51 protein-coding genes, 1 tRNA gene and 3 pseudogenes are annotated in these 55,249 nt (G+C 43.2%); 27 read left to right on the forward strand and 28 right to left on the reverse strand.

Going from position 1 to position 55,249, the window contains the following annotated elements; translation table 11 throughout:
• Positions 1-197: 197 nt before the first annotated feature.
• The 7 genes from ACE1AQ_RS11050 to ACE1AQ_RS11080 all read right to left on the reverse strand — a co-directional run bounded on the left by ACE1AQ_RS11050 (position 198) and on the right by ACE1AQ_RS11080 (position 5,602).
• A complete protein-coding gene (locus tag ACE1AQ_RS11050) occupies positions 198-1,856 on the reverse strand; it encodes an NAD+ synthase (protein ID WP_110544347.1) in 1,659 nt (552 codons plus the stop codon).
• 12 nt (positions 1,857-1,868) lie between these two features.
• Positions 1,869-2,597: an NUDIX domain-containing protein gene (locus ACE1AQ_RS11055; RefSeq protein WP_110544349.1), complete on the reverse strand. Its 729-nt coding sequence runs from the start codon at positions 2,595-2,597 to the stop codon at positions 1,869-1,871.
• Positions 2,594-3,160: a nicotinate-nucleotide adenylyltransferase gene (locus ACE1AQ_RS11060; RefSeq protein WP_002743664.1), complete on the reverse strand. Its 567-nt coding sequence runs from the start codon at positions 3,158-3,160 to the stop codon at positions 2,594-2,596. Before ACE1AQ_RS11060 ends, ACE1AQ_RS11055 begins: the two co-directional genes overlap by 4 nt.
• Before the next feature lie 531 nt (positions 3,161-3,691).
• Complete coding sequence (locus tag ACE1AQ_RS11065; protein WP_110544351.1) at positions 3,692-4,282, reverse strand: RES family NAD+ phosphorylase; 591 nt, start codon at positions 4,280-4,282, stop codon at positions 3,692-3,694.
• Positions 4,282-4,722, reverse strand: coding sequence for a hypothetical protein (locus ACE1AQ_RS11070; RefSeq protein ID WP_002783027.1), 441 nt, complete (start codon positions 4,720-4,722; stop codon positions 4,282-4,284). Before ACE1AQ_RS11070 ends, ACE1AQ_RS11065 begins: the two co-directional genes overlap by 1 nt.
• Positions 4,723-4,724: 2 nt before the next feature.
• Positions 4,725-4,961: a hypothetical protein gene (locus ACE1AQ_RS11075; RefSeq protein WP_110544353.1), complete on the reverse strand. Its 237-nt coding sequence runs from the start codon at positions 4,959-4,961 to the stop codon at positions 4,725-4,727.
• A 401-nt stretch (positions 4,962-5,362) separates the two neighbouring features.
• Complete coding sequence (locus ACE1AQ_RS11080) at positions 5,363-5,602, reverse strand: hypothetical protein (RefSeq protein ID WP_271931167.1); 240 nt, start codon at positions 5,600-5,602, stop codon at positions 5,363-5,365.
• A 52-nt stretch (positions 5,603-5,654) separates the two neighbouring features.
• Between ACE1AQ_RS11080 and ACE1AQ_RS11085 the strand changes: the two genes are divergently transcribed.
• Both ACE1AQ_RS11085 and ACE1AQ_RS11090 read left to right on the forward strand, forming a co-directional pair.
• Positions 5,655-6,086: a hypothetical protein gene (locus ACE1AQ_RS11085; protein ID WP_110544356.1), complete on the forward strand. Its 432-nt coding sequence runs from the start codon at positions 5,655-5,657 to the stop codon at positions 6,084-6,086.
• Between the two features lie 7 nt (positions 6,087-6,093).
• On the forward strand, positions 6,094-8,208 hold the full coding sequence (locus ACE1AQ_RS11090; RefSeq protein ID WP_110544358.1) for a pentapeptide repeat-containing protein: 2,115 nt from the start codon (positions 6,094-6,096) through the stop codon (positions 8,206-8,208).
• 78 nt (positions 8,209-8,286) lie between these two features.
• On the opposite strand, the gene ACE1AQ_RS11095 is transcribed toward ACE1AQ_RS11090, so the two are convergent.
• On the reverse strand, positions 8,287-8,493 hold the full coding sequence (locus tag ACE1AQ_RS11095) for a hypothetical protein (RefSeq protein WP_002740011.1): 207 nt from the start codon (positions 8,491-8,493) through the stop codon (positions 8,287-8,289).
• 230 nt (positions 8,494-8,723) lie between these two features.
• Between ACE1AQ_RS11095 and ACE1AQ_RS11100 the strand changes: the two genes are divergently transcribed.
• Positions 8,724-9,335 carry a Uma2 family endonuclease gene (locus ACE1AQ_RS11100; RefSeq protein ID WP_008200307.1) on the forward strand — a complete coding sequence of 204 codons (612 nt, stop codon included), beginning with the start codon at positions 8,724-8,726 and terminating at the stop codon, positions 9,333-9,335.
• Between the two features lie 117 nt (positions 9,336-9,452).
• Here ACE1AQ_RS11100 and ACE1AQ_RS11105 read toward each other — a convergent pair whose 3' ends face one another.
• Positions 9,453-9,707 (reverse strand): hypothetical protein, encoded by a 255-nt coding sequence (locus ACE1AQ_RS11105; protein ID WP_002776534.1) that lies wholly within the window; start codon positions 9,705-9,707, stop codon positions 9,453-9,455.
• Positions 9,704-11,410: a TrkA family potassium uptake protein gene (locus tag ACE1AQ_RS11110; RefSeq protein WP_012266375.1), complete on the reverse strand. Its 1,707-nt coding sequence runs from the start codon at positions 11,408-11,410 to the stop codon at positions 9,704-9,706. The genes ACE1AQ_RS11105 and ACE1AQ_RS11110 overlap by 4 nt, the downstream gene beginning before the upstream one ends.
• A 150-nt stretch (positions 11,411-11,560) precedes the next feature.
• On the opposite strand from ACE1AQ_RS11110, the pseudogene ACE1AQ_RS11115 reads away from it, so the two are divergent.
• The 7 genes and pseudogenes from ACE1AQ_RS11115 to ACE1AQ_RS11145 form a co-directional block, all read left to right on the forward strand.
• Positions 11,561-11,996, forward strand: a pseudogene (locus ACE1AQ_RS11115) (hypothetical protein); the annotation flags it as partial.
• Positions 11,997-12,116: 120 nt separating this feature from the next.
• Positions 12,117-12,587 (forward strand): annotated as a pseudogene (locus tag ACE1AQ_RS11120) (DUF4351 domain-containing protein); the annotation flags it as partial.
• Positions 12,588-12,626: 39 nt separating this feature from the next.
• Positions 12,627-13,524, forward strand: a pseudogene (locus ACE1AQ_RS11125) (DUF4351 domain-containing protein).
• A 276-nt stretch (positions 13,525-13,800) separates the two neighbouring features.
• A complete protein-coding gene (gene glgX, locus ACE1AQ_RS11130; RefSeq protein WP_110544363.1) occupies positions 13,801-15,879 on the forward strand; it encodes a glycogen debranching protein GlgX in 2,079 nt (692 codons plus the stop codon).
• 115 nt (positions 15,880-15,994) lie between these two features.
• Complete coding sequence (locus ACE1AQ_RS11135; protein WP_008200288.1) at positions 15,995-16,756, forward strand: DUF3887 domain-containing protein; 762 nt, start codon at positions 15,995-15,997, stop codon at positions 16,754-16,756.
• Positions 16,757-16,802: 46 nt separating this feature from the next.
• The gene (gene eno, locus ACE1AQ_RS11140; RefSeq protein ID WP_008200287.1) at positions 16,803-18,101 is read left to right on the forward strand and encodes a phosphopyruvate hydratase; all 1,299 of its coding nucleotides are present in this window, start codon (positions 16,803-16,805) and stop codon (positions 18,099-18,101) included.
• A 507-nt stretch (positions 18,102-18,608) separates the two neighbouring features.
• Complete coding sequence (locus ACE1AQ_RS11145) at positions 18,609-18,776, forward strand: YqaE/Pmp3 family membrane protein (RefSeq protein WP_008200286.1); 168 nt, start codon at positions 18,609-18,611, stop codon at positions 18,774-18,776.
• Positions 18,777-19,068: 292 nt separating this feature from the next.
• Here the strand turns inward: ACE1AQ_RS11145 and ACE1AQ_RS11150 are convergent, their stop codons facing one another.
• The gene (locus ACE1AQ_RS11150) at positions 19,069-19,458 is read right to left on the reverse strand and encodes an AbrB family transcriptional regulator (protein WP_008200283.1); all 390 of its coding nucleotides are present in this window, start codon (positions 19,456-19,458) and stop codon (positions 19,069-19,071) included.
• A 300-nt stretch (positions 19,459-19,758) separates the two neighbouring features.
• Between ACE1AQ_RS11150 and ACE1AQ_RS11155 the strand changes: the two genes are divergently transcribed.
• The 3 genes from ACE1AQ_RS11155 to cbiB are packed head-to-tail and all read left to right on the forward strand — an operon-like array spanning position 19,759 to position 21,606.
• Positions 19,759-20,202 (forward strand): RrF2 family transcriptional regulator, encoded by a 444-nt coding sequence (locus ACE1AQ_RS11155; RefSeq protein ID WP_002783777.1) that lies wholly within the window; start codon positions 19,759-19,761, stop codon positions 20,200-20,202.
• Entirely contained in the window at positions 20,150-20,623 is a 474-nt protein-coding gene (locus tag ACE1AQ_RS11160; RefSeq protein WP_081504661.1) for a GFA family protein, read from the forward strand. Before ACE1AQ_RS11155 ends, ACE1AQ_RS11160 begins: the two co-directional genes overlap by 53 nt.
• Positions 20,624-20,625: 2 nt before the next feature.
• Positions 20,626-21,606 (forward strand): adenosylcobinamide-phosphate synthase CbiB, encoded by a 981-nt coding sequence (gene cbiB, locus ACE1AQ_RS11165; RefSeq protein ID WP_008200278.1) that lies wholly within the window; start codon positions 20,626-20,628, stop codon positions 21,604-21,606.
• On the opposite strand, the gene ACE1AQ_RS11170 is transcribed toward cbiB, so the two are convergent.
• Complete coding sequence (locus ACE1AQ_RS11170) at positions 21,577-21,825, reverse strand: hypothetical protein (protein ID WP_232306163.1); 249 nt, start codon at positions 21,823-21,825, stop codon at positions 21,577-21,579. The genes cbiB and ACE1AQ_RS11170 overlap by 30 nt on opposite strands.
• A 457-nt stretch (positions 21,826-22,282) precedes the next feature.
• Positions 22,283-22,951, reverse strand: a complete 669-nt coding sequence (locus tag ACE1AQ_RS11175; protein ID WP_008200267.1) for a 1-acyl-sn-glycerol-3-phosphate acyltransferase — start codon at positions 22,949-22,951, stop codon at positions 22,283-22,285.
• A gap of 212 nt (positions 22,952-23,163) precedes the next feature.
• On the opposite strand from ACE1AQ_RS11175, the gene ACE1AQ_RS11180 reads away from it, so the two are divergent.
• The gene (locus ACE1AQ_RS11180) at positions 23,164-23,364 is read left to right on the forward strand and encodes a hypothetical protein (protein WP_008200265.1); all 201 of its coding nucleotides are present in this window, start codon (positions 23,164-23,166) and stop codon (positions 23,362-23,364) included.
• Between the two features lie 64 nt (positions 23,365-23,428).
• On the opposite strand, the gene ACE1AQ_RS11185 is transcribed toward ACE1AQ_RS11180, so the two are convergent.
• The 3 genes from ACE1AQ_RS11185 to ACE1AQ_RS11195 all read right to left on the reverse strand — a co-directional run bounded on the left by ACE1AQ_RS11185 (position 23,429) and on the right by ACE1AQ_RS11195 (position 25,941).
• Positions 23,429-24,619: an FtsW/RodA/SpoVE family cell cycle protein gene (locus tag ACE1AQ_RS11185; protein ID WP_008200263.1), complete on the reverse strand. Its 1,191-nt coding sequence runs from the start codon at positions 24,617-24,619 to the stop codon at positions 23,429-23,431.
• A gap of 70 nt (positions 24,620-24,689) precedes the next feature.
• Positions 24,690-25,634, reverse strand: a complete 945-nt coding sequence (locus ACE1AQ_RS11190; RefSeq protein WP_008200261.1) for an isoaspartyl peptidase/L-asparaginase — start codon at positions 25,632-25,634, stop codon at positions 24,690-24,692.
• Between the two features lie 234 nt (positions 25,635-25,868).
• A tRNA-His gene (locus ACE1AQ_RS11195) sits at positions 25,869-25,941 on the reverse strand.
• A gap of 101 nt (positions 25,942-26,042) precedes the next feature.
• Here ACE1AQ_RS11195 and ACE1AQ_RS11200 point away from each other — a divergent pair.
• On the forward strand, positions 26,043-26,429 hold the full coding sequence (locus ACE1AQ_RS11200; protein ID WP_008200259.1) for a DUF4359 domain-containing protein: 387 nt from the start codon (positions 26,043-26,045) through the stop codon (positions 26,427-26,429).
• 82 nt (positions 26,430-26,511) lie between these two features.
• Here ACE1AQ_RS11200 and ACE1AQ_RS11205 read toward each other — a convergent pair whose 3' ends face one another.
• The gene (locus tag ACE1AQ_RS11205) at positions 26,512-27,030 is read right to left on the reverse strand and encodes a DUF3122 domain-containing protein (RefSeq protein WP_008200258.1); all 519 of its coding nucleotides are present in this window, start codon (positions 27,028-27,030) and stop codon (positions 26,512-26,514) included.
• Positions 27,031-27,215: 185 nt separating this feature from the next.
• On the opposite strand from ACE1AQ_RS11205, the gene ACE1AQ_RS11210 reads away from it, so the two are divergent.
• Positions 27,216-27,461 carry a hypothetical protein gene (locus ACE1AQ_RS11210; protein WP_232306162.1) on the forward strand — a complete coding sequence of 82 codons (246 nt, stop codon included), beginning with the start codon at positions 27,216-27,218 and terminating at the stop codon, positions 27,459-27,461.
• Here ACE1AQ_RS11210 and ACE1AQ_RS11215 read toward each other — a convergent pair.
• Positions 27,369-27,593: a DNA cytosine methyltransferase gene (locus ACE1AQ_RS11215; protein WP_232306161.1), complete on the reverse strand. Its 225-nt coding sequence runs from the start codon at positions 27,591-27,593 to the stop codon at positions 27,369-27,371. The two genes, ACE1AQ_RS11210 and ACE1AQ_RS11215, sit on opposite strands and share 93 nt — an antisense overlap.
• Positions 27,594-27,812: 219 nt before the next feature.
• Here ACE1AQ_RS11215 and ACE1AQ_RS11220 point away from each other — a divergent pair, with 219 nt between their 5' ends.
• Complete coding sequence (locus ACE1AQ_RS11220; protein ID WP_110544365.1) at positions 27,813-30,440, forward strand: chloride channel protein; 2,628 nt, start codon at positions 27,813-27,815, stop codon at positions 30,438-30,440.
• 8 nt (positions 30,441-30,448) lie between these two features.
• Here the strand turns inward: ACE1AQ_RS11220 and ACE1AQ_RS11225 are convergent, their stop codons facing one another.
• Together ACE1AQ_RS11225 and hemL are read right to left on the reverse strand one after the other, a co-directional pair.
• Positions 30,449-30,829, reverse strand: a complete 381-nt coding sequence (locus ACE1AQ_RS11225; protein ID WP_110544368.1) for a DUF1830 domain-containing protein — start codon at positions 30,827-30,829, stop codon at positions 30,449-30,451.
• Between the two features lie 525 nt (positions 30,830-31,354).
• Positions 31,355-32,656, reverse strand: a complete 1,302-nt coding sequence (hemL, locus tag ACE1AQ_RS11230) for a glutamate-1-semialdehyde 2,1-aminomutase (RefSeq protein ID WP_039899836.1) — start codon at positions 32,654-32,656, stop codon at positions 31,355-31,357.
• Positions 32,657-33,060: 404 nt separating this feature from the next.
• Between hemL and dnaN the strand changes: the two genes are divergently transcribed.
• The 4 genes from dnaN to ACE1AQ_RS11250 all read left to right on the forward strand — a co-directional run bounded on the left by dnaN (position 33,061) and on the right by ACE1AQ_RS11250 (position 38,298).
• Positions 33,061-34,209, forward strand: a complete 1,149-nt coding sequence (gene dnaN / locus ACE1AQ_RS11235; RefSeq protein ID WP_008200247.1) for a DNA polymerase III subunit beta — start codon at positions 33,061-33,063, stop codon at positions 34,207-34,209.
• A gap of 720 nt (positions 34,210-34,929) precedes the next feature.
• The gene (locus ACE1AQ_RS11240) at positions 34,930-36,489 is read left to right on the forward strand and encodes a DUF262 domain-containing protein (protein WP_374808427.1); all 1,560 of its coding nucleotides are present in this window, start codon (positions 34,930-34,932) and stop codon (positions 36,487-36,489) included.
• A gap of 31 nt (positions 36,490-36,520) precedes the next feature.
• Positions 36,521-37,729, forward strand: a complete 1,209-nt coding sequence (locus ACE1AQ_RS11245; RefSeq protein WP_008200242.1) for an XRE family transcriptional regulator — start codon at positions 36,521-36,523, stop codon at positions 37,727-37,729.
• A gap of 23 nt (positions 37,730-37,752) precedes the next feature.
• Positions 37,753-38,298, forward strand: coding sequence for a hypothetical protein (locus ACE1AQ_RS11250; RefSeq protein ID WP_008200241.1), 546 nt, complete (start codon positions 37,753-37,755; stop codon positions 38,296-38,298).
• 315 nt (positions 38,299-38,613) lie between these two features.
• Here the strand turns inward: ACE1AQ_RS11250 and ACE1AQ_RS11255 are convergent, their stop codons facing one another.
• The 4 genes from ACE1AQ_RS11255 to ACE1AQ_RS11270 all read right to left on the reverse strand — a co-directional run bounded on the left by ACE1AQ_RS11255 (position 38,614) and on the right by ACE1AQ_RS11270 (position 43,783).
• On the reverse strand, positions 38,614-40,665 hold the full coding sequence (locus ACE1AQ_RS11255) for an FAD-dependent oxidoreductase (RefSeq protein WP_374808429.1): 2,052 nt from the start codon (positions 40,663-40,665) through the stop codon (positions 38,614-38,616).
• A gap of 244 nt (positions 40,666-40,909) precedes the next feature.
• Positions 40,910-41,473, reverse strand: a complete 564-nt coding sequence (locus ACE1AQ_RS11260; protein ID WP_110544377.1) for a Uma2 family endonuclease — start codon at positions 41,471-41,473, stop codon at positions 40,910-40,912.
• A 163-nt stretch (positions 41,474-41,636) separates the two neighbouring features.
• Positions 41,637-42,200, reverse strand: coding sequence for a Uma2 family endonuclease (locus ACE1AQ_RS11265; RefSeq protein ID WP_008200234.1), 564 nt, complete (start codon positions 42,198-42,200; stop codon positions 41,637-41,639).
• A gap of 56 nt (positions 42,201-42,256) precedes the next feature.
• Positions 42,257-43,783 carry a bifunctional aminoglycoside phosphotransferase/ATP-binding protein gene (locus ACE1AQ_RS11270; RefSeq protein ID WP_106909897.1) on the reverse strand — a complete coding sequence of 509 codons (1,527 nt, stop codon included), beginning with the start codon at positions 43,781-43,783 and terminating at the stop codon, positions 42,257-42,259.
• A 485-nt stretch (positions 43,784-44,268) separates the two neighbouring features.
• On the opposite strand from ACE1AQ_RS11270, the gene ACE1AQ_RS11275 reads away from it, so the two are divergent.
• From ACE1AQ_RS11275 to ACE1AQ_RS11285, 3 genes are all read left to right on the forward strand, one after another.
• On the forward strand, positions 44,269-44,376 hold the full coding sequence (locus ACE1AQ_RS11275; RefSeq protein ID WP_071989022.1) for an EAL domain-containing protein: 108 nt from the start codon (positions 44,269-44,271) through the stop codon (positions 44,374-44,376).
• Between the two features lie 248 nt (positions 44,377-44,624).
• Positions 44,625-46,445, forward strand: a complete 1,821-nt coding sequence (locus tag ACE1AQ_RS11280) for an EAL domain-containing protein (protein WP_008200231.1) — start codon at positions 44,625-44,627, stop codon at positions 46,443-46,445.
• Positions 46,446-47,340: 895 nt separating this feature from the next.
• Positions 47,341-48,342: a phosphoribulokinase gene (locus tag ACE1AQ_RS11285; protein ID WP_002750016.1), complete on the forward strand. Its 1,002-nt coding sequence runs from the start codon at positions 47,341-47,343 to the stop codon at positions 48,340-48,342.
• Between the two features lie 51 nt (positions 48,343-48,393).
• Here ACE1AQ_RS11285 and ACE1AQ_RS11290 read toward each other — a convergent pair whose 3' ends face one another.
• Positions 48,394-49,107, reverse strand: coding sequence for a response regulator (locus tag ACE1AQ_RS11290; protein ID WP_374808432.1), 714 nt, complete (start codon positions 49,105-49,107; stop codon positions 48,394-48,396).
• 925 nt (positions 49,108-50,032) lie between these two features.
• Positions 50,033-51,094, reverse strand: coding sequence for an S-methyl-5-thioribose-1-phosphate isomerase (gene mtnA, locus ACE1AQ_RS11295; protein WP_110544404.1), 1,062 nt, complete (start codon positions 51,092-51,094; stop codon positions 50,033-50,035).
• A 220-nt stretch (positions 51,095-51,314) separates the two neighbouring features.
• Between mtnA and ACE1AQ_RS11300 the strand changes: the two genes are divergently transcribed.
• The 3 genes from ACE1AQ_RS11300 (at position 51,315) to prmC (ending at position 53,830) form a co-directional block, all read left to right on the forward strand.
• Positions 51,315-51,749, forward strand: a complete 435-nt coding sequence (locus ACE1AQ_RS11300; protein WP_110544386.1) for a hypothetical protein — start codon at positions 51,315-51,317, stop codon at positions 51,747-51,749.
• 390 nt (positions 51,750-52,139) lie between these two features.
• On the forward strand, positions 52,140-52,940 hold the full coding sequence (locus ACE1AQ_RS11305) for a Tic22 family protein (protein WP_008200214.1): 801 nt from the start codon (positions 52,140-52,142) through the stop codon (positions 52,938-52,940).
• A 5-nt stretch (positions 52,941-52,945) separates the two neighbouring features.
• Complete coding sequence (prmC, locus tag ACE1AQ_RS11310) at positions 52,946-53,830, forward strand: peptide chain release factor N(5)-glutamine methyltransferase (RefSeq protein ID WP_149979353.1); 885 nt, start codon at positions 52,946-52,948, stop codon at positions 53,828-53,830.
• Here prmC and ACE1AQ_RS11315 read toward each other — a convergent pair.
• Both ACE1AQ_RS11315 and pyrF read right to left on the reverse strand, forming a co-directional pair.
• The gene (locus ACE1AQ_RS11315) at positions 53,827-54,363 is read right to left on the reverse strand and encodes a hypothetical protein (RefSeq protein ID WP_149977349.1); all 537 of its coding nucleotides are present in this window, start codon (positions 54,361-54,363) and stop codon (positions 53,827-53,829) included. The two genes, prmC and ACE1AQ_RS11315, sit on opposite strands and share 4 nt — an antisense overlap.
• The gene (gene pyrF / locus ACE1AQ_RS11320; protein ID WP_374808435.1) at positions 54,327-55,028 is read right to left on the reverse strand and encodes an orotidine-5'-phosphate decarboxylase; all 702 of its coding nucleotides are present in this window, start codon (positions 55,026-55,028) and stop codon (positions 54,327-54,329) included. Before pyrF ends, ACE1AQ_RS11315 begins: the two co-directional genes overlap by 37 nt.
• Between the last annotated feature and the right edge of the window lie 221 nt (positions 55,029-55,249).

The raw sequence follows: 55,249 nt of genomic DNA on the forward strand, positions 1-55,249 counted from the left end.
ATTACTGGTGCAAGTTGGCAATCTTGTAATGTACCGCAAGTCCTTCGTCATCGCTGTGCTTATCTAAATGGTTGCCTTTTTTAACTTTTTTATTGATCTCATTAAGCATTTCTACTTATTGCAAAGGTGAGATGCTCCCTAACTGATAACTGATAACTGATAACTGATAACTGATAACTGATAACTGAAAAACCCCCCTAACCCCAGCGACTAGCGATAGGCATTCGCCAACCAGTGCCAAAAGCGCGATCGCTAATTTTTAAGACCGGGGGAGCTTGTTTGCGCTTAAATTCGGCATTTTTAACTAATTTAATCACTTTCTGCACAATTTCAGGCTCAAAACCGGCGGCGATAATTTGTTCGGCGGATTGATGGCGATCGATTAATAGTGCTAAAATAGCATCTAAAATCTCGTAGGGAGGTAAAGAATCTTGATCCTTCTGATTGGGTTTTAATTCAGCACTAGGAGCTTTATTAATCACATTGAGGGGAATAATTTCCCCGTGCCGATTTAACCAGCGACAGAGGGAATAAACGCGGGTTTTCGGCACATCGGCAATCACTGCTAAACCACCATTCATATCACCGTAAAGGGTGCAATATCCCACCGCCATTTCTGATTTATTGCCAGTGGATAATAGTAAATGACCGAATTTATTAGAGAGAGCCATCAATAAATTACCGCGAATGCGTGACTGAAGATTTTCTTCAGCAATACCGAAATCAGTCCCAGCGAAAAGACCATCTAAAAGTTGATCATAAGCAGTCATAATTTCTTTAATTGCTAACTTCTCACTTTTGATACCTAAATTATTAACTAAAGCCACTGCATCGCTAATGGAATGGTCGGAACTATAGGGAGAAGGCATCATCACAGCGAGAACATTTTCTTTACCTAATGCGTCGCTGGCAATAGCGGCAACTAAACTGGAATCAATGCCACCACTCAAGCCGAAAATTACCCGTTTAAAACCGCATTTCTGCACATAATCTCGCACTCCTAAGACTAAAGCTCGATAAATTTCCTCATCTTCATCGACGGGTAAAGGATGAATAACTGCGGGTAACAAATCCTGATTAAACTCGATCAACTCTAGGCTAGAAGTAAATGCTTGGGCGCGATAAATCACTTCTCCTTGTCGGTTAAAAGCAACGCTATCACCATCAAAAATTAAATCATCATTACCTCCCACTTGATTGACATAAACTATAGGTAAATTATATCTAGTGGCACTATGGGATAATAAAGATTCTCGCAATTTTTGCTTACCGACACTGTAGGGAGAAGCGGAAAGATTAACGATTAAATCCACTCCTAAATTAGCTAAATCGGCGATGGGATTAACCGCGTATTGACGCTGCCCCCAAAATTGTTCATCATTCCAAACATCTTCACAGATAGTTACACCGATTTTTACATTATTTTCTGTTAGTTGAAAATATTGACTTTCTTTCCCAGAAGCAAAGTAACGATCCTCATCAAAAACATCATAGGTAGGCAATAAACGTTTAGTAAAAATTTGTTTAATCTCTTGACTTTTTAACAAGGCTATGCTATTAAATAACGGCTTTTCTCCCCTGACCGTTGCCGAGGGATTTTTTTCGACAAAACCGACTAAGACAGCTAACTTTTCTGGTAATTGTTGGGACAATAATTGCAATTGTTGAGACATTTTCTCCACAAAACCCAGATTTAATAATAAGTCTCTGGGAGGATAACCACAGAGGGATAATTCCGGAGTTAAAAGTAATTCTGCTCCCTGATTAAATGCCGTTTGAGCGGCCTCTAAAATTCTTTGGGCATTTCCTTCGATATCTCCAACAATGGGATTTAATTGAGCGATAGCAATTCTCATATTTTTTCCTATTTAAACAAAAACTAACGGTTGCTCTTTAAAGGGACCAAAAGCTTTTTCATCAAAGCGATATAAACTAGCAGGACGACCGGCACCACGAGAGACTTTTAAACCCATATCCTTGAGAAATCCTAATTTCAATAGCCGATTTCTGAAGTTAGAATAATCACTAAAATTTTTACCTAAAATTGTCTCATAAAATTGATAAAGATCATTTAAAGTAAATAATTCTGGTAAAACCTCAAAAGCGACGGGACTATACTCTACTTTATTGCGTAATCTTTGCCAGCCATATTCCAAAATTTGACCGTGATTAAAGGCTAAATCTGGCACTTTATCAATCATATACCAAGTGATATTATAATCCCGTTCAGTGATTAACTTTGCTTCTTCAAACCGCACTAAAGCGAAGTAACTCACCGATAGATAACGTTTCCCAAAACTCTCGGCCGCTGCCGGGGAATCTCCCTCTGGACTGCCAAAAGTATATAACTGTTCCAGATAGAGATTATTGACGCTAATTTTCTCGGCTAAAATTCGATAGGCTGCCGTTTCCAGTGATTCCCCATTTCTAACTAAAGTTCCGGGTAAACTCCAGTAATTACTAAAGGGTTCTTCCCGTCGTTTAATCAGAAGCACCAGCAGCCGATTTAATTGGGTATCAACGGAAAAGATCACGTTATCAACTCCCACTTTAAAATCAGCTAGAGATTTATTAGCTAGGGTCTTTGGCGGTTTCATGCGTAAAGTTTTTGACCTTCGATATAATCTTTAATCGGTGCGGGAACAGCCTGTTTATCGCCTTTTTCTCGATAATCTGTTGAGGATACAGCCGGAGCAAAGACATCGGCAATCAGACAATCACCCCCTAATGTTTGCAGTTGTTCAATATCATCTTGATTAATAGGATATCCGGGACGGGGAATCACAAGAATTTTGACTTTTTCTAGTAATTCTTGGCTACGATACCAGTGCCTAATTTGTCCAGCTAAATCAGAACCAATGACTAGGGTATATTCCTCCTGTTCTCCCCAAATTGCTTGCGCTTTTTCCACACTAATTAAGCTACGTCGATCGCTTAATTCTCGTCGCAGTTGTATATTATCTCTTGGGGGTTGAATATCCCGGATGAGCAAATTTAACATCCTCAGACGATGTTCGAGACTGGTTTGATGATTTTTAAAGGGATTATCGGCGGCCCAAACTGCAACAATATCGTACTGTTCCGATAACCATTTTAGTATGGCTTGATGACCGGCAGTAGGAGGATCGGCACTGGTTCCAAAAAGGGCAATTTTAAGCATAGGATTCAATTGCTTGCTCACTGAGGGATTAGTTTAACTCTGCTCAAGCTTGGCAAAGATTAACTTCTCCCCATTATAGTTGATTTTACCAAAATAGGGCAAGAGGATCAGTGATCAGTAATCAGTGATCAGTAATCAGTGATCAGTGAAGTTTTGCGACGAGTGGGCTGCTATTAACTTAACAGAAAATTCCCTAACACTTGGCCGTTCTGAATAGGGGAGATTGGGTCTAATTGCAAAGGGTGCATCTCACATTTGCAGAAATACCGACAATCAGCACTTATCAGTGACTCTTAAATTGGTACAAAAATATGAACAATCGCGTGTAAGCATCCCACCGAAAAGCTAATGCGCGGGGGGTTTGGGGGCGGCGCCACGCCCCCAACGGGGGGTTTGGGGGGTAGAACCCCCCAAAGGCTTGGATTGAGTGATAAAATCGGAAGTAATGCCCGATTTTAAAAGAGAGTTTCCCCGTAAAAATCCCAATTGGTAGATTGACAAAAATGAGATGCACCTATTGCAAAAAGATACTTATTCTTGAATAAGAGCATAATCATAATGCTCCAAAATTTCACTTAAACAGGATGAATTATCATCGTATAAATTACCTAAGTTGTCTTCTTGCAAATGGTTTCTAACCCGATCAAAAAGCCCAACGGAATAGACACTATCATCATGACGAGAACGGTATCTAATCCCATCTACTGCTTGGGGATGTCCCCAAATTGCCTGCCCCCAAGTCCGACAATATTCATAATCACCGGAAGAAATGCGGGCATCTATTCCTATGCGAACAAGGGCCGGCCCCGTTAAGTCGGCCAACACTAAAGTGCGATCGCTTCTAATTCTAAAAAGATTTCTATTTCTTAGGGCTGTAACGGTTACGGCTCCGTCAAATGTTCGGCCAAAACATTCAATAAAGGTACTGCACTCATCACCCACATAGAGAAGCCCATAGCCCTGATTTGGCCCATCGAAACGACCGCTACCACTGCGGTCAAAATGAAGACTAGAAAGGTGTCCGGTTTTATTTAATCTTAGCCAGGGGCCTGGGGTTTCAATGACGGGCAATTGACGCTGACTAAAATCGTCTGGTGGGAGGGGAAAAGGAGGCAAACCCATTACGCCGCGCTATGACTCCCGTAGCACTTAGCGGCCCAAACCACTGGCTCGATTTCTCCCTTTTGGAGTTTTTCTAGCGGGGTTGCTCCCTCTAAACGAATATCACCCGTAAGCAGAAAGAGCATTTGTGTCCAAGCACCGTCTTCTTTTAAAACGGCTAACACTTGGTCTAAACCAGACAAAACTTTGCCATCAATAAATTGCCAAGCAGGATAAACTAATTCCTCGTTGACAGATAAACCTAAGACCTGATGATTGAGCCTCATAGTTTCTAATTCCAAAGAACTACAGGCTAAAACACTACAAACCTCAGCGCTGGTTAAGGTTCCGCCTTGCTTAGATAGGAACCGCTTCTTCGCTTCTTCGCCTCGTTTAATGGCAGCTGCCAACGCAGGGGCTAAAGCTAAAGGAGATTGTGTTTTTTGTATAGATTCTAACATTTTTAAGCAACCCTACCACCGTCAACAAGACCTGTATAAAACAAATACAAGTCTCCCTTCAAATGTTTAGTTTCTTGTATAAGCTTATGTTTATCGTCTGAATACCCAATAACCTTACCTTTCTCTGGCCAGCCATATTTGTCGCGACCAGTGATCTCTAAGACCACCCATTGATCGGGGTAATCGGATGAGACATCGGCTATACTCAAATCTTCTGTTTTGTGGCTAAGTGTTTTCATGGCTAGGGTGGCAGTTGATTTGATCAGGATCTTTGTTTTTGCCTAGCAGTGTTTCGCTCATCGTGTCATGAATCCTTAACATTTTAGCTTTACTCAATCTACCCTCATGGGCTAAGATGCGGGGATGATAATGATGAGTAAAGAGCCAGCACCCGCGAGGATACTGGCCCTCTCCTAGCTTCGCATCATCGGGATTAGCCCTCTCAACAGCCCACCAGGAGACTTAAAAACCTTAGTAAGTGGACTCAAGAAGCCAGGAGGTCAATCAATATGAAGAACTTACTCACTGTCATGCTCCTAAGCTCCCTCTTTTACGGCGTAGCTCTGGGCGAGATCAAGCCCTACGAGTTCGTTTTTCTCCGTACCGTAACAGAACTGGTAAAACTCTACGGTGGAGATAATCAAGGCGGGAAGCGATAGGTAGAACGTTTACTGAATTCAAGCTGGGCAGTGCGGCAACACTCGACCAGCTTTTTTGTACTGTTTTTTACTATCGCTCTATTTTCTTCAATGGTATCCACAATATAATCACTTACTGTAAGGACATCAACCAACAAATATTGCCCATTTAAACCAACAAATATTGCCCATTTAAACCAATAATTGTTGCTATCATTAAACAATAATTGTTGGTACTCCATTTCAAAATATGCTAACTAGCTCGAAAATACAGCCATGAAGACGCTCTCGTCAATGCCCCCATCACTGTGTGAAGCCCAAAAGCAGGCAAGAAACTGTGGTTTGGATATACCCAAACTAGAAGCTTTGTTGGAAGAAATCGAACCCCTATCTGATAAATATAAGGAGATATTTTATCGGGCGGCTACAGGGCTTTATTCCGCTGATGATTTGGCTGAAATGTTCAATCATAGCCAAAAAAATCTAAACGCGGATTTCAACAAAAATCTAGGATCCCATCTTAAGGATTACCTTGAGTTAGATGAGCGGGTGGGAATTACTTCTTTAAGAAGAGTTCTCTTTAAAAAGGGCTATTTTGTTGACATTAATGACGATGAATCAGTGAGAGTTTTGCGAACACGCTACGCTGAAAATTCGCAATTAGAGGAGCCTTCTGTTTCAGACCCAATTATTGTTGATCAGAATACCACCAATCAAGGAGATTGATTTAAAAATGGAAAACACAGAGTTATTGTGCGAGATACCAACATCGGTCAGTCTCCTTGCTGACATTATTAATGGTTTGTTAGCTCAACTAGACAATGAACAAAATAGCGATCATCGTGCTGAAATCATAAGGAAATTAGGGGAATATCCTGAGCCTCAAGTGATTAAAAAACTTTGGGATTTGAGAAATAATCTCGAAAACGAATCTGATGATTTTGTGCAGTACGAAATCAAGCTTAGTTTGCGTAAAGTGACTAATCATCCTAGTATAAATATTGATTTTTTTCTGGGTAACTTAGAAGTATTCCAATTAAAAGACAACAATTCTCAAGCTCCAAAAGTCTTAATTGATGCTGATCTGATTGAAGAGTTTTTATTACGAAATCAGACCACTCTTAACAGGGAATCTACTAGGGTTATGGGACTTGTTTTAGAGGGAAAAATTAATCCTTACATCGGCGAAATGGGATTAATACAAATTTGGCATAGTATGAAAAATCTTAAATCTCAAGAATATGCCAATCGTTGGATCATTGAACTTCTGAGCAAGATTAACGTCGGCCAAGTTAACTTGAAAGAAATTGACCTAGAAAAATATCCTAACGTTAATTTAAAAACGGCAATTCAAGTTGAGATTGTCAGAAAGTATAGCCTAGCAGGTATTATCACCATCGCAGATCGAGAATTCATTGCCAGTGGATATCCTTTTGTGGGTTCTCCTGCCTTATTCTTACAGTCTTTAGGGAAAGATACCTCGCCGGCATCTATCGAAAGAACTCTCAAAAATCTCGGTAAAGCGGCAATGGAAAATGAAAAAGTAAAACTCAATCAGCTTTTAGAAAACGAGCCTCAACAAAACTTATTCTTTGAAGATAATCTTTTGCTTTTTCAAGGCTGGAAAATTGAGAACTTTGAAATTCTCTGTGCTAATAACAATTTAACTGCTGCGACAGTTATCCTATGTAATACAAAAACCCAAGAGCGTTACACTGAATCAGCCTTTAAAAAAGGTTCAGTAGATGCACTTTGTACTGCTTTTAATGAGGCTCTAGCTCATTTAGTTGAGGTTAAACATACCCTTACATCTATCTATTTAGCCAACTTGACACCGGGTCAACAAGGAGCCATAACTGTCAAGGCGTTGGTTGAGTATGATGGTAAAGAAGTGATTACCATCTACACCCATGAAAATATTCTCAAGGCTTATTTTTTCGCCTACGTCAAAGCGATGATTGCCGTTTATGCACCCGATGAATATCACCCCGATATTCATAGCACAAAAGAATTGACATATTTGCACAAAATTGGCGAACGAGATTTTCGGGGACTGAATTTCAGCCAAGTCAATTTAATGGATGGTGAGGCCAATCTTTCCGATGCAAAATTGATGGGATGTAACTTCAGTCAGGCTAATCTTTCGGGGGTTAATTTAACTAATGCTGATTTAACAGGAGCCGATTTAAGTCATGCCAATTTGAGCAAAGCTAATTTAACGGGAGCTAACTTGACCGATGTTAAATTGGATGAAAATAATCTAACCCTCCTTGATGGCACAATTTTGACTAACACAATTATGCCTGAAATTAACATTGAAATTAGCGGCGAATCCCGTTTAGAAAAGGTTGGTCAACTACTCAAACACATTGATCCTCAAAGTCAATCTCGAATCTTGGCTGTTCACTCCATGACAGATTGCATCTGGTGGGATAATCCCCTTGGTCAAAAATTCTGGGAAGTTAACAAAGAACTAATCAAAAGGAAGATTTCTATTCAACGAGTCTTTATTCTTCCTGAAGTTCCGACTCCAAAGCATTTACAGGTGATTCAGGAACAACTTAACTTTGGCATAGAAGTTGCTTGTATTTGTCAGGAAAAAGCCAAAGATGTTGAAGGCTATCGTTGGGATGATACCAACCTATTGATTAGCGAAAACTTATCTGTTCCCAGAAATTCTTTTACAGCGAGAAGAACTATGAATGGTCAAACAGAATCAGGTTATATTTCCTATCAAACAAGAGTTGTCGAGACAGATAAAAGTATCTTTAACGCTCTATGGGAAAAATCCGAAAAACTCTCTACTCAAGCTAATATTCAGGAACAATTAGCAAACCTAAGCACCTGACCCCGAACTTTATTGTTTTATTAACTGATGCTCACAAGGCGATCGCTTTTTCTATTTTGTTTTCATAAAAAGCGATCGCTAAAAAGAAATTTCTCGGTCGTTTGTCACACAATCCTGAAGATATAAATCAATTAGTTCCTGATAAGAAATTCCTTTTTCTTTTGCTTTTTTTTCAAAGAAATCAATGACATCAATCCTTAAAGGTAAAGTGACCTGCCGCTTGAGTTGTTGAGCAAAAGGATTAGGACGACTTTTCATATTAGCGAGATCATACTCTGATTTCATAAACAATAACCTCGATGAGGACAGTATAGTATTTTGGTTAAATTTAACGACTCAATTATAATACATACAATCAAATTAACGATAGTTCGCTCTTAAAAAATTTTTCTCTCTCACCTCAGAAAAACTGCGATCGCCGTTCTAATTCTATTTTGATAAAAAGCGATCGCTTCCCCACAATCCCTAAAAAATAACCATAAAATTAATTAATAGAATATCGGAGAAAGACAAAGATGATTATCGCTCAAGAAAAACCAACTATTGCGACAGTCACCAAAACCCCTGTCACTTTGGAAGCATATCGGGCGATCGCTGAAACTTCTCAGGAACGTTATGAATATTGTCATGGAGAAATGATTCTTATGCCTGGAGGAACCGCAACCCACAGCGCGATCGCGATCAATATCTCGGTTTTTTTGGGATTTTTATTGAGAGATAGGGATTTTCGTCTGTATAACAGCGATCTGCGGTTGTGGATTCCTGAATATAATTGTGGAACCTATACCGATCTCATGATCGTTAACCATGAACCGGAATTTAACGGCGATCGCAAAGACGAAATTCTTAATCCTTTATTTATTGTAGAGGTGCTTTCCCCCGCCACGGAAGCCTATGATCGAGGTGATAAATTTAGAAAATATCGTTCCCTGCCAAGTTTTTGTGAATATCTGCTCGTTAGTCAAACTGAACCCTACATTGAGCAATATTTTAGACTCGCACAGAGCGATCGCTGGCAACTACAAACCTACGATCAACTTAGTCAAATAATCCCTCTGGAGAGTTTAAACGTTGAACTTCCCTTGCTAGAAATTTATCGTCGTGTTAGTTTTGCCGCAGCCTCATAAATCCCTTAATCCGATTAATAACCTTTCTATTTTGTTTACATAAAAAGCGATCGCTCCACAGTTTAAACTCAAAAAACCGCCATCGACAAAGAAGCGGTGATAAGTAGTTCATTAGAACTATTCAGGATAGTTAGGCAGAGAATGATATTGAAAAATGCCAAATATACTGCCGACACTGCCGATACTGAGAATACTGCCAACACTGCCAATACTGAGAATACTGCCGACGCTGCCAATACTGAGCATACTGCCGATACTAACCAGACTTAAAATGCTGCTGGCACTAGCGAGACTTAAAATACTGCCGGCACTGCCTAAACTCAAGATACAGCGATAACTAGCTTTGCTCAGATAATTAAGACCAGAAATCATTTTAAATCGGGGAAAGATTGCGGAATAGTTAGGGAAGTATTTTGCCAAACCTGTTGTAAACGCATAGCCGGCATAGTTAGATAAAGAATATCACCTTGATCGAGAGTAATTTCTAGTAATTGCCAACCGTGGATAGTTTGACCCTGTTTTTCTAGGTAAAGTGGCACAAAATCGGCATTCATCGCCGCTTCTTTGACAATTTGACCCATAAAAGGATGATTAGGTGTGATTAATGTAGCCAAAGCAACCCAGAGGAGATCATCGGTCATGCCATTACCGAGAATTCTACCGCCCAAAGCGGCCGCGGCGAAGGAATAGGTAGCTAGATCCCGGGGACATAATACCGTATCAAAATCAAAAACCTCTTGAATCGATCGCCCGAATTGTTCCTGAGAGCAGCGTAAAACTAGATTAATTTTAGGAGCGATCGCTTTAGCAGTGAGGGCAATCTCCACATTAATCATATCCTCGTAAGTCACCACGATCAAAGATTCAGCGTTGTTAATATTAGCGGTTTCTAGGGTAGCCACTAGACGCGCATCCTCGATGATAACGGGGATTCCCCAGGAGCGCACGGAATGCAAAAATCGATTATTGGGGTCCGATTCAATCACCACCACTTCACAGCCTTGGTCGTGCAATTGTCGCACGATCCGGGTGCCGATACCTCCTAAACCACAGATAATGTGATGATTGCGGACGGGAATGCGGGTAGCATCCCAAAACTGTTTAAAGCGACTACCGAGAATAAAATCGTTGAGGAGAGCATAACAGATACCGATAACCCCCGCACCGACAATCATCATGACCACGGTAAAAATTTTGATACTATCGGGGGTAGATTCGGCCACTTTTTCGTTACCTCCGGCACCGGTAATCATCCCGACGGAAAAATAGAGGGAATCGACGAGGGAAATTTTTTGATTAACGCTGAGATAGGTAACGGTAGCAAGGGAAATCATCCCCAAGAGGGAAAGGGTGACAAGAATTACCGGTTGGACATAGTGCTGATAGGGACGGAGATTGAGTAGATTTCTCAGCCACTTTTGCAGTTTAAAACGCTGTTTTGCCTTAATTGTCGGTTTATTGCCGATAATCAGATGATCGCCAGTTTGGAGTTTTTTGCCCGAAAGAACTGCTGAAACCAGATCAATTTCGTCGTGAGCGGGGAGATAATAGATTAACATCCGGGCCGGATCGTCCCAAAGCTCGTAGAGGGGTAATCCCCACCAAGGATGATTTTCCTCGATAATTATCTCTTGAATCGGCCAAAGGCGATCGAATAGCTGTAATTGACCGATAGCTTTATTACCAAGGGCAGCAAAGGAAAAGATCGGAGCCGCTAGGGAAGCAACGCTCATGCTAACGTGAGCAGGGAGGGTTTGATCGAGTCTTTCTCCTAAAGTTTCGTTAAATAGTCGGTTAACTATCCGAATTTTCGGGTTAATTATCCTTGCACGGGTGAGAATTTCCAGATTGAGTGCGTCGTTATCGATGGCCAAAACTAGGGTTTCTGCATCTGGAAGGCCAGCTTGCAGGAGAGTTTTAGGAGAGCAGGGATCGCCGATAATAATATCAGACTGGTATTCGCAGACCATTTGGCGATCGCTAATCGCTACTACTGCCGCAGATTGTTGTTTGAGTAAACAAAAGATTTTATAACCGGTGCGACCTAATCCACAGACGATGATTTGCGGTTTCATTCGTCGAGCGCGTTTTTTGCTGATTAACCTTTCAGTTCTAGCGCAAAAACTAGGAAAAATCTGTAACTAAAGCTGCAATGCTGCTAATTTTCCTAATCAGGCTTTTAAAATGATAAAATAACCATCATCATTGATTTAATAACTTAGGTCTTGACTCGCTTTCTTTGGGATAAATTTAGTGAAAGACTACCTCGAAACCTTTCTCTCTTCTTCCGGTGACGTGAAAACTAGCCTTGATGTGACGGCAGAAACTCAAGAAATCGATGTGTATTTTCGACCGACTTCTCCCAAAATACCGCCCGAATTAGGCCTATTGGGCAAATTAGCTCAAACCCCTTGTCTATTGGAACCCTATCGCAATCCTGTCATGATTGAGGGAATTCTCGCTTGTTTATCTAAACTGTTGACTGTGCGGGAACAATTACAAAGAGAAGCTCACCGTCATCAACAACCCTTATTAGCAGAAAATATTCCTAGACTATGGATACTAACTCCTACGGCCAGTCAAAGAATTATAACTGCTTTTTCCGCTCTCAATCATCCAGATTGGGGAGAAGGAATTTATTTTTTAGCTCCAGCATTAAGTAGGTGGGTGGAATTAAATATAAAATGAACGTAGGTTGGGTTGAAGCATGAAACCCAACGCCCGCATGGGTTACGCTACCGCTAACCCATCCTACAAATAATTGTGCCTACCTACTTAAATACATCCCTTATTATCCTGCATCAATTACCCGAAACCCCTGAAACCCTTTGGTTAAGATTATTAGGTAGAGGAGGAACCAGAAGCAGAGCGATTGATGAATTAGAGGCCTTGTCTCCTAGTCATCCTTTTAAATCAGCTTCCTTAAAATTATTATACAATTTGAGTAGGAACTTGCAAGCCTTACCCAAAAGAACCCAGGAGGAAAGGAAATTTATTATGCGTTTAGCCCCTTTATACGAACAAGATAGAGAAAAAGCTATTCAACAAGGAGAAGCTATCGGACTTCAACAAGGAGAAGCCAATCTAGTGCTACGTCAACTAAAGCGACGTTTTGGTGAACTACCCCCGCATATTACTGAAACTATCCAAAAACTCTCAGTAGAAAAATTAGAAGACTTAGGAGAAGCCTTACTATACTTTGAGACTCAAGCTGACTTAATTAATTGGCTAAACCGCTCCACAGACTTTTAAAATGATAAAATAATCATCATTGATTTAATCACTTCAGCCTTGACTCGCTTTTTTTGGGATAAATTTAGTGAAAGACTACCTCGAAACCTTTCTCTCTTCTTCCGGTGACGTGAAAACTAGCCTTGATGTGACGGCAAAAACTCAAGAAATCGATGTGTATTTTCGACCGACTTCCCCAGAAATGCCGCCCGAATTAGGTTTATTGGGCAAATTAGCTCAAACCCCTTGTTTATTGGAACCCTATCGCAATCCGGTCACGATTGAGGGAATTCTCGCTTGTTTATCTAAACTGTTTACTGTGCGGGAACAATTACAAAGAGAAGCTCACCGTAGTCAACAACCCTTATTAGCAGAAAATATCCCTAGACTATGGATACTAACTCCTACTGCCAGTCAAAGAATTATAACTGCTTTTTCCGCTCTCAATCATCCAGATTGGGGAGAAGGAATTTATTTTTTACCTCCAGCATTAACCACAGCCATTATTGTCCTGCATCAATTACCTGAAACCCCTGAAACCCTTTGGTTAAGATTATTAGGTAGAGGAGGAACCAGAAGCAGAGCGATTGATGAATTAGAGGCATTATCTTCTAATCATCCTTTCAAATCAGCTTCCTTGAAATTATTGTACAATTTGAGTAGAAACTTGCAAGCCTTACCAAAAAGAACCCAGGAGGAGAGGAAATTTATTATGCGTTTAGCCCCTTTATACGAACAAGATAGAGAAAAAGCTATTCAACAAGAAGAAGCTATCGGACTTCAACAAGGAGAAGCCAATCTATTGCTACGCTTACTTAACCGACGTTTTAGTCAACTACCCTCCCATATCACCGAAACTATCCAAAAACTAACCGTAGAACAATTAGAAGACTTAGGAGAAGCATTACTAGACTTTAAGAGTCAAGCTGACTTAATCAATTGGCTTAATCAAGCCTAGAATATTCGGGAAATGTCATTTAAAACTCCTATATTTTTTTCTTAATTGTTCGGAAAATTGAGAGCTTTATTGAATAGGGCAAGGTCTTAGAAATTAATCACGCCATCTCCAAGAAAATCTGGATTTGCTGATTTGAATTCTGATCTTCTTGGGTGAGATTTTCACAACCTAGACCAAAACTAACTTTTGGATAGGACACACATTTGGGATTCATAGCTTGATTCAGCAACGCCGAATAATCTTATACTACTCCTAATCACTTCTCATCTCTTGACAATGACCTTAGAAACCGATCACGGTAAAAGCCATCCCGTCGGGGCAACTGTCTTGGCCGATGGTGTCAACTTCTCACTATTTTCTAAGTATGCCACTGCGATCGAATTATTATTATTTGATGATGCTAATTCTCCCGTACCTAGCCAGACTATTCTCCTCACCCCGCAAACAAACCGCACCTTTTTCTATTGGCATATTTTCGTTCACGGGATTGGAGTCGGTCAAGTGTATGCTTATCGAGTCTATGGTCCGGATAATCCGGCCCAGGGTCATCGCTTCGATCCTGATAAAGTAGTTCTCGATCCCTATGCGAAAGCGATTGTCGGTGCGGAAATTTATGATCGACAAGCTGCCAGCGAAAAAGGCGATAATTGTCATCGAGCTTTGCGGGGTCTGGTAGTGGATCCGGGCCGCTACGATTGGGAAGATGACAAACCGCTACGCACTCCCTACTCTGCCAGTTTTATCTACGAAATGCACGTCGGTGGTTTTACTCGTAACCCGAATTCTGGCGTTAGCGAGGAAAAAAGAGGTACTTTTGCGGGATTAATCGAAAAAATACCCTATTTGAAAAACCTAGGCATTACTGCCGTGGAATTGTTACCGATTCATTACTTTGATCCCGCTGCCGCTATGCCGGGGTTAACTAACTATTGGGGTTATAGCACGATCGGCTTTTTTGCGCCCCATGCTGGTTACAGTAGCGATCGCTCACCCCTGGGTCCTTTGAATGAATTTCGCGATCTGGTGAAAGCGTTACACAAAGCGGGGATTGAAGTGATTCTCGATGTAGTTTTCAATCATACCGCCGAGGGGGACGAAATCGGGCCGACTCTTTCCTTGAAAGGTATCGATAATCGCACCTACTACATCCTCGATGCGGTCGATAAAAGCCTCTATAGCAACTATACCGGCTGTGGTAACACCCTCAAGGGCAGTCATCCCATTGTTGGCAAAATGATTCTCGATTGTTTGCGCTATTGGGTGTCGGAAATGCACGTCGATGGTTTTCGCTTTGACCTAGCGGCCGTATTATCGCGCAATGTGGACGGGGAACCGATCCTGCAAAAAGGTTATAACATGATCTGGGCGATCGAATCGGATCCAGTCTTAGCCGGGACAAAATTAATCGCCGAAGCTTGGGACGCGGCAGGATTGTATAGTGTCGGTCAATTTGTCGAATTTGCCGATTGGTTTTCCGAGTGGAATGGTCCTTTTCGCGATGATGTGCGCGCTTTTGTCCGGGGAGATACCGGCATAGTCACGAAATTAGCGGCGCGGATTTTAGGAAGCCCCGACATATACCACAGACCTGACAACGATGTCAATAGAAGTATAAATTTTGTTACCTGTCATGATGGCTTTACCCTTAACGATCTAGTGTCCTACGACCGGAAACACAACGAGGCTAACGGCGAGAAGAATCGGGACGGTTGCAACGATAATTTTAGCTGGAATTGTGGAATAGAAGGGGAAACCAATAATGAGGCGATTAAAACCCTGCGACTGCAACAAATAAAAAATCTCTTAACGATCCTGTTCATTTCCCAAGGAACACCTATGCTGTTGATGGGGGACGAAGTGCGACGCACCCAAAAGGGCAACAATAACGCCTATTGTCAGGATAACCAGTTAAGTTGGTTCGATTGGAGTGCGGTAGAGCAAGAGTTCGATCTTTGGTGTTTCGTAAGGAGACTGATCGATTTTAATAAAAAATTAGCTCTTTTCCGTCAGGAAAAATTGCTAGAAGTCACCTATACCAGTCTTGAACCCCATCTCAGTTGGCATGGCGTACAGTTGAGTAAACCCGATTGGTCAGAAGATTCCCGCAGTTTAGCTTTTTCCCTGCGTCATCCTAAGGCAAACGAGTATTTACACATTATGCTGAACGCTTACTGGGAATCTCTCAACTTCCAGTTACCCCCCCTATTCCCAGAGGAAAAATGGCATCGCGTCATCGATACTGCTGGGCAATTGTCCGAGGCAGCCTGTGATTTAGATGCCGCCGCTGCTATTGAATCGGAAACCTATCGGGTGCAAGCGCGTTCGGCGGTAGTTTTAATCGTTAAACCAGTATAACAAGGGGAGAGATATTACCCGATCGAGCGATCTTGAATGCTTTAACTAATGAACAATGGCATCAATTCAATCGTCAAGTGAAAAAACGTTATTTATTTGCGGAGCAATAGCTGAAATGATGCGGCTTTCATTAGCGAAACGGGTATCGATTCTCTCTTTGTGTTTAATTGGTTTTTCCCTGCCTTGGACCGCGTTCAGCGTTTCACCGGTACAGGCGAACCTAGAACCGACTGCGATCGCTATTGGTGATCCCGTCCGAGAAGAAAAGCAAGCTCGGCAGTTAGTAGAATGGTTGGGAACTAAACAATACGGTAAAGTTATTGCAGCTTTGTCACCCCAACTAAAACCCCTCTGGACTGCCGAAAAACTACAAAAGGTCTGGGAAAGCCAAGTAACTGACCATACTGGACCGTTTAAGCGCATTGTCAAAAGCAAGCTACTCGATGCTATCAATGCCAATCTGGTGATTGTCACCGTTGAATTTGAGAAAGTTACCGAAGATGTGACAGTTACCTTTAACCGGGCTGGTCAGATAGTTGCCGCCGATTTTCCCGAATTTCGCAGTATTTCTGAGATTGGCGATGCTTTTGTCAAGGCTTTGGCCAATAAAGACTACGGCCTGGCCAGAGGTTATCTACACCCTTTTCTCAAAGCTGAGGTTTTCCCCACCAGAGTGCAAGGCGCTTGGGAAAATTTACTTAAGCGTACCGGCCCCGTGCGTCGGGTTGTGGGAACTCAGGTCAGAAAAGGTTCGGATACGGACGGCGTGGATTTGGTGTTGGTGACGATTCAATTTGAAAAACTGACGGATACTTTAATCCTCGTTTTTGATGATCAAAAGCAGATTGTCAACGTGGATTTCCCTTTAGGCAATTAGTAATCGGCCGAAATTACCCCGTAAATTGAGTTGGAGACGATAAGTTATGTTAGATAAAATCGAAGTTCCCATCGAAGCGATCGCAGCTAGGGAGATTCTAGATTCCCGCGGCCGTCCCACGATCGAAGCGGAAGTGCTGTTAGAATCGGGGGCGATGGGTTTGGCCCAGGTCCCCAGTGGCGCTTCTACGGGCAGTTTTGAAGCCCACGAATTGCGCGATGATGATCCCCAGCGTTACGGTGGCAAGGGTGTCCTGAAAGCGGTTCGCAATGTCCACGAAAAAATTGTCCCGGTTTTGCAGGGGATGAATGCTTTCGACCAAGCTAGTGTCGATTTAGCTATGATTGATCGCGATGGCACGGCCAATAAACGAGAATTAGGGGCTAATGCTATCCTGGCCGTCTCTCTGGCTACGGCCAAAGCGGCGGCGGCGGATCTGGGCTTGCCTCTCTATCGTTATCTCGCAGGTCCGATGGCCAATGTGCTACCCGTCCCGATGATGAACGTGATTAATGGTGGTTCTCACGCCGATAATAACGTCGATTTTCAGGAGTTTATGATCTTCCCCATCGGGGCCGATTCTTTTAAGGAGGGTTTGCGTTGGGGGGCGGAAGTATTCGCCGCTTTGGGTAAGGCCTTGCACGAACGCAAATTACTGACCGGTGTGGGCGATGAGGGCGGTTATGCTCCTAATTTGGCTTCAAATCAGGAAGCTTTGGATATTTTGATTGAATCGATCGAACGTGCTGGTTATAAACCGGGGTCGCAGGTGGCTTTGGCTATGGATGTGGCCGCCAGTGAATTCTATAAGGATGGTCAATACATCTACGATGGTTCGGCCCATTCTCCCGCCGAAATGGTGGACTTTTTGGCCAGTTTAGTTGATCGCTATCCGATTATTTCTATTGAAGACGGTTTACACGAGGAGGATTGGGATAACTGGAAATTATTGACCGATAAACTGGGGGCGCGGATTCAGTTGGTGGGCGATGATTTGATGGTGACTAATCCCATCCGTCTGCAAAGAGCGATCGATCTGGGTATTGCTAACTCGATCCTGATTAAACTCAATCAGATCGGTTCTTTGACGGAAACCCTACAAACGATCGCCCTGGCTACCCGTCACGGTTATCGTTCTGTTATCAGTCATCGTTCCGGAGAAACGGAAGACACCACGATCGCCGATCTGGCGGTAGCTACTAATGCCGGACAGATTAAAACTGGTTCTCTCAGTCGCAGTGAACGAGTGGCTAAGTATAATCGCTTATTACGCATCGAAGAAGAATTGGGCGATCGGGCGGTGTACGCGCCGAAAGTCGGCCTCGGTCCAAAATTCTCGGCCTAAAATTTGAAAAAAGTTTGCAGTGATCGAAAAAGGGTGTTATACTAAAATCACTGATAACTGATAACTGGTCACTGACTATTGTGGTACTTCGCTGAAACCCTTTTCAGCGAAGTATTTATTTTTGGCCTTTTTTCTGCACGAAGGTATGATTTTTGGATCAAAGGTGTTATACTAAAATCACTGATAACTGATAACTGGTCACTGACTATTGTGGTACTTCGCTGAAACCCTTTTCAGCGAAGTGTTTATTTGGGAGGGTGTTGACCAGAGCAAGGACGATGGGCGCACCGATAAAAGCCACTAAACCCTTAACTGGGAATCCTGGGACGAGAATCGAGGCTAACCAGAAACAAAAGCCCTAGAATCGGTTTAACCAGTGCGTTGACTCAACCAATAACTGCCCCCGCAACCATGGCCACAATAATCGCCACTATTTTATACCAACTTCAAGGGGAGCAAGCTTAATATAGAATTAAGGTTCACTAAACTCTTTTTGAGGTATGGACAATGTTTCTCCGCTTAGTTTGTGCGTTTTTTTTGCCACCCCTAGCCGTATTTTTGACCAGAGGACTGAGTTTAGCCTTTGTTATTAACATTATCTTAACTTTAATCGGTTATGTCCCCGGCATTATCCACGCTTTCTGGATTCTCTCCAAAGAAGCCGAGAATTCCTAGTTAGCATCCCGGAAGATGCCAGTTTTTCCGGTCGCTGCATTGGACATCTCCAATAGTTAGAGTTTGCTGACAAAGTTTTTCCTGAAGTTAGGGGGTCAGGTGTGGGGTTTTAGCCATTTTCAGGGAAAAAGCACCTAAATTTTCCCCCTGATCACTCCAAAAGTCTAAAAGTCTTATCCAACAAAGTTTTTAGCTTTACTCAGCCAGCCCTATCTAGATACTGAAAGACCAATTGAGGATAAAATACCTAGTTTCAAAGGAGAGAGTTAAACGGCTCTCTCCTTAATTATTGCTATTCGTCGTCCTCGCTGGCGCCAACTTGCTTGAGATGAATATGTTTTCTCCCCAAAGTAATTTCAAATTCATCTCCCGGTTTAAGTCCCATTTTTTTGGTGTAGGCCGAACCGATCAGGAGATTATTATTTGATTGGACACTGATCCGGTAGCTGGCCGAGCGGCCACCCCGTCCCTGGCCATTGGCACTGCTATCTAAGTCAATTCCCTCGGCATCGATTAAAGCATTGAGAAACTTCATCATATTAACGCGTTCGATACCATTTTTTGTCATGGTATAGTAGCCGCATTCCCGGGCTTTTTCCTCTTTGCTGAGGTTGCCTAGCTGTTTAACTTTCTCAATTAGTTCGAGGCCAGTCAGGGGTTCTGGATTAGTAGTTTTGTTCATTTAAGTTCGCGGCAGATAAGTAAAGGTTAGGGTCATCAAGGCCAGTCGAGGAGAATTGCTTCCCCTGACCAGAAACAATCGGGTTACGATTGATCTCTACACTTATCTTACACGGTATAAACTAAAAATTATCACTTGCTTGGGGAAATTGATTGTAATCGATTACACTCTATCTCTCGATAAAAATCTTAACAGAATTGATCAATGTTGATCGAGATGCTGGGCTAGGGGAGGTTAGCCTTTCTGTCATCAATGAGAGCAGGAGGTAGGATAGAGATAAAGAGGGAAAAATGAGGGATAATGAAGCTAACAACTAGGGGTCACTATAGTGTTAAAGCCTTGCTGGATCTTAGTTTACAACCTAGGGGAACTCCCGTATCGGTAAAATCGATCGCTCTGCGTCAAGATATCCCGGCCGCTTATCTAGAGAAATTGCTGATAGAAATGCGACGAGCGGGGTTAGTTCGTTCCTTTCGGGGAGCGCAAGGGGGTTATCAGTTAGCCAGGCCGGCAAATCGGATCTCGTTGGGGCAAATTTTAGAGGCGGTGGGAGAGACGATCGAGCCATTATCAGGTTATCATCCCAGGGACGAACAGGCAGAAGATTGGGTGACATTTACTATCTGGAAACACCTCCACGAGAAATTAAAAGAGGCCCTGGGGAAGATTACCTTAGCCGATTTATACTACGATGCGCGTAGCTGGATCGCCGCTAGGGGAGAGGAAACCAGCTTTATCGTTTAGTAGTTTAGAAGTTATGACAGCAACAAAACAAGCAAAGATTTATGGGGGAGGTTGTCACTGTGGAGCGATCCGTTTTCAAGTGGCGATCAAGCATGATCAAGCTCTAGACTGTAATTGTTCGATTTGTCAGAAAAAAGGTTTTCTGCATCTGATTGTTCCTTCAGCACAATTTACCCTCCTAAGCGGTGAAGATTTTTTAAGTACCTACACATTTAATACCCACACAGCCCAACATTATTTTTGTCGTGTTTGTGGTATTCATCCTTTCTATCGTCCCCGCTCCCATCCTGACGCTATAGATATAAACCTGCGCTGTTTGGAGGGTAATGTCTTAGGGGATTTTCAGCTCCAGTTCTTTGATGGGGCTAACTGGGAAGACAATATCGAGAAAATTCGGGATATCGATGGGAAAAGGGAGTAATTGTGAAGGAAGCGGCAACGGCGATCATTTTAGTATTAGGGGCGGTTTTAGATTATCTGATCGGCGATCCCTGGGGATGGATTCATCCAGTGCAGGTGATGGGGGCGATTATTGCCGTGGCCACAAAAGTTATCCTTAATTGGACGCAGGAAAAAATTCGCCAACGTTTAGGGGGCATAATTCTGGGACTAGGTTTAATTATCTTGGCTGGGGTCTTAACTTGGCTAGGAATCCAATGGTTAGGTCAGGTCAATTTGCTGCTGAGTTGCCTAGTACAAGTGATTCTCTTGGCTAGTTGTTTAGCTGGTAGAAGTTTACGCCGGGCTGCTGAAACAGTCATCGCAGCTTTACAAGCGGAAAATATCACCTTAGCTCGTTGCCAACTAAGTTTATACGTTGGTCGCGACACAGATAATCTCGGCCAAGAAGAAATCCTTCGCGCCCTATTAGAAACTGTCAGTGAAAATGGTGTCGATGGAGTTACCGCGCCGCTTTTTTATGCCCTTCTCGGTGCTTTTCTGGGGGTGGGACCAGTGCCCCTCGCTTGCGCTTATAAAGCCGCTAGTACCCTCGATTCGATGATTGGCTATCGTCGGCCACCCTACACCCATATGGGCTGGTTTAGTGCCAAAAGCGAGGATGTTTTGACATGGCTACCCTGTCGTTTAACGGTCTTAACTCTCGCCCTAATTTCGGGCCAGCCGGGGCGGGTTTTAAGCATTTGTTGGCGCGATGCCCGTCGGGATCCTAGTCCTAATTCCGGTTGGAGTGAATGCGTCTATGGGGCAATTTTGGGGGTGCAATTGGGGGGGAAAAATCAATACCGAGGCCAGATTGTCGAAAAACCTTTATTGGGGGATAACCTCAACCCGATTACTGTCAAAACCGTCGAACAGGCTTTGCATTTAACTCGTACTTGTGTATTACTTTGGTTGGCGATCGCTGTTAGCTGCCTAATTGCTAGAGATTTTGCTCAATTTTAGCGACCACAGGCGACGGCGTTGACGGGATTGACGCTGCCAGTAACGGATAATTAGGGAGAAGGTCAAGAATAGGGATTGCAGTATCTGTATCTGTCCCCAGAGACGTTGATAGTTTTGTCGGAGATAATGGGTTTTTGCCCCAGCGATGATAATATATTCTGGAGCGGGGTAAAAAATATGGTGTAAACGTCGTTCCACCCGGTTTAAAATTTTGGTCACTCGCCCTAAAATCCGCCGCAATTGCCACAATTTCCAGACTAGAAAGCAATTAAACAAAGTTAAGCCTAGATTGAAGCCGAGGACAAAAAAGAACATGGTCGAGGCGATGGTCGAGTTATGCCAATTTTAACCCACATTCCCCACTTCAAAGTGTCGGGGAAAGAAATCCCATCAGCTGCCCGGGTATTTAGGGTTTGCTTAATAAATCTAAAAACCTTGTTGGATAAGCTGTTCGTAATTTAAATTGCTTGTTGAGATCACGCGGTCGGCAGGAGTCAGTATTCAGGAGATAGGAGACAGGTTTTGGAGGTTGGGGTTTTGGGGTTTTAGTTCAATTTCCCCACTTCCCCACCCCCCCAATTCATAATTCATAATTCATAATTCCCACTCCCCCTATACCCCACACCCCACACCCCACACCCTGTCCCCAAGAAAAACTTTTTGCCGCAGACCCTAGTTAGCGTCCGAGGGCGTGTAATCCGTTAATAATTTCGGCACAGCGCTCGGTAACTGCCTGTAAAGCTTCTCTTTTGTTAGAAATCGGTGGCGGCAGCACTTCGCCGATGCGAATAGTTAAGGGGATACTATGGGGAAAAGAAGAACCTTTTTGAAAAATCTTTTCTGTCCCCCACAAACTGACGGGTAATAGGGGAACTCCCGCTTTAGCGGCAATCATCGCCGCACCTAGTTTTGGTTGATGGATCAATCCGTCCTCGGTGCGCGTTCCCTCCAGAAACACTCCCACTGCCCAGCCCGCCGCTAATGCTCCCATCGCCGCCCGAATTGCCCCGCGATCACCACTGCCGCGTTTGACGGGATAGGCCCCATAAAGAGCGATCGCCTGTTTTAAAATCGGGATGGTAAATAATTCCTCTTTAGCCATATAAGCTACAGGACGACCTACGGCACAGGATAATAGGGGTGGATCGAAGTAACTGGCGTGATTGCAGACGATAATCAGAGGATGACGCCGGGGGACATTTTCCACTCCGTAAACGCGACCACGAAAATAGCCGTGTAGGGTGGGGCTAACGATCGACCATTTAAAGAGATGATATAAAACTAAACTGGCAAAAGGTTCTCGCTCTTGAGGCTGGTTCATGACTGACAACTGTTCCCTAGACATGGAAAAGCCCTTGGGAGTCTTGCCGTGTTTCGACCCCAAGGACTTTGCTTTCTTCTCACTCCTCACACAATTAAAATATATAGTAATTTATTGGTTAGGGAAAGGTTAAGCGTGCCGCTTTCTTAACTGGCATAATTACTTACCTAGGGTTGGCTGAAAAAAAGTTGGGTTAAAATATAAAGGCCAAATCTAGTTAGAAAAAGAGAGTTTTTATGGAAAAACAGGTAAATTGTGCTGTAGATTGCCTAAATGGTTGTATTTTAGGCGATCGATGCCCCAATCAAGCCCATGCCGCCGAAGCAGCCAAATTTATTGCCGCAACTTCTTTGGAAAAGATGTTAGAAATGGCAGAAGCCGCTAGACTGAAAAAACTGACGCAACCGACCCAATGGATTATTCCCGAGGATTTCTAGGGTTTGGCCGGGGAATTGGGTTAGAAGTCAGTATTGAGGAGACTCCGAGACAGTATTTAGCTTTTTAGCCGTCAGCCATCAGCTTTTTCTCCCTGCTCCCCGCACCCTTCTGCCAAGTCTGGCGCTCCCCGGTCTCATTTTCTTCCCTAGCCACCCGGATTAAGAGGGCCGCTAAAAAGAGACTAGCTAAACTGGAACTGCCGCCATAACTAAAGAGGGGGAAAGGTAAGCCGGTAGTGGGTAAAGAACCAGTGGCCACACCGATATTTAACAGGGATTGACCGATTAAAATTACCATCGCCCCGATCGCCACTAATTTTTTGATGCGATGACGACATTTAACCGCCACGATCAGGGCGAGAGTAGCGTAGAGAAATAGCATGATTAACAGTAAAATACCGCCAACAAAACCAAATTCCTCGCCAAAGACAGCGAAAATAAAATCCGTATCCGGGAAGGGTAGATAAAATAATTTTTGTTGGGATAAACCGTAACCGCTGCCGGTAGTTCCGCCAGAACCGATCGCCAGTAAACTCTGCACTAATTGATAACCATCACCCCGGGGATCCTGCCAGGGGTCTAGGAAAGATAAAATCCGTTTTCTCTGGTATTCGCGGAAAGTAACACTAACCACAGCCATAGTTACACCCAGTAAAGCGGTGCTGGTCATGTAGGATAAAGGCAGACCAGAGGCAAGAGCGATCAGCCAGAGAGTTATACCACACAGAGCAGTGGTACTCAAGTTAGGTTGTAAGAGAATGCCGGCTAGAATTAGCCCAAAAATAGCGATCCAAGTTAACCGTTGATTGACATTTAAACGCGGCCAACCACCGAAAACCGCCGCCCCTTGCAGGACGAGAAACGGTTTCATAAATTCTGACGGTTGCAAGAGAATCGGCCCGATTTTAATCCAACGGGTGGCACCATTGATATTAGCTCCTAAACCGGGGATAAGAGTGATCAAAATTAATCCTAAAACTAATAAAATCATCCAGGGGGCGATTTTGAGGAGTTTCTCGATCGGCAATCGCACCAGGAAATTAAAGCCAATTAAGCCAATCCAAAGCCAGATTAATTGGCGGATAAAATAGTATAGTCCGTTATCAAAGCGACTGTCAGCCAGAGCGTAGGAGGCGGAAAAAAGCACGACTAACCCGACTGACAGCCACAAAAAAGTCATCCAGCGCAATAACCGCGCTTCGGCTGACCAGTTTTTCACATCGGGGTCAAAAATAGGAATAATATATTGCCACACGGAGATTTTCGAGAAGAAGTATCTTGCAGAGATTAACCGAGAAGACTAAGTTCGATCGCAGTTTGTTCCACTATCCGACGGCGACATGGCCGATTAAACCGACATTTTCACCGTGCCATTCTAGGGTATCACCGATCGCCTGACCGTCGTGATAGGCAGCCAAGAGAATTTCCGCCGTTTTTCCCCAAACAATATTCCCCTGACGATCAAGGGAAATCATGCCCAGATCCCGACCATTAGTTTGGGATTCGTGCATGGATTTCTCCACGGCAGCGGCGAGGGAAAAACCATCGGTGACGCGAATAACCACCTTAGCAGCTAAACACTCATCGATAATATCTTCCCCGACTCCCGTACAACTTACTCCTGCCCATGGATTCGCATAATTGCCCGCTGGCATGGCACTGTCACTAACGCGACCGATTCTTTCTAGTCCCTTGCCTCCGGTAGAAGTTCCGGCGGCGATGTCTCCTTGTTGATCAAGGGCCACCACCCCGATGGTTCCCCGTTGCGCTGACGAGTCGGCGAATAAACGGGCCATTTTGCGATTAAAATTCGTCTTTCTTTCCTCCATCCATTCTTGAATCCGATAATCGGTTAGGGGATCATAGAGGGGAATTTGTAATTCTCGGGCCAGATCGGCAGCTCCAATTTCCGAGAGAATGCGATCCTCTTGACTTTGGAGAAAGTGGGCTAGGCTAATGGGATTCTGTACCCGCGAGACGTTAATGACACCGCTTAAACGCTGATGACGACCATCCATCAAGGCTGCACTCATTCGCACCTGACCGTCCGATTGCACCACCGAACCAGTCCCAGCATTAAATCGCGGTTCATCCTCCAGTAACATACATCCTTTTGTCACCGCCTCCACAGCACTTGCACCATTGTCAAGGAGGTTGTAAATATTCTTAACAATCCCCCGGAGAGAATCGCGCACCGATTCTAAACCACCTTTGTCCTCTAGGGAACTCGCTCCCCCATGAATAATTAACTTCGGGTTTACTCTGGTCATTATTGTTCTAACTTCACATTACCGATCGGATCTAAACTATCACGTTATCGCTACTCCGCTTCTCTAGTGCCGTCTTAACTGGTAAGTAGGGTTTGCGGCAAAAAGTTTTTTGTGGGGACAGGGTGTGAGGTGTGGGGTGTAGGGTTTTACCGATAACGAATTGATTGGGGATTTGAGCGGGTAAGTGCCAATTGACTCCCTTAAAGCCTAATCATCAGCGATCCTTAAAAAGAGGGCGAACGAGGGGACTCGAACCCCCGAGTGGTGGAACCACAATCCACTGCCTTAACCACTTGGCTACGCTCGCCGTACACATATCTACTATACCAGAAAAGGAATCATTGACAACAGGTTTTTTATCCTAATTCGGGCTATGGTTAGGGTAAGTGAGTGATGATTTGAGAGCTTATGAAATTGGCAAGGTTAGGGGGAATGGTGGTAGGAGTGGTTTTAGGGGGAATTGCGGGAATATTGCTGACAACTAACCCCAATCGTCAAGATTACGAACAATACGCTTCCCAGAGGTTAACTAGCTATCTCAAGGATAATGTCTGCGCTCGGGCGCAAGCTTCCCTCGAAGTGCAGGCTCTCTTGCGGGGTTACTGTAAAATGTTGGTGGATACGGGTCATCCTTTTTTACAAGAAGCGATCGCCACTAACACCACTAGAAAGAATTTTGTCATTTTCAGCGTTTATCAAACGGAATTATGGTTCCCTCCGCCTTTACCTAGTTATCACTTCAGCACCGTCGGTTTTTTGAATAAATTATACATCTACGAAGCTTTAGAACTATAGTCAGACAATTGAAATTTTGATAGTGATTTTATTGTAGTGGTGATAGCTGAAACTTTGCCTAATTGGGCATTTTTTTTTATTGTCAGTGATGGGGATTTCCTCCATTTACGGAAAAAAGCAGACTTTGCCATTCCAAAAGTACAGGAGTCGGGATACTGAGAGAGCGGGGATTGTCTAGGGGTAGGGAAAGCTCGATCGCTTCGGTAACGGGTAGCTGTGCTAAGATATCCTGCATCTTGTATTGACCAACGTTAGCTGCGGGTGATTCTTGGGCAAAAGCATCCTCAGCCGCTAAAATTTGGCCTTTAGCAGTGGTTATCGTTAATCTTTCCGGGTGAAGAAACTCAATCCCCTCTGGAAATCCCACCAAGCGCAAACTAATTTCTACCGTTTCCCCATCTTTAACTCGTTTAAATAACACCACCTGCCAAGGACTACCGGTATCATCGCGCAAACTATGACGGGATTGATACAACAGCTGCCCCGGTCCTTCTGGCTGTTGTCTGGTTAGAGCTAGTGCGGACAAGGAAAAATCGATTTGAAGGCTGATAAATACCAAAAAACTGACGATAACACAAAATAATAATAGAAATCGTTTCATAACTTTATTGACATTAGCTAAAAAATATGGTATGAGCTTCGGCACTTGAGCCAAATTAATATAATTATATCACTATATAGTTAATTATTCAAAAAAAGATGCTGTCAAGGGAAGTGGAGCGGCTTTTGTCCGCAAAGACATTGTATGATTGATTAGATAAATTGATGGTTGCAAGTAACTTCGAGATGGCTAACAAACCCGATGAATTTGCCAGAACAGAAATCAGCGATAGTCTGAAAGAGGAAGCAGAGCAAGAAATCCGCGAAAAACAGAAAATAGTTGATTACGACACAAAGGAATATCCTGTGGAAGTTTTAGTTCAAAAATATAAAGATGGTTTAGAGGACGACATCAATGAACTTTATATACCAGATTACCAAAGAGAGATGATCTGGCCAGAAGCTCACCAGTCGAAGTTCATTATTTTTTAAAATAAACTGGGCTTTATTATTATGTTCGTAGGGAAATTGACAAGCTGGGTCGATATCATAACCCGCTTTAACGATTAGTCCAGCTTTCTCAAAACCATGGGTTAGCCCCCCAGCCCCACAAAATAGATCCACTGTAGAGATATGGTCAATCAATGACAAGCTTTATATCCTCCGCTCAAAGATAGGGACAACCTTCGATCCTAGCCCATCGATCGAAAAACTACTATTGGGTCCACTGGTAGCAACAAGGTGAACAGTCACAGAACTTAACGGCCTATGATTAAAGAGACGAGGAATCAGAACCCAAAATAAATCCTCGCCCTGCCATTGCCTTGATTCTCCCTGATAATTATGGGACTTTTTGCCCGTCACCAAAACCTCCGTCAGTGGTTTAAATCCCAACACTTCGGACGTAGCGCGACCGATAGTCGTTATGCTTTACTGGTAGCCTGTTTCATCGGAATTCTCTCCGCCCTTGCCGCTATTATCCTGAAATTGGGCATCGGTTGGTTAGGTGGTTGGCGGGTGCATCTAGTAGCCAATTCCTCTCCTTTCCTAGTTTTGCCCCTCGGCGGTTTTCTGCTTGGTTATAGCGCTGGTTGGATTGTCGAACACTTCTCCCCCGCGGCCGCTGGGGGGGGTATTCCCCAAGTAAAAGCGGCCCTAGCTAAATATCCTTTGCCCCTGTCTTGGCGCGTTGCCGTCGTAAAAATGATCGGGGCGATCCTGATCCTTGGCGGTGGTTTAACCCTTGGTCGTCGGGCCCCGACGGTACACATCGGGGCAGCCCTAGCGGCCCAATTAAGCATATGGCTGCCCACCAGTCCCGATCACCGTCGTCAGATGATCGCAGCCGGGGCAGCCGCGGGGTTAGCGGCCGGTTTTACTACTCCCATCGCCGGGGTCCTCTTTGTGATCGAGGAATTAATGCGCGATGTTTCCAGTATGACCCTAGAAACGGCGATTGTGGCTTCCTTTACCGGGGCCGTGGTTTCGATGATGCTGCAGAATACCCCCTCGATCATCACTGAATATGCCAATATTAGCTTCTCTGCCCAAGAAATACCCATTTATTGCCTTTTAGGGGCTTTAGCGGGCTTATTGGGGGCTTTATTCAATCAAGGCATCCTTTTTTGTAGCCAGCTGCAGCGGCGTTGGCGGTTATCTCTGGCTTGGCGCATCGGTCTGGTCAGCTGGTTATCGGGAACGGTAGTGGCTTTTTTACCCGACTTTTTTCGAGATAATACGGGTTTACGCGAGTTTTTGCTGGCAGGGGAATTAAGCTGGCAGAATACCGCCCTCGCTTTTGTGGTCTATTTTTTCCTGACGATGATCTCCTACAGTTCCGGCGCCCCTGGAGGACTGCTCGCCCCCGCTTTGGTGTTGGGATCCTGTTTGGGGTTTCTGGTGGGGGGAATCGAGACGAAAATTATGGGTTTCGGCAGCGAACCTAGTTATGCTTTAGCGGGTATGGGGGCCTTTTTTACGGGAGTAGTCAGGGTTCCGGTAACGGCGATCGTGATTGTCTTTGAACTGCATCGCAATTTTAATATTGTGCTGCCCCTGATGTTGACCTGTGCCGTTTCTTATATCACTGCCGAAAGCATTCGCCCCGGTTCCCTCTATCAGCATTTACTTTCCGCTAGTGGTATTATTCTCAACGAGGAAACCCCGGCTAACGATGTGCTGGCCCATCTGTCGGCTATAGATGTGATGCAATCGCAGGTGGAAATTCTGGCGGCGGATTTACCCCTGGGGGAAGTGGTGAAAATTATGTCCCGTTCCCATCATCGCGGTTTTCCCGTGGTGGAACAGGGGCGACTATTGGGGATTTTTACCCAAAGTGATCTGGATAAATGGCGATCAAAAAACAGTCAAACCGTCCTGCGGGAGATGATGACTCCCAATCCGATTACGGTGGCCCCCCAGGCAGCTTTAACCGATGTTTTATTTCTGTTAAATCGCTATCAGCTTTCCCGTTTACCCGTCACCGACGGTCAAAAACTGGTGGGGATCATCACCCGCACTGATATTATCCGGGTGGAAGCTGATCAATTAGGGGGGGTTTGTCAACTGCCCCAACCCAGTACTCCTTCCTATGTGGTTTATCAAACTCGTTCTCCGGCTGTGGGAATAGGCCGGATTTTGTTACCCATTGCCAATCCCGACACCGCTACCGCTTTGTTTAAAATTGCCGCTGCCATCGCCCGTGAACGCAATTATGAGATAGATTGTCTCTATGTGATTACTGTGCCTCGTCTTAGTTCTCCGGCGGAAGTCCGGGTAGATACACGCGAAGGACGCAAATTACTTCATCGTCTGGAAAGATTAGCCCGTCAGCAGCATATCTCTGTTCATACGCAAATTTCCGTGGCTCAGGACATCGCCGACGGGATTTTGGCCACGATTCGCGAACGACACAGCAATTTATTAATTATGGGTTGGACGGGGGAAAAATCGACTACTGGGGCGATTTTTGGGTTTTCAGTCGATACTTTGATCGCCCAAGCTCCCTGTGAAACCATCTTGGTAAAATTAGGAACAAAGGATTGTTTTCCCAATGATCCTAATCGGGAAAGGATTTGGCTGATTCCCACCGCCGGCGGTCCTAATGCCCAACGCGCTTTAGCATTATTGCCTAGTTTGTTGTCTTTGTCCGAGTCTTCGGATTATCCCAAACTTTGGTTATGTAAAATCTATTCTCCGACGGATTTACTGCCAGATCTGTCTATTTTGGAAGTTTTACAAGCATCTTTACAGAAAGCGATCGCAGAGCCGATTGTACCTTTACCGATTCGTTCGGCCTCTCCGGCCGAGGCAGTCATTGATCTGGTAGAATCGGAGGATTGTTCTTTGGTGCTTTTGGGTGCATCGAGGGAAAGTTTGCTCAATCAGTTATTAAATGGCAATATCCCCTCGACGATTGCCCGTGCGGTTAATTGCACTGTGATTCTCGTGCGAGGGGAATTATCAGATTAGTTTATTAGCTAGGCGGAAGCTAAAGTTAAACTGAAGGGTACGGTGTTGTCAATTTTCGCCCCTTGACTTTCCTCTAGGGAATGGGGGTAGAATATTTCCCCCTCTAGTTGACCCTCGGAGTCATCGTCATCCCCATCGCTGATATAAAGGCGCTCACAGGGGATGTTATCGGAAAGGATAGCACTGGCTATCATCCCCGTGTGAATCTCTAAGAAAGCATCCGCTAGGGTCTCAAATACTAAACGCTGTCCGGGGAAAACCACCCTTTCAAAATACCAGTTAGCAATATTGGTGATGCGAACAATTTGAATATGACTGGTCGCATTGACATAACAACAAAGAATACTATTTTTCTTGCCGTTGGGGAGGGGATCGAGAATTTGTGCCATAGCAATCGGGGTGATCTTAAAGTGGGTTTGTCATCGCTCCTTCACCGTAACATCCTTTGATCCCCGATAGTTGTAAAGATGATTACATTACTCTGATAAAAATCTACCGATAGCTTTTTCTGGTGATAGAAAGCGGTTTTTATTAAAAAATCATTAAATTTAACTAATGCCTAGTTTTGGCTATTTGTCAAGGGGGGAACTGGGGTTTTTTGCTGTTTTTCTTGATTTTTTGCGGGGCTATTTATCGCTCAATTTTGTTAACGGTTTCAGGATTATAAAAACCGAGGTAATTTTTGTCAAGTTAGATACCGCTTGCTCATGGTCTCCTCCATCTGGTTGACTAAAAAGGGTCGGCCTGTGGTTAGACTGATAAGTTTTACAGTGCTGGGGATAATAATCCCTCGATTGTTCGGGGTTTCTCGGCAAATTTCCCCGGAGAATCCCCGTCTTTTGCAAGCGGGGAGATGTCAACTCATCCATACTTGGGACTCTATCAATCGATTTTCCCGGCCGAAGCAGTATTAACTATAAACCTGCTAAAACCTCTTTAGCGGCGGCCAAAGTCCGTTCGATATCGGCCTCTGTGTGAGCTAAGGAAGTAAAACCAGCTTCAAACTGGGAAGGAGCTAGATAAACGCCTCTTTCCAACATTCCCCGGTGAAAACGACCAAATTTAGCCACATCGGCCTTTTTGGCATCTTCATAATTATGCACAGGGGTGCCAGTAAAAAACATCCCGAACATGGCACTGATATGACCCCCAGAAACGCTATGACCAGCATCTCTAGCCACTTTCAGCAGCCCTTCAGTTAAGGATTTAGTCACTTTATCGAGATATTCGTAGGTGCCGGGGCGCTGGAGTAACTCGAGGGTTTTAATTCCCGCCGTCATGGCCAAAGGGTTGCCGGATAAGGTTCCCGCTTGGTACATTGGACCGGCCGGAGCCACCATCGCCATAATATCGGCCCGACCGCCGTAGGCCCCCACCGGCAGCCCACCGCCGATAACTTTGCCCAGGGTGGTTAAATCGGGGGTGATGCCGAATTTTTCCTGAGCGCCACCGTAGGCGATGCGGAATCCGGTCATTACCTCATCAAACATTAATAGAGCCCCGTATTCTTTGGTTAATTCCCGCAATCCCTCTAAAAAGCCGGCATCCGGCACGATAAAGCCGGCATTACCCACCACTGGCTCTAAAATCACCCCAGCGATAGAGTCGGGATTTTCGACAAAGAGGGCTTTTACCGCTTCCAGGTCATTGTAGGGGGCGGTTAAAGTGTTGTTAGTGGTGGTTTTGGGAACCCCCGGCGAGTCGGGTAGGCCCAGGGTGGCTACACCAGAGCCGGCTTTAACCAGGAACATATCGGCGTGACCGTGGTAACAGCCCTCGAATTTGATGATTTTATCCCGGCCGGTAAAAGCCCGCATTAAGCGCAGGACGGACATACAGGCTTCGGTGCCAGAATTGACAAAACGCACCATTTCAATGCTGGGAACAGCATCAATCACCATTTCAGCGAGAATATTTTCTTGGACACAGGGAGCGCCGAAACTGGTCCCTTTATCTAGGGACTCGTGTAGGGCGGCAATCACTTCGGGATGGGCATGACCACAGATAGCCGGCCCCCAAGTTCCCACATAGTCGATGTATTCGTTACCGTCCACGTCGCGAATATAGGCCCCTTTGACGCTTTCAAAAACGATGGGTTGCCCACCGACGGATTTAAAGGCCCGCACGGGGGAACTTACACCCCCCGGCATTAATTTTTGAGCGGCTGTAAAGATTTCTTTCGATTTTGTTGTTTGATACGAAGATGTGCTAACCAATCCTGTCTCCTTGTCTATTTGAGTCTATCGATTCCGGGGAATGCCCGGAGTTTTGTTTTGTTAACTTCCTGCTGCTTGTTCCATTTTAAAGATCACCAGCCTACATTTTACGCAATTTTTTCCCAAAGAAAGATGCTGGTCGGCTCAAGTCTCGCTATTCTTAACTTGTAGCTTGATGGTTAACAGTTGATGTAATTGGCTGAGAAGGGGCGAAAATTTCACTTTTGACAATTTTTCCACAATCTTTTCAGAATGGCCAGAAAAACCTAGCAATGGGCGAAGTTATTGCTATTGATAGATTTTAGCCCGGAAAGAGCGATCAAAAAAAGCTCAGGTTTTCCACAGATTTTCCACAGGGGAATTCTTGCTATTATTTTTTAGCGTACAAAAAAACTATTCCTGCTATGAAATTTACCAGTAGTCAAAGCGAACTCAACAGCAATTTATCCCTAGTTAGTCGGGCCGTTGCCAGTCGTCCTACCCATCCGGTGTTGGGAAATGTTCTCTTTTGTGCCGATGAGGAAAAGGGCGAAATTAGCCTGACTGCTTTTGATTTGAGTTTAGGGATTCGCACCAGTTTTCGGGCCGAAGTGGTGGAAGGGGGCAAAATTACCCTGCCGGCAAAATTGCTTAACGATATTGTCTCTCGTTTGGGAGAGGGGGAAATCACCATCTCTGTGGAAGAAAACGAGAATGATGAAGAGCATAGTCTCGCTTTCCTGAAAACTGCCTCGGCACAGTTCCAAATTCGCGGCATGAAAGCCGATGAGTTCCCAGAATTGCCCACGGTGGCCGATGGGGAAATTGTTAATTTACCTATAGTTGCCTTGACAGAGGGACTAAAAGGTGCATTGTTTGCCGCTAGTGGCGATGAAACTAAACAGGTGTTGACGGGGGTGCATTTAACTAAAACCGTCGATTGTCTAGAATTTGCCGCTACGGACGGTCATCGTTTAGCGGTGGTACAAACTCCCCTAGAGGAGGTGGAAAGTGCCTCTGGTGGCTTTAATGTCACCATTCCGGCCCGGGCCCTGCGAGAATTGGAAAGAATGATGTCAACAAAACAAAATATCGAGACTATTACTCTGCACGTGGATGATTCTCAAGTCATCTTTGAAATGGGGGAACAGAGGTTAACCAGTCGTAAGTTAGAAGGGGCCTATCCCACTTATAATCAGTTAATTCCTAAATCCTTCGAGCGTTCTTTGGTTTTAGACCGCAAACAGTTAATCCGTTGTTTGGAATTAGTGGCGGTTTTATCGGACCAAAAGAATAATTTAGTCAAGTTTAGTCTCGATAGCGAAAATGACCGTTTATCCCTAGCGGTGGAATCTCCTGATTTAGGTAGCGCCAAAGAGTCCATGGCGGCGGAAATTCAGGGAGAAAGTGGCGATATTGCCTTTAATGTTAAATATTTGATGGACGGTTTGAAGGCTTTACCCAATAATGATATCCAAATGCAGTTAAATGCTAGTACCCAACCGGTTATTTTTACCCCCTTGGGAGGTTTAAAGATGACCTATTTGGTGATGCCGGTACAAATTCGTCAGTAATTTTTCTCTAGAAGCGATTATCAATAGCTTGTCTAACAATTAGGGGTTGTTAGTCCCAACCCCTAAAAATGCTAATTAAAAGGTATCGCGAGAATCTGGAAAAGGAAAACGAGTGCGATAACTTTATCCTTCGGATTATAGCGATAATCCGATTTTGCTTTCGAGAGTGATCACAAGTTATACTAAATCCGTTGAGTAACGCACAGAAAACGGGTTTCTCGGAGAAACCCGTTTTCTACTCATGCAAGTCTTATGAATTATGTTTTTTTTTTTGCAGGTATTGTCTGAAATTTATCCCTAAAAAAGGAAAAGTTGACAAAATCGATTTTAAAAAACTGTTTTTTCGATTGGTTAGTACCCAGAACTGACATTTAACCCCAAAAACCCCAGGGCAAGCGCATCTTAACAATCCTTGACAAAATGAACTTTGTGTGAGTTGCTTACCCAGAGGACGATTCAGGAATATTTGAGGAGAATTTGCCATCTCAATTGTTAAGCAAAAATCGACCAAATGTTAAGATTTCGTGACTATTCTGATTGACTGGTATCACCTGAAATACCCACGCGGACCACAAAATTGGCCAATTGTCAATAGCTTTTGAGATGCTCTCACCCTGCAAAAAACCCATAAATTTCTAACAATGTCAGCATAAAAGAGTTAATATATTAAGAGATCGCCTGTACGACATTATTACCTTTCTCTACCCGCACGACAGACTTATGGTTAAAGTTAATCTGGATGCTTTAATTCCGCGAGAAGACTTTGAAATCAAAGCCAGCACTAAAGCAATTAAGAAAATAGAGTCTATTGCTATTAGGGATATTACACCTGATTCATTTTTTTTTCCCGCTGTTCGTAAGCCCGACTTTCAAAGAGAGACGAATGAATGGGATGAAGAACGAGTATGTCAGTTTATTAAAAGTTTCGTAGAAGGTGATTTGATCCCAGCTATTATTTTATGGCGTAGTGAAAGTGGATTAATTTTTGTTATAGATGGCAGTCATCGATTAAGTTCATTGATAGCGTGGGTAAATGATGACTACGGAGATGGTTTAATATCAAAGCCTTTTTATAATGGTATTGTTCCTGATGAACAATTAAATATAGCCGATAGAACCAGAAAAATGATCGATAAAAAAGTTGGATCGTATCAGAACTTCAAACTAGCTTTAGAAAACCCAGATAAAGTTAGGGATGATATTGTCAATAATGCTAGAGAGCTAGGAGTATTAGCCATTCAGCTTCAATGGGTTGAAGGAAATTCAGAAAAAGCTGAAGATTCTTTTTTTAAAATAAATCAACAATCTACTCCGCTTGATACAACTGAAATTAAGCTGTTGAGATCTAGAAGAAAGCCAAACAGTATTGCAACACGAGCAATTATAAATAGTGGAACGGGGCATAAATATTGGTCAAGCTTTTCTAAGGAAAAGCAGTGTCAAGTACAAGAACTGGCTAAAGAGATTAACAATATACTATTTAAACCACCTCTACAAACTCCTATTAAAACTTTAGATTTGCCAGTGTGCGGAAAGCTATACTCTAATGAAACCTTATCCATGATTCTCACTTTTGTTAATATTGCCAATCATGTTGAAGATGAAAATCCAAATATTGAGAATGATGAAACAGGAGAAACAACGATAAATTTTTTGAAACAAGCTAAAAAAGTTGCTCAACGGTTTAATAGTAATCATCCTTCGTCTCTTGGCTTACATCCGTTACTGTATTGTTATTCTCGATCCGGAAGATACCGTACGGTTTCTTTTCTCGCAACTGTTTATTTTGTTATCAAGCTAGTAGAAACAAAGCATTTAAATGGCTTCATAAATATCCGAGCAGAATTTGAGCAATTTTTATTTGACTATAATTACTTAGTTTCCCAAATCATGAGCAAATATCGCTCTGTTCAAAAAAGCTATAGACCTATTGCTGAGTTTTGGTTGAAAATTGTTGAAGGTTTAAAGAGTAATAAAAAAATAGATTTTATTCTAGAAGATATTGTAAATAATAATTTTAATTACTTAAAAATCGGATATAGCCATGATTTGCCAACTTCAACATCAGCAGTATCACAAAATTTTAGTCAAGACCAAAAGAGTGAAATTTTTATCTTGGAAACATTTTCACAAGCTCCGCGTTGTCAAATTTGCAACGGACTGATTCACTGTAACTCTATTTCCATCGATCATAAAAAACGCAAACGAGATGGAGGTTCGGCAAATGTAGATAATGGACAAGTTACCCATCCTTATTGTAATACAGGCTATAAAAACTAACTTTATTTAACGAAAATCGAGAATTACAATCATGACGAATAATATCCTCGATCGCATTAATCTCAACGACTTAGGAAAACGACTCAAACAAGCGAGAGAACAGCGCGGCATGACGCAAGAAGCGGCGGCAAAAATTATCGAGGTGGCGCGGACAACCCTAGTCGCGATTGAAAAAGGGGAGCGCCGTCTCAAATCCTCAGAATTAGTAAAACTCGCTCGCACTTACGGTAAAAATGTTAGTGATTTTCTTGTCTTAACCCCTCCGATTGAATCTTTCGAGGTACAATTTCGTTCCGCTTCTCGTCGTGGTGAAGCGGAAAAAACGGAAATACAGTCTGTGATCTTGCGCTTCCAAGAATTCTGTCAAAATTACCTTGAATTAGAAGAACTAATGAAGTCGCCTTTACCCCGTAACTATCCCCCCGAATATCATCTAGATGATACTTTTCCCATTAATATTATCGCCGAAAGTATCGCCAATGCCGAAAGACAACGATTAGGTTTAGGAGATAAACCGATTTCGCTATTACGAGATATTTTAGAGCAAGAAGTGGGAATCAGAATTTTTTATCTGCCCATGCCTTCCCAATCGAAATGCTCAGAAATGTACAGTTACAATGAAACCATAGGAGCTTGTATCGCAATTAACGCTAATCACCCGCGAGAACGTCAACTGTGGTCATTAGCCCACGGTTATCTACATTTTTTAGCCCATCGTTATCAACCCGTGATTGATTATCTCGATGAATATCAAAGAATGCCTAAAAGTGAACAATTGGCGGAAGCTTTTCCGAAATATTTTCTCATGCCCACCAGTAGCTTACTGAAACGTTATAATGACATTAAACGATCACAAGGTAAATTTACTCCTACCCATTTAATTACCTTAGCTCATTACTACGGTGTTTCGATACAAGCACTATGCTATCGATTGGAAGAAATGCAATTGCTGCCATCGGGTACTTATAACAGATTAAAGGATAGTGGATTTAAAATCCGAAAAGCGCAACAGGAACTAGGCTTAGAAAATAATCCTAATAGATCCTACGATTTAACTCCTACTCATTATCAACATTTAGCGATCGAGGCTTACAATCGAGAACTAATTACTGAAGGTGCTTTCGCTCATTTTTTAGGTGTTGATCGCCTAGAAGCTCGTCGGCTCGCCGAGATATTGCGTGAACCATCACAGGAATTAACCGAAGACTACAGAGATATTGATTTAACTAAAATCAAATAAGTAGGGGAGAGGCTATTAACCTTATGCTGAAGCGATCCTCCCCTATTGTTTTCGATGCCTGTTGTGTTTTTAATCTGATAGCTTCTGGTTGTTTTTTAGAAATCATTACGGCTATTCCCACTCAAATTACAATAGCGCAAACAGTTTGGGAAGAGGAATTGATTAACTTCGATCGCTTTGAAGAAAGTGACAGACTCCAGCTAGATGAATCGGTTAAAAACAAAATCATCCAAATTGTTGATTTTGAATCCGAATCAGAAACTGATCTTTTTGTCAATTATGTCGCTATTTTAAAAGATGATGGAGAGTCGGCAAGCGGAGCGATCGCTATTTCCAGAGGCTGGGCAATTGCGACGGATGACAAACAGGCAACGAACTTATTTCGACGGGAAAAACCAAACCTAGAAATCCTCTCGACTCCGGAAATTCTGCAATATTGGGCGGAAAAAAATAAGATTAGCGATCAAGATTTGAAAAACGTTCTCAAATCGGTTCGAGTCAAAGGACGATATTCACCCCCGCGAGAACATCCTCTGGCGAATTGGTGGGCGAGCATTACCCAGAATTAGAAAAATACTGGTATAACTGGTCAAATTTTTAGATAATTTTCCAAAAACACTCGATTTTATCCCGAACTCTGGTTAATTAGGGCTTGCTGAATAATGGTAAAACCCTTTTAAAATAAGGCTTTTGACCTGTTAAAATCCGATGTTCATGCTGCGAAAATCGGATTGGGACCATCAAAAACCTTGCATTATCCTTCTTATAGTACAAAATTGGCACAAAAAGAGAGGGCAAAAAAGCCTGAAACGACCGACGACCGGCTACTGACGACCGGCTACTGACTCCTAACCCCACCAACAAACTTTTTCAGCAGACCCTAATTAATACCAATCATCCATTGACCGGAAAATTGAGGCATCGGGGAACACAGTGGGATTACCACTAGCGTCGATTTTTTGCCGTAATTCTCGCAGTTGTTGATTGCCGATGAGAAAATCACTTTCTACTAATTGATAGGGCAGTACATTATTATTTAAAGCATACACTGCCGTGATGCCGGCAGCTACCCCGGAAGACCACTCGAAGGAATGGACACGATAGGCGGCTGCGGCAATATGACTGAGAGCGATACTTTTACCCGCTATCAGTAAATTATCGATTTTTTGGGGAATTATAGCCCTTAAAGGGATCTCGAAGGGGTAAGCTTGGCCCTGTCCCTGTCTTTCTCCTGCTTTTTCTGTATTACCCGGTTTTTCGGGGGGATGTTCCGTCATGCAGGGATGAAAATCAATCGCATAGTGGCCGATACCGACGGAATCGGGGTAAATAGTCGATCGCTTGCGTTTAACGGCCTGATCGGGGGATAATGTGCCATCAAGTACGGAAAATCCCTCTAATCCTGCCAAGGTGGCAATTAAGCGCCGATATTCTGCCGGGGAAAGATTTTGACGATAGAAATCGCTTTGAAAATTTTGTCGGGAAATATCGATTTCTGTGACGGTAAAACCAGTGGGGAAAGTCAGGGAAGGACGACCGATAATCCGTCTTGCTTCCCGAATATAGGGATATTTTGACAAACCGTGGGCAGTTCCCATGGGAGAATCAAAACCAGACAGATAACGGTTATTCAAATGGGGAACTTTTACCCCGTCCCCTAACTGGGAATCGGTGATCCCTTCTACTAACCAATAATAGTAGGAAATGGCGTGTTCTTCGCCCCTTGCGAGGGTTTCTGTGCGTAATCCTCCCATCCATCCCCCGGGAGATAACTGTCCTAACTCTTGCAACTGTTCACGGGTGTAGATAAAGTTATCCTTTGCAGTCCCCGGACGATAATCATTTCCCCAAGTCCAATTCTGCATGGAGATATCCCCCGGGACGGGTTCGGTAAAAGTAATTCCCCCAAAGGTTTTCTCTTTACCCAGTTGCGGACTCCAAATACGACGATAGGTGAAAACTAGGTCAAAATCGGCTAATCGCGGCAATTCATAGCTAAAATAGGGGGCATAGCGTTCGTAATAAACGGGTTTCTCGTGGGTTTGTGGTTTTTCTGTTTCCTCCATGGCGAAGGTATAGGTAAAGCCTTGGGTACAGTAGGGGTCGCCAGTGACACTAGAGGAAGAAGGTTCGAGATAACTGCGCTTATCGACCCCTAAACGGTAGGGAATATCTGATAATCCGATGATTTCTCCGGTTTCGGTCGCTTCAATCACATACCAATCTGCTAATTGATTCGGTTGGGAGGATTTGGAGACAAAACGGAGGATTTTTTTATCAAAACGGGGAGAATTTTCGTAGCGATAGATATCCTCCATTTTTTGCGATAAAAACTCGGTATTTAGGGGAGGAGTACCTTTTGCGGGACTATGTTGAATGGCAATTACACTGGTAATCTGTTGACCGGTGCCGCGATTGGGTAAAGTTTCAATATTTAATTCTTTGACTACCGTGGAGGGAAACCATTTCAGGGTTCCTTTGCCTTTTTTGGCAGCGTCTTCTAACTGTTGAAATAATAATTTATGTCCATCAAAAGGGAAAAAACAAGACCCACTTACCCAACATTCTCCAGGGTTTTGTTTGCCGTAATGCTTTCTAATTCTTTCCCTAAATTCTAGATAACCTTTCGGGAAAAATAATTTTTCTCTTTGTGTGCGTCTTTCATCTAATGCGGAGGTTCCCTGAGAAGATATCTGTCCCCCCACCCAGTCGGTAATCTCGGTTAAACAGACGGTTTTTCCTAATAATAAGGCTTCGTAGGCCGCACCGGCACCGGCTAAACCACCACCCACCACCAGAATATCACAGCCGACGGTTTGATCCGGTTCTCGCGGGGGGGCCGCTAGGGTAAGAGGAGTGAAAGCTTGCAGAAGAAATAATCCCAGAGAGAGGGATTTGAGGGGAGTAAAGTGATGATTGAAAATTTTAGGGGACATTATTGACAAATATCAATGTTGTGGCTGAGAGTTTCCTCTTTATTTGAAGAAGAAGCCAGAGCATCTGTTCCTGAAATCCTAATTGTTTTTTTTGGGATATATTGAGAACTTTGTAGCTTGATGCTGGCCTTTAAGAGATTATACACCTTCAATCTGACAATCGATCGCTTTTCTGGAAATGTCTTGACAAAATAGAGATATCCTGATTGTGTCTCATTCCCTTTGTTATTCCCTGTCATCCTTCTTAGGTTAAATGCAAAACAAATCCGGGTAAGACATCTTCCCCGGATAAAATCGCAGGTAAATTAATAATTTCCACACCGTCATTTAGTCGGTAGATTTCCACCTGCTGCTGTTGAGGATTAATCAACCAACCCAAACGTAAACCACTGGCTAAATATTCGCGCATCTTGTCCCGTAAAGAAGTTAAAGAATCGCTACGAGAACGTAATTCAATCACAAAATCGGGACATAAAGGGGGGAACTTTTCTCGCTCTTCTGCGCTTAAAGCTTCCCATCTCTCCCGTTTTATCCAAGCAACATCAGGAGAACGATATCCTCCTTTTGGTAAACGAAAAATTGTCGAAGAACTAAAGACTTTACCAGAATTACTTTGACGATTCCAAATCGTTACATCAGCAATTAAATCAGCTTCTCGATTACCACTATTTCCACCCACGGGAGGCATAATTAATAATTCTCCTTTTTGATTACGTTCTAAATTCCATGTTTGATTGTCCTGACAGAGATGATAAAATTGTTCATCGGTCAGATTAACTGTCTCGATATTTAACACTACAGTTTCCATAATCACTTCTACTTTTTGCTACTTTATACACTATAACTCATAGCAGTTATCTTAATGGTGAGGTGGGAAGTCTCTGGTTTTAGGGAACGCCAGAACTGCTGTATCAGTTATCAGTTCAGGGAAAAATATGTGTAATTAATTCTGTCTGGGTACTCAATCCTTCTTAGGTTAAATGCAAAACAAATCCGGGTAAGACATCTTCCCCAGATAAAGTAGCAGGTAAATTAATAATTTCCACACCGTCATTTAGTCGGTAGATTTCCACCTGCTGCTGTTGCGGATTAATCAACCAACCCAAACGTAAACCACTGGCTAAATATTCGCGCATCTTTTCGCGTAAAGAGGTTAAGGAATCAGTACGAGAACGTAATTCAATCACAAAATCGGGACATAAAGGGGGGAACTTTTCTCGCTCTTCTGCGCTTAAAGCTTCCCATCTCTCCCGTTTTATCCAAGCAACATCAGGAGAACGATAGCCTCCCTTTGGTAAACGAAAAATTGTCGAAGAACTAAACACCTCACCAAGTTGAGTTTGCTCGTTCCATACCCCCACTTTAACAATCAAATTAGCTTCTTGTTTACCAGTATTTCCACCCACGGGAGGCATAATTAATAATTCTCCTTTCTGATTACGTTCTAAATTCCATGTTTGATTGTCCTGACAGAGATGATAAAATTGTTCATCAGTCAAATTAACTGTCTCTAGATTTAACACTACAGTTTCCATCGCTTCTCCTTCTTGCTACTTTATAAGAATGGCTATATCATTGGGTGCATCTCAAGCTATTTAGCTAATTGACTCTCTAAAAATTCTGGCCAATTGGGGTTAGTAGTGTCTAGGGAAATTAGATAGGGTTGTTCTTTTTCATTAAAAGGTTCTGTTTGCTCAATTTGGGCATTTAAAACCTCGATAGTAGCATCAGAAATATCGCCTTTTCTAGCGGCAATCCGTTGTTTTAAAACTTCTATAGGTGCGTGACAATGGACAATATGAAAAGGAATCTGTAAATTTTGGGCATAGGTTAATAAGGGTTCTCGCCAAGCATATTTATCGTAGCGTGCATCGAGAATAACTGGATAACCTAAAGCTATTAAAATTCTGGCTAATTCCGCCAGTCTAGCGAAGGTTTTTTGACTCATTTCGAGACTATATATATCTAGACTTCCTGTTTGATTTAAGTCAATTCCAGCCAAATGTTTGCGAACTGCATCGGAACGAATCTGAATAGCATTAAGATTTTTAGCAATTACTTTCCCTATGGTACTTTTACCCGATGCAGAAAATCCCGACATCAGAATTAATCTCGGTTTCTGCGGTTGGGTGTACTGCCAAGCTAATTGATAATAATCCTGTGCATTGGCTTTAATTTTCTCGGAAAAAGTCTCACCATCAAGCAGAAAACTATTGACTTTTGCCCTCACATAAGCTTGTCTAGTCAGGTAGAGAGGCAAGACTTTTAAACCCTCCCAGTCGGCGGTTTGTTCTAAATAAGTATTGACAAATAAATTAGCGAAATCTTCTCTCCCCCTAGCGGTTAAATCCATGGCTGTAAAAGCAAGATCATACATGACATCAACGAAGCGAAAAGATTCATTAAATTCTATGCGGTCAAATAATTGTATTTCTCCCTGCCACTGACAGATATTATTTAAATGTAAGTCGCCGTGACATTCACGAATCATCCCTTTTATTTGTCTTTCCTCTAACCAATCTTGGTGTTTTGCGAAGAATTTATCTGTATAAGCTTTTGTTTCATCGTATTGTTTTTGGGTTTGGACAAAATTAATATATTTCTCGGTTTGTTGGTAGTTTTCATCAAAAGCTTGTTTAACAATTTCCAAATTGCCAAACTGAGTAATATAGGAATTAGTCAGAGCTTGCCGATGAAATTGTGCCACCTTTTCAGCCAAAGACTCGATCGCTTTTTCCGTTAGTTCTCCCCGTTCAAAAATTTTACTCAGTAAACATTCTTGGGGAAACTGATTCATTTTTAAAATGTATTCGATCACCTTTCCTTTGCCATTTAAACTTATGCTACCCTGTTCTTCATTAATTGACAAAACTTCCCGATAGATATTGGCGGCTATTTTTTTATTTAACTCTAGTTCCTGTTCTAGATAATATTTTCTCTTTTCTAAAGTGGAGAAATCCAAAAAATTATAATTAACTGGTTTCTTGACTTTATAGGCATAATCTCCCGTCAAGAAGATAATTGAAGCATGGGTTTGAATAATTTCAACGGGAATTTTTACTGCATGAGGATAAAAGTCGGGATTTTTTAATTCTTCGATTAATCGGTTGCTATCCATAGGGAGAACTCCTCGGGGGTACATCTCATTTTTGAAACTGACTAAGTGAGAATTTTTAAAGGGAAAATCTCTGCTAAAATTGGGCGTTATTTCTGATTTTATCACTTAATCTTGGACTCTTGGGGGATTCTACCCCCCACCGTGGGGAAGTGGCAAGTAGAGTTCTTGCATAATTAATTTTCGAGAGTGCAAAAATGAGAAAAATAGACATAAAATTGCATAAAATCTCTAAATAGAGCATTTAATTGATTAATGCTCATTCTTAATTCTGCTGACTCCTGACTACTGGCTCCTGACTCCTCACCTAAGGTCAGATTTTTGATTTTTGCAAGAGGTCTAGGGGCAAGTGGGATGCTGCCGGGGGTTGTTCATACATTTGTACTGGTTTGGGGATGACCGATAATTGCCGATTGTCGGTCAGCTGTTGACTAGCTAAATTACTCGTTCAGACTGCCTGGGAGCGGGGTCAGCTTGAAGCGAAGGAATTGGGGGTACAGTTAGTTTTAGATAATTTTGATGCCGGCTATTCCTTCTTAAGTTATATTGATAAATATCCCCTCGACAGTTTGAAGATCGATCGAACCTTTATCTAATCTTTACCGTAAAAAACCGAGCATTTAGCCATGTTATCGACTATAATCGGCCTAGAACAGAATTGGAAGAAGTACAAGGATTTTGGTTGACTCAGCCTTAAAACCAGAAGATGTGACGCAATTCCTGTTAAGTAGCTGTTCCGAATCACACCTAACACTTTATTGAGAAAATAAATTAAGTTAAAGACGAATAAGCCATGACTTTTGAGGGAGCATATTAACTTATATTTTGTCGAGGCACCGAAAAAATGATTAATGGTTCATCCAATTCCCGTTATCTCCTCATTGTGGAAGATCCGCAAGGGAGAAGAACAATTACCCTAGAAGACGTAAAATATTCTCTCGGCCGTAAGTCCGATAATCAAATTGTTCTTCGCTCTAAACACGCGTCTCGCTATCATGCGACTTTAATTAAAAAGAGTATTGATCGCCAAAATTTTTCCTATTGGATTCTGGATGGGGATTTAGAGGGAAATAAAAGTCATAATGGTCTTTATGTTAATGGTGCTAAATGCTTAGTTCATGAATTAAAAGATGGGGATTTAATTAACTTTGGTTGTGAGATAAATGCCAGTTTTCATTTAATAGCTAATCAAGAAAGAATAGAGCAAGCACCTGTTAAAAGTTTGGGACAGTTAAGAGTTGATCTGACGGAAAATGAAGCCAATTATAGCCAGAATAACTTCCACGCCAAAAGTACCTTAATTCTCCATCATTCCCCATCCCAGACTATTAGTTTTGATCACAGGACTCAAGACGAATCTTTCCTCGATGATCTCACGGATTTGCCTAACCATTCTCTCTTTAATGAATATCTGTCAAATGCTATTAATAATGCCCAGAAAACTAATCAACTGCTCGGTCTGTTATTAGTGGACGTAGAGGGGCTAAGGAATGTCAACAATCGACTAGGTTATCGACTGGGAGATAAGCTCTTAAAAATCGTCAGTGAACGGTTAAGAAAAAATTTGCGATCAGGGGATATCGTCGCTCGTTGGGGAGGGGACGAATTTATTATACTGCTGCCACAAATTAATAATGCTAATGATCTGGAAAAAGTTAGTCAAAGAATTATTAAAAACCTAGAAAAGAATTACGAAATCGAAAATCACTCCCTAGCCGTGCGATTAAATTTAGGTTCAGTTATCTGTCCCTCCGTCGGCACAGATAGAAAAGTAATTTTACAGAAACTGGAGGAAAATTTAGTAGCGGTCAAGAATAATATCAATAATAACTCCAGGATAGAGTCAGTTAATGTTCAACCTAAAAACCCTCGTAGTTCTAAAGTTGAATATTTTCTCTATCAGGCCATCAGAAATAATGAATTAGCTCTTTACTATCAACCGCAAGTTAATATTACTCAGGGACAAGTGGAAGGGTTAGAGGTATTATTGCGCTGGTTACACCCTCAATTCGGATTAATCGCTCCCCATCGTTTCTTACCCTTAGTCGAAGAAAGCGAGTTAATCTTTGAGCTTAATCGTTGGGTACTGAAAAATGCCTGTCAACAGGCACAAATATGGCAGCAGCGGGGATTATTATACACTCCCCTCTCGATCAATCTCTCCCCACACCAATTGCGGGATCCCCAGTTGCTCACCATCCTCAAAGAAGTCTTGACTGAAAGCAAAATCGGGCCTTTCTTTCTGGAGATGGAAATAACCGAGACAAGTTTACTGGAAAATAGCCGCGAAACCAGTCGAATTCTTGGGGATTTGCAGAAATTGGGTATTAGTATCACCCTCGATGATTTTGGCAGCGGTTACGCATCGATCGCCTATCTCGGTCAATTTCCCGTGAAAAAACTGAAAATAGAGCAATCTTTAACGAAAAACCTGACTAATAATCCCCAAGATACCCGTTTTATCGCGTCATTGTTGGCGATAGCGAAAGGTTTTAACTTAATAGCGATCGCCAAGGGAGTAGAAACCCAGCAACAATTAGAAATCCTGCAAGAATTAGGTTGTGAGAGAATGCAAGGCAATCGCATCAGTGGTCCCCTAGCAGCGGAGGAAATGACTAAATTTCTCCACATCCACCGCACCCTCTCAGTAATCAGTGATCAGTGATCAGTTAGCAGTTATCAGATATGGGTTTTCAGTAAGGAGGAGTAAATAGGGTTTGCGGCAAAAAGCTTTTCCTAGGGGCAGGGTGTGGGGTGTGGGGTTTTACCCATTTTCAGGTGGTCAATTACCTAATTTTCAGGGAAAAATTACCTGAATTTTCCCCCCAATCACTCCAATGGTCGGCACTTTTTCAGGGAAAAAAAGTCTAAAAGCCTTATCCAACAAGGTTTTTAGATTTATTCAGCAATCCCTACTTAACAGTGCTGTCCTTTCACTGATCACTGTTTACTGATAACTGATAACTGATAACTGATTTTGGTCACTGATTCTGGTATGATCTGAACAGAGAATCTAGTATTAAATACCTACTCATTCTAGCGTGGGGCTCTTGCCAAACCTGTCAGCAGCAGAAATTTCTGGCGGCGGGGTACTGCTGGATCCAGAGTCAGGTTTAATTACCGAAAAATTGGGTTTAAAGCCCCGCCCTTTTAGGGGGACTTGATATGATGTATGATATCAAGAATAGCGGGCAGGGTAAGCAACCGCTTAAAAAACCCAGTCATCAACCGATGAACGCACCTTGAAAACTAGAGTTATGGGGTTCTATAGGGGAATGCTCCTATAGGGAAAAGCTCTCAGCGTCAAGTACCAAAGAAACCAATTATTTTAGAGGTTTTGAACTGTATCGTAGGGCATACGAGAACAGGCTTCTGTAAGGTCGCGAAAGTCTGAGGAGAGAACCACCTCTGGGTTGGATTTCGCCAGGAATCTAATTCAAGTGGACTCGTTGAGCCAGAAATTCTCAGCAGTGATGCGAGAAGAATCCACGTCCGTTTACGGCGTGGGGTATGTCAAATACTATAGGGTTAACAATTAGTTGTGTATTTAGAGGGAAACTATGGCCAATAAGCCGGAACGCGTGGTTCTAATCGGTGTAGCTGGGGACTCCGGTTGTGGGAAATCTACTTTTTTACGTCGTTTGACCGATTTATTCGGGGCCGAGTTTATGACAGTGATCTGTTTAGATGACTACCATTGCCTCGATCGCAAACAGAGAAAAGAGGTGGGTGTCACCGCACTCAATCCGAAAGCGAATAACTTTGACCTAATGTATGAGCAGATTAAAGCTCTCAAGGGAGGTCAAGCCATTAATAAACCTATTTATAATCATGAAACGGGGATGATCGATCCCCCCGAAATCATCGAACCGAATAAGGTAATCGTGATCGAGGGACTACACCCCTTATATGATGAACGAGTCCGGTCTCTATTAGATTTCAGCGTTTATCTCGATATTAGCGATGAAGTCAAAGTTAACTGGAAAATTCAACGGGATATGGCCGAGCGCGGTCACACCTATGATGATGTGATGGCGGCCATTAATTCTAGAAAACCCGATTTCAGTGCCTATATCGATCCCCAAAGACAGTACGCTGACGTGGTGATTCAAGTGCTGCCCACCAAATTACTTGAAGATCACGAAAGTAAATTACTGCGAGTCCGTTTAATCCAGAAAGAAGGGGTAGAAAACTTTGAACCCGCTTATCTGTTTGATGAAGGTTCCACCATCGATTGGCGGCCCTGTGGTCGTAAATTGACCTGCACTTATCCCGGTATTAAACTCTACTATGGTCCAGATGGCTTCTTGGGCAATGAAGTGTCGATTCTGGAACTAGATGGTCAATTCGATAACCTAGAAGAAATGATCTACATCGAAAGCCATTTGAGCAAAACTGGCACTAAATACTACGGTGAAATGACGGAATTACTGCTCAAACACAAGGATTATCCCGGTTCCACCAATGGTACGGGTTTATTCCAAGTATTGGTCGGTCTCAAAATGCGTGAAACCTACGAAAAACTAATGGCAGCCGAAGCAAAAGTGGTGGCCCAAGTCTAGTTTTTGGTTTTGAGCGAGCCGGCATCCTACCCGGGTAGGATGCCGTTTTTTTTAATCTACTAATCCCGATCGCAGGGCCAGCACTGCCGCTTGAGTCCGATCATCCACAGAGAGTTTATTTAAGAGATTGCGGACATGGGTTTTCACCGTGCCGATGGTGATATAGAGTCGCTCGGCAATCTCGGCATTACTACAACCGGCGACAATCAGATCGAGAATTTCTAGCTCTCGTTCCGTTAGGGGCGCATTTTCCAATAATTGACGATATTCTGGGTCAAGGCCGTGAATTACCACTGTTTTCGACCCGGTAGCCACACCGACGGCAAAATTTGGGCGCACTTGTTGCAGAACCACATCTGCGATCGCAGGATCGATCCAAGGATTGCCCTCGTGGGTGGAATAAATCGCCTCGACTAATTTATCGATGCTAATATCCTTCATACAGTAGGAATCAGCCCCAGCACCAAAAGCCGCTAAAATCAGGTCTGGGGTTTTGTGCATGGTTAGCATAAGGATTTTCGTGGCCAGGGGGTCTTCGCCCCAATTTTGTTTGAAGCGTCGCACTAACTCGATCCCATCGATCATGGGTAAACCTATATCGATGATCGCCACATCGGGTTTAGTCTCCTCTAGCAGTTTCAGTCCCTGTAATCCACTGATCGCTTCCCCTACCACTTGAATACCTTCCCGATGCTGGAGAGCCACCACTAAGCCCATGCGGGTTAAATCGTGATCTTCTACAACGATAACCCGCACTTTATCCATATTTTTTGACCAGTTTCGCCGAAGTAAGTGATGATTGGATAATTTTGGCTGTTCGATTATTAGAGTCGCTCCTTAACATTGACTTCACTCCCTTCTTCCTTCTCTGAATTCCGCTTTCTTATTCTTCATTCGGCAATCCCCTTTTTCCGGTTGATTTTATTGATACTTACTAAAAGCAGAGATGGCAAATATACTTAGCCTCCCCTAAAATATACTCAAATCTACCCAAATCACCCAGAATTTTCTGCTTTAATTATTCCTTTATAATATCATTCAAATCTCGATTATGCAAGGATTTGGCTTTTCTGGTTTCTGTGTGGAAACGAGGCCTATACTGATAGTTTATTTATTCACAGCATAGCCCTAAAAGTCTTTCCCAGTAAACATTTCAGAATTTGATCGGCAAAAAATATCACACAGAACCTAGAAGAGCCAAGATAATTTTAAGAAGAATATAAGTAGGTAGGCACAATTATTTGTAGGATGGGTTAGCGGTAGCATAACCCATGCGGGCGTTGGGTTTCATGCTTCAACCCAACCTACGTTTATTTTATATTTAATTCCACCCACCTACTTATCTTTGAGATGCTTGGATTTTCCTAGAATAGAACCAAGCTCTGGTTTAATTAATTTTTTAGCCTATTGGGACTTAGGCATTTTCGTTCAAAAAAGGATACATTTGGAGACTCATTGGGACTTAGGCATTTTCGTCCAAAAAAGGATACATTTGGAGACTCATTGGGACTTAGGCATTTTCGTTCAAAAAAGGATACATTTGGAGACTCATTAGGATTATTAAGCAAGGAGGCAAAATTATTTGTAGGATGGGTTAGCGGTAGCGTAACCCATGCCGGCGTTGGGTTTCATGCTTCAACCCAACCTACGTTCTAATTTTAGTGAGTATCTTGTCGAAAAAGCTTACCCTCTAGGAATCCTGTAAAAAAATTAATTCAGCCGGTGTTACCGCTCCTTTTTCCGTGATGATAGCGGTAATTAAAGCGGCGGGAGTAACATCGAAAGCGGGGTTATAAAAGTTAACATCTCTAGGGCAAAGGGTAGTGGTTCCCACCTGATAAATTTCGGCACTATCGCGCTGTTCGATCGGGATACCCGTACCATCCTTAAGGGAAAAATCCACCGTCGATAGGGGGGCAGCCACATAAAAAGGCAGATGATGAGCTTTTGCCAGCACCGCCAGGGAATAGGTGCCGATTTTGTTAGCCGTGTCCCCATTGGCCGCAATGCGATCGGCCCCAACAATCACCGCATCGATCAGTTTTTGCTGCATACAGTGGGCCGCCATGCTATCGGTGATCACGGTGACGGGGATTCCCTCCCGCAGACATTCCCAGGCGGTTAATTTTGCCCCTTGCAGCCGTGGCCGGGTTTCGTCTGCATACACTTGTATTAATCTTCCTGCTGTCCAAGCGGAACGAATTACCCCTAAAGCAGTACCATAACTGGCCGTGGCCAGGGAACCAGTATTACAGTGGGTTAAAATTGTCAGTTTTTCCGGTTGCTCCGGCAGCGCCAATAAACCATGGCGACCGATCGCCCGACAGGTTTCCACGTCTTCTTTTTGGATATTGTGGGCAGTTTCCAGGAGATTTTTGGTAATTACTGCCACTTCTGGGCCACTTTCCCTGGCCACTTTTAACATTCGCTCGATCGCCCAGAATAAATTCACCGCCGTGGGCCGGGTTTGAGCTAATCGATCGGCTATTCTAGTTAAATCAGCCAGAAATTGCTCTTTCTGGTCGGTTTTAATTTCCTGCGCTCCTAAAACCATACCATAGGCAGCCGCCACCCCGATGGCCGGGGCGCCGCGGACAATCATCATTTCGATCGCCCGGGCCATGGCTTCACTGCTGGTGATCTCAACTTCCCCATACTCCATGGGTAAACGGGTTTGATCGATCAGCCAAACTTTGTTATCTTGCCAACGCACGGGATAGATCGAGTTACTCTCGCAAGTGGTTGTGGTCATAAACATTTTTAGATTGAGAATTAGCTAAATTTACCACTATAGCAGCGGCCTTTCTCCACGGCTGATCAGCAGTAAAAACTATTTTGTGTTTTTTTGTAAAAAGTAATTTTAAATACAGAAACTTTTTTTAGAATGTATAGATAAGTGACTAGGAAAAATTGAAGAATACTTTCTTACCTAGCCCGACCTTTTATATTAACCGATTAAGAGGATAATTACCGTGAAAACAGCGAAATATCCCGAAAAAATTGCCGCTCTCTGGACAACATTCCTCTTGGGAACCCTATTTCACACCCAACTGGGGTTAATGCCGCTTTTCCATGGTCAATCGCTCGTCGAGAGTCATCAAACCAGCAATCTTGAGCCGATTTTCTGGGGAATGTTGCTCTTTTTTTTGCTGCCCATGTTAGCGATTATCGGGGTCAATTTTAGCGAAAGTCGCTCCTTGAGAAAAGGCCATTTCTGGTTGACAATTCTCTATTCTGTCTTGAATTTAGCCCATCTGATCGCCGATCTTCTGGTCAGACCGATCTCCTGGTATCAAATCGCTCTCATGGCGATTTTATTGATCATTGGACTGATTTTAAATCTAGTTTCCTATCAATGGCTGCGGTTAGCGATCGCCCATCCGCACCATCTCTCGGAAAGTCATTAGCAGTGCCAAGCTCAAAAGGTAGCCGGTTGACTAACTGATTCCGACAAGAGGAGGCCTTTTGAGCTTAAGTTGGTGCTTATGAAGGCAAAAGCAAGCTTAAACCGTAGATAAAGCGATTTTTTTCGGAAAATATAGCTTAAAAAATCCAATTAATTCCTATTATTCTCCAGATCAGCCCCTAAGTTGCCCCTATTTCCTAGCCGCCGCTGCGACCACATCTCACCAAATATGGAGCTTTTTAGCTATGATGGTTCAGAAGCAAGCCAATAAAGGGAACTTTCGGGGCTGGTTATTCATCAGAAAACTCCTGATCGGAGGGGTTAAGCAGACGATATAGTTTCAGATTAACGGCAAATATTGGTTAATAGTAATAACGAGGTAATTATTTTGATGAAATCTCTCATTCGTTGGACGGCAACCCTTGGTTTAGTAGGAACGACAATGTTGACTTCGCTGCTGGGCAGCTATTCTAAAGCACTCGCTTTACCAGAAGAACAAATCGTCAGAACCTTGCAGTCTGTACCTGTCTTCGCTATTGCCGACGATCAAGGAGTTCCCCTAATTGCCGTGGGAGAAAAAGAACAGAAATTCACGGGAGTTTTTATCAGTCGGCAGGACGCAGAAAACTTTTTTGAACGACTGAAAAAAGAGAATCCTGAAGTAGCCAGCAAAGTTAAAGTTCAGGCTGTTTCCTTGGCACAAGTCTATAAGATGCAAACCAGTCAAACCGAACAAAATCGTTTAATTATCGATTTTGTTCCCAAAGAGTCGGAAGTAGAATCGGCGAAAAAACTGCTCAGTGAAAGAGGTCAACAATATCAAGGTGGTGTCCCTTTATTTGTGCCGAAAGCGGGAAAAGAGAGTAATTTTCTAGTGGTCAGTCGCAATAATCAGGATTTTATTCCTTTCTTCTTTGAAAAAGCCGCCGCTTTACAAATGGCAGAACAATATAAAAAAGCCAATCCCGCCGAAGCAGCCACGGTGAAAATTGATGTTATTCCCCTAGAAAGTGTCATCGCCACCCTACAACAAAGCAACGATGAAGCTTTAACTAAAATTCTCCTCTTTCCTAGCCAAGAAACGATTGATTTTATCCGCGCAAATAGTAACCAAAATGCTCCCAATCAACCCCCGGCAAATCAGCCACGCCCTAATAATAATACCAGTAATCCCCCCGCCCCCAATCGTTAAGCCTTGTGACTGCTAGTATTTCCGGTCAAGAATTAAGTCAATGGCGCCAACAGGCGATCGCTGATCTAGAGCAAGCGCAAATATCTCCGAAGGAAGTGGATATTTTTCTGCAAGCAGTGACAGATTTAGATACTCTTTCCCTGCGCTTACAATCCTTTCGCGAACGAGAAAAAATCCCCTTGAGTTATTCTTGGTCGGAAATTACTAAACGCTGGCAAAAACGCCTGCAAGCAAGGGTTCCCTTGCAGTATTTGCTCGAATCGGTGGTCTGGCGTAATTTTACCCTGAAAGTCTCCCCGGGGGTCTTAATTCCTCGTCCCGAAACCGAGTTATTAATCGATATTGTTGGAGAAACCGTCAGAGGAGACGACGGGGGAATCTGGGTAGATCTGGGAACCGGTAGCGGTGCGATCGCTATTGGTTTAGCCAGTATCTTGACAAAAGCAGAGATATATGCTATTGATTACAGTCAAACGGCTTTAGCGATCGCCAAAGAAAATATCATCAATACCGGTTTTGCCGACAGAATTATCTTAAAACAGGGTTCTTGGTGGACCCCCCTAGAGAAGTGGCAAGGACAGATTAGCGGTATGCTGTCCAATCCTCCCTATATTCCCAGTGCAGAAATCCTTGACTTACAAATTGAAGTGCGGGAACATGAACCCCGTTTGGCCCTGGATGGAGGTGAAGACGGATTGACCGCGCTGCGCTATCTAGTGGCCACTGCTCCCGATTATCTGCGATCGGGAGGCCTTTGGCTAGTGGAAATGAGAGCCGGTCAAGGGGAAAAAGTAGCGCAAATGCTGGAAAATCAGGGCAATTATCGACAAATTCAGATTATTAACGACCTAGCAGGTTTCGATCGCTTTGTTTTGGCCGAGCGAATTTAGCGCAATGTACCCGCTTCGCAGTCCCGCAGCCAGAGACGCACCGCTTGGCCGATGGTGCCTTGGCTGGTTTCTAGGGGAGGTAAGGGGACTTGAGTGGGTTCCAGGGAAGCTAATTGACTGTAAACCGTGACTAATCGCCATCCTTCCCCAGTTTTAGTTAAAAATAACCAATGATAATTCTGGAGAGTGACAGAGCGATTTTTACTATACTGACGCTCTAAAGTCGTAAAAAAAACCTGTTGAGTGTCATCGGCAATTTGACCGGAATATTGATCGGCAGTTAAAGGTAGGGGTGCAAATTCGGGACGACCGGCAATAATCACAAAAACCGGTGTAGATAATTCTTGATCGATTTGGGCGCGGCTAATAACTCGATTAGCATAACCGGGTAAATCTGACAAGAGGCGATCGACTAAAAGATTTAAATCCTCCGGACAGCTAGAAAGAGGACGACTAACAGCTGGCGAGTTAATCCCGAAAATAACCAGTAATACCCCTAAATATCGGCTAATTCGTGACAAATTTTTGCCCATGCTACCTTTGGCTCCTCCGCACCGGTGATCGGTCGTCCAATTACTAGATAATCGGCCCCAGCTTTAATCGCTTGGGCCGGAGTCATCACCCGACTTTGATCCCCTTTGCTTGACCAGGAGGGACGAACTCCGGGGCAAACTAAGAGAAAATCCTTTCCACAGACGCGACGTAATTGCGCCACTTCTTGGGGAGAACAAACCGCCCCATCAATTCCCGATTCCTTGGCCAATAATGCCAGATTTAAGGCATATTCCGATAGTTCTAGGGGAATTTTGAGGTCGAGGTCTAATTCCCTGGCGTTAAGGCTGGTTAAAACGGTGATAGCGAGAAGTTTTGGCGGGGATAGCAGGTCAGAGATTGCCGCCTTAGCTGCCGTCATTGCTTGCCGTCCGGCTGTTGCGTGGAGGGTGAGTAAATCCACTCGATAGCGACTGGCGGAACGACAGGCCCCGGCGACCGTATTGGGAATATCATGAAATTTTAGATCGAGAAAGCTCTTTTTTTGTCTTTCTTGCAGAATCCCTAGAATTTCTGCACCGCTACTGACAAATAATTCTAGTCCCACTTTCCAAAAACTGACTTCCGGCAACAGATCGAGCATTGCGATCGCTGATTCTAAATCCGGCACATCAAGAGGAACAATAATTCGGTCTGAGTTGGTCATATTTGGGCGATACTGTGGGGAAGTGGGGAATTATGAATTATAAATTATGAATTATGAATTATGAATTGGGAAGTGGGGAGAGGGAATTATGAATTATGAATTATGAATTGGGAAGTGGGGAGAGGGAATTATGAATTATGAATTATAAATTATGAATTATGAATTGGGAAGTGGGGAGAGGGAATTATGAATTATGGATTAGGGAGAAGGGAGCGGGGAGA

The organism is Microcystis sp. BLCC-F209 (assembly GCF_041928595.1).
Lineage (GTDB): Bacteria > Cyanobacteriota > Cyanobacteriia > Cyanobacteriales > Microcystaceae > Microcystis.

Excerpts from the sequence above, each read along its gene's own strand:
- glgX (WP_110544363.1), top strand. The coding sequence starts at position 13,801 with ATGACCTTAGAAACCGATCACGGTAAAAGCCATCCCGTCGGGGCAACT.
- ACE1AQ_RS11150 (WP_008200283.1), bottom strand. The coding sequence starts at position 19,458 with ATGAACAAAACTACTAATCCAGAACCCCTGACTGGCCTCGAACTAATT.
- ACE1AQ_RS11075 (WP_110544353.1), bottom strand. The coding sequence starts at position 4,961 with ATGAAAACACTTAGCCACAAAACAGAAGATTTGAGTATAGCCGATGTC.
- mtnA (WP_110544404.1), bottom strand. The coding sequence starts at position 51,094 with ATGACCACAACCACTTGCGAGAGTAACTCGATCTATCCCGTGCGTTGG.
- ACE1AQ_RS11070 (WP_002783027.1), bottom strand. The coding sequence starts at position 4,722 with ATGTTAGAATCTATACAAAAAACACAATCTCCTTTAGCTTTAGCCCCT.
- eno (WP_008200287.1), top strand. The coding sequence starts at position 16,803 with ATGTTAGATAAAATCGAAGTTCCCATCGAAGCGATCGCAGCTAGGGAG.
- ACE1AQ_RS11135 (WP_008200288.1), top strand. The coding sequence starts at position 15,995 with ATGATGCGGCTTTCATTAGCGAAACGGGTATCGATTCTCTCTTTGTGT.
- ACE1AQ_RS11160 (WP_081504661.1), top strand. The coding sequence starts at position 20,150 with ATGCGCGTAGCTGGATCGCCGCTAGGGGAGAGGAAACCAGCTTTATCG.
- ACE1AQ_RS11155 (WP_002783777.1), top strand. The coding sequence starts at position 19,759 with ATGAAGCTAACAACTAGGGGTCACTATAGTGTTAAAGCCTTGCTGGAT.
- ACE1AQ_RS11085 (WP_110544356.1), top strand. The coding sequence starts at position 5,655 with ATGCCCCCATCACTGTGTGAAGCCCAAAAGCAGGCAAGAAACTGTGGT.
- ACE1AQ_RS11245 (WP_008200242.1), top strand. The coding sequence starts at position 36,521 with ATGACGAATAATATCCTCGATCGCATTAATCTCAACGACTTAGGAAAA.
- ACE1AQ_RS11200 (WP_008200259.1), top strand. The coding sequence starts at position 26,043 with ATGAAATTGGCAAGGTTAGGGGGAATGGTGGTAGGAGTGGTTTTAGGG.
- ACE1AQ_RS11180 (WP_008200265.1), top strand. The coding sequence starts at position 23,164 with ATGGAAAAACAGGTAAATTGTGCTGTAGATTGCCTAAATGGTTGTATT.
- ACE1AQ_RS11210 (WP_232306162.1), top strand. The coding sequence starts at position 27,216 with ATGGCTAACAAACCCGATGAATTTGCCAGAACAGAAATCAGCGATAGT.
- ACE1AQ_RS11280 (WP_008200231.1), top strand. The coding sequence starts at position 44,625 with ATGATTAATGGTTCATCCAATTCCCGTTATCTCCTCATTGTGGAAGAT.
- ACE1AQ_RS11080 (WP_271931167.1), bottom strand. The coding sequence starts at position 5,602 with ATGGAGTACCAACAATTATTGTTTAATGATAGCAACAATTATTGGTTT.
- ACE1AQ_RS11050 (WP_110544347.1), bottom strand. The coding sequence starts at position 1,856 with ATGAGAATTGCTATCGCTCAATTAAATCCCATTGTTGGAGATATCGAA.
- ACE1AQ_RS11250 (WP_008200241.1), top strand. The coding sequence starts at position 37,753 with ATGCTGAAGCGATCCTCCCCTATTGTTTTCGATGCCTGTTGTGTTTTT.
- ACE1AQ_RS11090 (WP_110544358.1), top strand. The coding sequence starts at position 6,094 with ATGGAAAACACAGAGTTATTGTGCGAGATACCAACATCGGTCAGTCTC.
- ACE1AQ_RS11240 (WP_374808427.1), top strand. The coding sequence starts at position 34,930 with ATGGTTAAAGTTAATCTGGATGCTTTAATTCCGCGAGAAGACTTTGAA.
- ACE1AQ_RS11260 (WP_110544377.1), bottom strand. The coding sequence starts at position 41,473 with ATGGAAACTGTAGTGTTAAATATCGAGACAGTTAATCTGACCGATGAA.
- ACE1AQ_RS11190 (WP_008200261.1), bottom strand. The coding sequence starts at position 25,634 with ATGACCAGAGTAAACCCGAAGTTAATTATTCATGGGGGAGCGAGTTCC.
- ACE1AQ_RS11060 (WP_002743664.1), bottom strand. The coding sequence starts at position 3,160 with ATGCTTAAAATTGCCCTTTTTGGAACCAGTGCCGATCCTCCTACTGCC.
- ACE1AQ_RS11055 (WP_110544349.1), bottom strand. The coding sequence starts at position 2,597 with ATGAAACCGCCAAAGACCCTAGCTAATAAATCTCTAGCTGATTTTAAA.
- pyrF (WP_374808435.1), bottom strand. The coding sequence starts at position 55,028 with ATGACCAACTCAGACCGAATTATTGTTCCTCTTGATGTGCCGGATTTA.
- ACE1AQ_RS11095 (WP_002740011.1), bottom strand. The coding sequence starts at position 8,493 with ATGAAATCAGAGTATGATCTCGCTAATATGAAAAGTCGTCCTAATCCT.
- ACE1AQ_RS11110 (WP_012266375.1), bottom strand. The coding sequence starts at position 11,410 with ATGAAACCGCAAATCATCGTCTGTGGATTAGGTCGCACCGGTTATAAA.
- ACE1AQ_RS11290 (WP_374808432.1), bottom strand. The coding sequence starts at position 49,107 with ATGGATAAAGTGCGGGTTATCGTTGTAGAAGATCACGATTTAACCCGC.
- ACE1AQ_RS11145 (WP_008200286.1), top strand. The coding sequence starts at position 18,609 with ATGTTTCTCCGCTTAGTTTGTGCGTTTTTTTTGCCACCCCTAGCCGTA.
- ACE1AQ_RS11065 (WP_110544351.1), bottom strand. The coding sequence starts at position 4,282 with ATGGGTTTGCCTCCTTTTCCCCTCCCACCAGACGATTTTAGTCAGCGT.
- ACE1AQ_RS11315 (WP_149977349.1), bottom strand. The coding sequence starts at position 54,363 with ATGGGCAAAAATTTGTCACGAATTAGCCGATATTTAGGGGTATTACTG.
- dnaN (WP_008200247.1), top strand. The coding sequence starts at position 33,061 with ATGAAATTTACCAGTAGTCAAAGCGAACTCAACAGCAATTTATCCCTA.
- ACE1AQ_RS11100 (WP_008200307.1), top strand. The coding sequence starts at position 8,724 with ATGATTATCGCTCAAGAAAAACCAACTATTGCGACAGTCACCAAAACC.
- ACE1AQ_RS11255 (WP_374808429.1), bottom strand. The coding sequence starts at position 40,665 with ATGTCCCCTAAAATTTTCAATCATCACTTTACTCCCCTCAAATCCCTC.
- ACE1AQ_RS11265 (WP_008200234.1), bottom strand. The coding sequence starts at position 42,200 with ATGGAAACTGTAGTGTTAAATCTAGAGACAGTTAATTTGACTGATGAA.
- ACE1AQ_RS11175 (WP_008200267.1), bottom strand. The coding sequence starts at position 22,951 with ATGTCTAGGGAACAGTTGTCAGTCATGAACCAGCCTCAAGAGCGAGAA.
- ACE1AQ_RS11205 (WP_008200258.1), bottom strand. The coding sequence starts at position 27,030 with ATGAAACGATTTCTATTATTATTTTGTGTTATCGTCAGTTTTTTGGTA.
- ACE1AQ_RS11305 (WP_008200214.1), top strand. The coding sequence starts at position 52,140 with ATGAAATCTCTCATTCGTTGGACGGCAACCCTTGGTTTAGTAGGAACG.
- ACE1AQ_RS11225 (WP_110544368.1), bottom strand. The coding sequence starts at position 30,829 with ATGGCACAAATTCTCGATCCCCTCCCCAACGGCAAGAAAAATAGTATT.
- ACE1AQ_RS11105 (WP_002776534.1), bottom strand. The coding sequence starts at position 9,707 with ATGATTTCTGGTCTTAATTATCTGAGCAAAGCTAGTTATCGCTGTATC.
- ACE1AQ_RS11270 (WP_106909897.1), bottom strand. The coding sequence starts at position 43,783 with ATGGATAGCAACCGATTAATCGAAGAATTAAAAAATCCCGACTTTTAT.
- ACE1AQ_RS11285 (WP_002750016.1), top strand. The coding sequence starts at position 47,341 with ATGGCCAATAAGCCGGAACGCGTGGTTCTAATCGGTGTAGCTGGGGAC.
- ACE1AQ_RS11220 (WP_110544365.1), top strand. The coding sequence starts at position 27,813 with ATGGGACTTTTTGCCCGTCACCAAAACCTCCGTCAGTGGTTTAAATCC.